Origin of the sequence: Pseudomonas sp. ABFPK (genome assembly GCF_001586765.1) — a bacterium.
In the GTDB taxonomy this organism is placed as follows: Bacteria; Pseudomonadota; Gammaproteobacteria; order Pseudomonadales; family Pseudomonadaceae; genus Aquipseudomonas; species Aquipseudomonas asiatica.
In genome coordinates, this window is the sequence record NZ_LQXW01000012.1 from 1 (window position 1) to 56,910 (window position 56,910).

Sequence of the window (56,910 nt, forward strand, 5' to 3'; positions counted from 1 at the left end):
CCGGCCCCTGCGCTCCGCTCCGGGGTTCCCTCGCGCCGGTCTTGCTCCCGGGAGGGCGCGCTGCAGGCCCCATCCATGGGGCCTCAGCGCTTGACGGGCATCCATGCCCGTCACCTCCCTCCGCAAGACCTCTGCTCGGCCTCCTGAAGTCGCGAAGATCAAGATCAAGATCAAGATCAAGATCAAGATCAAGATCAAGATCAAGATCAAGATCAAGATCAAGATCAAGATCAAGATCAAGATCAAGATCAAGAGCAGAGCAGAGCAGAGCAGAGCAGAGCAGAACAGAACAGTGCAGTTTCACCTCTTTATTTCGGTTGACTGTACTGGCCGGTGACTCCGCATAATGTCGCCTCGAACTGACCCGGAGGTGGCATGCACAAGACAGTCCTGGTGCTGGTGGAAACCGTCGATGATTACCTGCCCATGCTGGAGCAGGCCGGCTACCGTTTGATCCGTGCCCCTTCGCCGCAACTGCGGGCCGAGGCCATCCAGCGCTATGGCCATGAAATCGATGCCGTGCTCACCCGCGGCCCGCTGGGCCTGACTGCCAGCGAAATCGACACGCTGTCCAAACTGCAGATCATCTGCGTGATCGGTGCCGGCTACGAACAGGTCGATCTGGCCGCGGCCGCTGCGCGCGGCATCACTGTCACCAACGGCGCCGGGGCCAATGCCGAAGCGGTCGCCGACCACACCCTCGCCCTGCTGCTGGCGCTGTTGCGCGACATCCCCCGCGCCGATGCCAGTACCCGCCGGGGCGAATGGAACCGGGTGATCAGCCCCTCGGTGAGTGGCAAGCGCCTTGGCATTCTCGGCCTTGGTGCGGTGGGCCTGGCCATCGCCAGGCGCGCCCATCTGGGCTTCGCCATGCCCGTCAGCTACCACAGCCGCACGCCGCGCCAGGATGTGCCCTACACCTGGTACGACAGCCCGCAGCACCTGGCCGACGCCGTCGACATCCTGGTGGTGGCAACCCCCGGGGGAGCCAACACTCGTCACCTGGTCGATGCACAGGTGCTCGAGGCCCTGGGGGCCGAGGGCTACCTGGTGAATATCGCCCGAGCCAGCGTGGTCGACACCCAGGCCCTGGTGGCCGCGCTGCAGCATGGCCAGCTGGCTGGTGCGGCACTGGATGTGTTCGACGACGAGCCGGCTGTACCCGATGCCCTCAAGGCCCTTGGCAACACCGTGCTCACCCCCCACGTGGCCGGCCAGTCGCCGGAGGCGGCGCGCGATACGGTGACCCTGGTGCTGCGCAACCTGCAGGCGTTCTTTGTCGGCGAAGCCGTGTTGACTCCGGTACGCCAGTAACCCTTTTCATACATCTGCCTGGCAGCGATCGGGCAACAAGGAGTGTGTGCATGCAACTTGAAATCTTCCAGGTCGATGCGTTTTCCGCCGAGCCGTTCGGGGGCAACCCGGCGGCAGTGATCCCACTGCAAAGCTGGCTGCCGGACGACGTGCTGCAGCGCATTGCCGAAGAGAACAACCTCTCGGAAACCGCCTACTTCGTGCGCAACGGCGAAACCTTCGACCTGCGCTGGTTCACCCCGACCGTGGAAGTCGACCTGTGCGGCCATGCCACCCTGGCCTCGGCCTATGTGCTGTTCGAACAGCTGGGCGAGCAGGTGCAGGTGCTGCGTTTCAACACCCGCAGTGGCGAGCTGCGGGTAAGCCGCAACGCTGACGGGCTGCTGGCCATGGACTTCCCGGCCAAGCATCCGGTCGCAGTGGACATGCTGCCGGGCCTGTTGCAGGCGCTGGGCCTGGGCCAGGCACAGGCGCTGTACCGCAGTGATGACTATGTGGTGGTGATCGATGACGCACTGTTGCTCGACACCCTGAAGCCGGATTTCGTTGCGCTGTCGGCCTTCGATGTGCGCGGTATCGCCGTTACCGCGGCAGGCCGTGGCTTTGATTTCGTCACCCGCTGGTTCGGCCCGAGGGTTGGCGTGAACGAAGACCCGGTGACTGGCTCGGCGCACACCTCGCTGGCGCCGATATGGGCAGAGCGTCTGGGTAGGAACGTGCTGAGCTGCGAGCAGGGTGGGGTGCGCAAAGGGCAGCTGCAGTGCGAAGTACCGGGTAACGGCCGGGTGATCATCAGCGGGCGGGCGGCGTTGTACCTGCGCGGTACGGTGTACATCTGACCTTGGGCAACTGTCTTGTGCTGCCTGTGCCGGCCTCCTCGCCGGCAAGCCAGCTCCCACAGGTACTGCACTGGCCTGAGAACGGCGCGGTCGGGGTGGGAGCCGGCTTGCCGGCGATGAGGCCGGTACAGGTATCTATACTTGCTGGCCCATCTTCCGCTCAAGGAGCCAGCCATGGCCCTGGAAAAACACGGCACCTGCCTGTGCGGCGCCACCCGGCTCAAGGTCACCGTCGACAATACCCATATAAGCGCCTGCCACTGCAGCATGTGCCGCAAATGGACCGGCGGCCCATTGCTGGTGGTGCATTGCAGCCAGCCACCGGTGATCGAAGGGCGCGCACCCAGCGTCTATGAGTCTTCCGATTGGGCCCAGCGCGGCTTCTGCGGCCAGTGCGGCACGCACCTGTACTACCGGCTCAAGGCCAATGACTTCCACGCCGTGCCGGTCGGCCTGCTCGACGGCGACCAGGAATGGCATTTCGACTTGCAGATCTTCGTAGAACAGAAACCCGCCTGGTATTGCTTCGCCAACCAGACCAAGGAACTGACTGGCCAGGAAGCCTTCGAGCAGCTCGGCTGATTCAGGCGGCGTGCTGTGATCGATGCGCCAGCACGAAACGCCACGCGAACTTGCCAAACCGGTGCATTCCTGAGAAAAGGGCGGCTTTGTTTCCAGCGTTGGAGTATGCCCCGTGAGCCAAGAACTGCAGATCATCGACCTTGTGGAGGGGGATGGCAAAGCCGCCGTCAAAGGCGCCCTGATCACCACCCAGTACACCGGCTGGCTGGCCGACGGCAGCGAGTTCGACTCGTCCTGGTCGCGCGGCAAGCCGTTCCAGTGCGTGATCGGCACTGGTCGGGTAATCAAGGGGTGGGATCAAGGCCTCATGGGTATGCGCGTTGGCGGCAAGCGCAAGTTGCTGGTACCGGCGCACCTGGGCTATGGCGAACGCAGCGTGGGGGCGATTCCGCCGAATTCGGATTTGACCTTCGAGATCGAATTGCTGGAAGTGCTGACACGGGATGATTGAGGAAAAGGACTACACGCGCTGTCGGCCAGTGTCTGATTGAGGAGCCTCCCGGGTACGGCTAACCTTGCAGACTCATTGCGTGAAGAGGGTAGCCTATCCATGAAATCGCATTTTTCCTCACGGGTGGTACGCGAAGCGAACGCGCTGTTGGTGGCATCTGGCGCGCGAATGGAGATCTCGTTACCACGCGAACTCGCGAGTGTGGTTACCAACTCCCGAAAAACCCGTTCGGAACTGAAGGCAGCATTCGCGGCTGCGTATTCCCGCCTGCGCAAAGGGTAAGAGCCATATGGCCGATGGCTGTTACAACCACATATACTCGGTTCTTGTGGAGAATGAGCAAGATACACTCGGTATCATTGCCTATTCGTTGTACAAGAGGCAGAAAATCGAGTTTATCCAGGCTTTCAAGATAAAGCATGACCGGGAGCCGAAGGATGAAGACTTGGCCCCTTTCCATGATGTCAGCAACAGCCCCTCGCAGATCGAGAGCTACCGCAATCAGGCCAGCCAGCTTGCTCAAGGCTTTCTTGATGCCTCGATCGCGGCGCAAGCAGTGGAGCTTGAACAGTACTATTCCGATAAAGCAAGCAGCGAAGTCAGGCAGGCCAAGCCAGGATTTTGGTCGGGTGTGGCACAAAGTCTCGTGGGCTCGATTCTCTTCGTGTTCTTGCTGGGCTTTCTGGTGTTCTTCACCTGGAGCCTGAATCAAGGCCCCAAGCAGGTTATCGAGCAGGTATTTGATGTAACCATTCTCGACTCTGTCTCTATGGAACAAGCAGCCGGGCCACCGTAGCGGTAATCAGCGAGAGCAACGAGTAACGAACGGACACATTTCAGCAACACCCATCCTCTAATCTAAGCCTTGCCTAGGGAACGGCATCCACCTCCAGGGAGGAACCAAACGGGTTCAGGGCACTCTCACCCTCACTCGTTGCCAAGGACGGCATTCACTACAAGGATGCCCCGCGGTGCTGTTGGCGGGGTAATGTGGCGGGTCTACCCGATTCTTTCTGCCACATGGGCCTGTCTTGATGAAGTTGCCAACATTCTTCCGCCGTCGTCGTCACTGGTTGCTGAGCCTGACGCTTGCAGCCATAGCCGTGCCGCTGGCGCTGGAAGCTGTCGAAAGCCGGGCGCAACCGGTGGATGGCACCCAGACCCTTGTGTTCCTGCGCCACGCCGAGAAGCCGGGCGAGGGGCTGGGCCAGTTGAACTGCCAGGGCCTCAACCGTGCGCTGGACCTGGCGACCGTGCTGCCCGAGCGCTTTGGCAAGGCCGACTACGTGTTCGCTGCCAACCCCTCGCGGCATGTCGAGGAAGGCAGCAAGGACCAAAGCTACAGCTACATTCGCCCGCTGATGACCATCACCCCCAGCGCCATTCGCCTGGGCCTGCCGGTAAACATCGACTATGGCGCCAACGACACCGACGCGCTGGCCGAAGAGCTGCTGCGCGACAAGTACCGTAACGCGACCCTGTACACCGCCTGGTCGCATGGCTACCTCCCTGACCTGATCAATGCCGTGGCTGGCAAGGCCCTCGGTGAGGAGCGGGTGATCACCGAGGACTGGAGCGGCGACGACTTCGACACCCTCTACGTCCTGACCCTGACCTGGCACGACGGCAAGGCCAGCCTGCTCAGCCGCAACGTGCGTCAAGGCTTGAATGATGGTGCGCATAGTTGCCCGACCTGATCCGCTGGTACTGTTCTGCCGGGAAGCCTGTACAGAGTGACGATGAAGTTGTGTACACAGCGGTTGACCAGAATGATGCTTCGACAGGACCGGCCTCTTCGCGGGTAAACCCGCTCCCACAAGTACTGCGCAGGCCTTGAGAGCAATGCGGTCCCTGTGGGAGCGGGTTTACCCGCGAAGAGGCCAGGACAGGCGAAAGACTCCTAACGCCCGAACCGCATCGGCCAACCCACCACTTTCTTCATCCGTGGCGTGGCGAAGGTACGGACCTTGGAGGTACTCAAGCCCATGCGCACCAGCGATTCGGCCATGGTCACCGCCGCGCTCACGCCATCGACCACCGGCACGCCGGTGCGCTGGCGGATCTGCTCGTCCAAACCGGCCATGCCGCCGCAACCCAGGCAGATCACCTCGGCCTTGTCGTCACGCACGGCGCGTTCCGCCTGCTCGACAATCGCCTCCACGGCGCGCTGTGGGTCGGCTTCAAGCTCCAGCACCGCCAGCCCGCTGGCCCGCACCGATGCGCAGCGGTCATACAGGCCGGAGAGCTTCAGGCGGTCTTCGATCAGCGGCACGGTGCGGTCCAGGGTGGTCACCACCGAGTAGGCATGGCCCAGGTACATCGCCGTGCTGGCGGCTGCATCGGTGATGTCCACCACCGGCACGTTCAGCAGTTCCTGCAAGCCTTCGCGGCCATGTTCGCCGTAACCCGCCTGTATCACGGCATCATAAGGGCCTTCGTAGGCCAGTACCCGGTCCATCACCGCGATGGCGGCCAGGTAGCTTTCGAAGTTGCCTTCCACCGACTCGGCACCGAACCATGGGGTGAGGCCGATGATTTCCGTGCCGGGCGCTGCCACCGCACGGGCCTGTTCGGCAATGGCTTCGGTGATGGCTTCGGTGGTGTTGACGTTGGCGATCAGAATGCGCATGGGTAGTCCTCCCTGGTCAATGGCTGCTGTGGTCCACGGCGATGCATTCGCCGCTGACGTCTTGGTATTGGTGTTTGCGTGGGGCGATCAGCAGGTAAAGTGCGGCGGCGATGCCGGCACCGATCAGCCAGGAGAATGGCGCCACGCCATGGAAGTTGGGCACCAGGGCCAGGACGATGGCCAGCAGGGCGGCCGGCACGAAGGCGGCCACGGCGCGCAGGTTGATGCCCTTGGTGTAGTGGTAGGCGCCAGCCGGGTCTTCGCTGTACAGCTGCGGCACGTTGATGCAGCCTTTGCGCAGCAACCAGTAGTCGGACATGATCACCCCGTACAGCGGGCCGAGCAGGGCACCCAGGCCGGACAGGAAGTACACGATCACCAGTGGGCTGTTGTACAGGTTCCACGGCAGGATCAGCACCGCCAGGGTGGCGCTGATCAGCCCGGCGCGGCGGAAGTTCAGGTGACGCGGTGCCAGGTTGCTGAGGACGAAGGCCGGGGCGACGAAGTTGGCCATGATGTTCACCGCCACCGTCACGATCAGGAAGGCCAGGCAGCCCAGTACCAGGAACGCTGTACTTGGGATGGCCGCGACGATCTGGGTCGGGCTGTCGATGATCTGGCCGTTGATCTGGAACTGCGCGCCGCACAGCACCACGGTGATCACGGCGAACACCAGGATGTTCACCGGCAGGCCCCAGAAGTTGCCAACGCGGATGGTCTTGCGGCATGGCGAGGAGCGGGCGAAGTCACAGAAGTTCAGCACCAGGGTGCCGTAGATCGCCAGCCACAGCGCGCCGCCGGCAAATATGTTGCGCCACATCTCGTAGCCGGTCAGCGGTTCGGCAACCGACCAGGCGATGCGGGCGTCGGCCTTGAAGTACATGAACACCGCCAGGGCGGCGACGGTCAGCAGGATCACCGGGCCGGCAAAGGCCTCGTAGCGGCGCACCATCTCCATGCCATAGGCCAGGATCACCAGCTGTACCAGCCAGATCGACACGAAGCACACCCAGCCCAGGCTCGACAGGCCGAGGATGCTGTCATGGTCATAGGCTGCCATCTGCGGCCATACAGCGGTGAGCAGCACGCGCAGCACCACCGAAGCCAGGTAGGTCTGGATGCCGAACCAGGCGATGGCGATGACCGCACGAATCAGCGCCGGAATCTGCGCACCATGGATGCCGAAGGCGATGCGGCTGATGACCGGGAACGGTACGCCGGTCTTCTGCCCCATGTAGCCGGACAGGTTCATGAAGAAGTACACCAGCGCCGCGCCGATGGCCAGCGACAGCAGGATCTGCCAGCCACCGAGGCCGAGGGCGAACAAGCCCATGGCGAACGAGTAGTTGGCGATGTTGTGCACATCGTTGGTCCACAGCGCAAAGATGCTGTAGCCGCCCCAGCGGCGGCCTTCGATGCGCGTCGGGGCGAGGTCGCGGTTATGCAGGCGCGGGCTCAGGGCAAGTTCCGGCTGGCTGCCGGCGAGAGTGGACGCGGGGTGGGTGCTGGCGACGGATAGTTCAGGGGCAAGGTCGAAGCTGGTACTCATTCCGGCGGGCTCCTGATGCACGTGGACTGCGATGAGCGGGCATGCGCACGGGCTCGCCATCTCGTCGGTGCAGCGTTGGCATCTCAGGGTTTGGGGCGCGGCGGCCGATGTTGGGTCGGCGTCGCGGGTTCTTGTGTATTTATGTTTTGCTTGGTTTGTATACAAAACACGAACACACAAAAGCGAGTTCCGTGCCAAGGAAAAAGCAAACTTCGGTTGGCCATCATTTCGAATCTATCTTGTTGAAATATAAGTTGATGAAATGAATGGGATATAAGTTGACCAAATGAACAGGTTTAAATTTTTCGAAGATGATTTAGTTGATCATTTGGTCAGAATAAGTTGTGGGAAGTGTGTAACGTATTGGGGCGTGATCTTGGAAAGTGCACACAAAAACGACACTTATGGTGACATTCTTGTGTACAAAAATTAGTCAGCTTTTTCCTGTGCTGGCCTCTTCGCGGGCGCGCCCGCTCCCACAGGGACCGCACAGCATCCTGGACTGTGGAAATCCTGTGGGAGCGGGCTTGCCCGCGAAGAGCCAAAACAGGAAGAAATCAATCCATCGGCGGCAACCGCCGTTTGACCGGTGTCTTCTTGATGATCGCCGTATTGGTCTCGGCCACCGTATAGAGGCGGTCGAGCAGGGTATCCAGCTGCTCCATCGAGCGAACATGCAGGCGGGCAATGAAGCAGTCTTCGCCAATTACCTTGTCGCACTCGGTGAATTCGGGAATGGCGATGATCTGCCGCTCCACCTCCTGCAGCTTCCCGGGTAGCGGACGGATGCGCACGATGGCCTGCAGTTGGTAGCCAAAGGCGCGTGGGTCGACTTCTACGGTGTAACCGCGCAACACGCCGCGCTCCTCCAGGCGACGCAGGCGTTCGCTGACGCTGGGTGAAGACAGCCCGCTGATCTGCGCCAGGGCTTTGAGCGAGCGGCGCGAGTCTTCCATCAGCGCGTTGATCAGCAGTTGGTCGATGGCATCGGTCATGGTCACCTCAATCAGGTCGTTCGCGTTATTTGCCTTGATAGTAAAGGCAAACTGGCCAATCTTCCTTCGTTATGCGCTGGAAGGCTAACCGACAACCTTTGCATACTGTCGCCATCGTCAACAGGAGGTTTGAGATGGACAGTTCATTGCGTCGTGGCTCGCTGGAAATGGTTGCCGCCATGCTGATTTCCGGAACCATCGGCTGGTTCGTGCTGGTGTCAGGCCAGCCGGTGCTCGAGGTGGTGTTCTGGCGCTGCGTGTTCGGTGCCGTGACCTTGCTGGCGATTTGCGCGGGGTTCGGCTTCCTGCGGCCGGGCGTGATCAGCCGCACGGCGTTCCTGCTGGCGATTGCCAGCGGTGTGGCCATTGTCGGCAACTGGGTGTTGCTGTTCGCCTCCTACTCGCGGGCGTCGATTGCCATCGGCACGGCGGTGTACAACGTACAGCCGTTCATGTTGGTGGGGCTGGCGGCGGTGTTCCTGGGCGAGAAGATCACCTTGGCCAAGGTTACCTGGCTGAGCGTGGCGTTCCTCGGCATGCTGGCCATCGTCAGTGCCCATGGCGCGGGGCAGGGTGGCGGTGAGGACTATTTGCTGGGCATTGCGCTGGCGCTGGGGGCGGCCTTCCTGTATGCCATCGCGGCGTTGATCATCAAGCGCCTGAGTGGCACGCCACCGCACCTGATCGCGCTGATCCAGGTGGCCACGGGTGTGCTGTTGCTGGCGCCGTGGGTCAAGCTTGGCGGGTTGCCGGGTGAAGTGCCGGCGCTGGCCAGCCTGGTGACCTTGGGCATGGTGCACACCGGGTTGATGTATGTGTTGCTGTACAGCGCCATCCAGCGCTTGCCCACGGCGTTGACCGGCGCGCTGTCGTTCATCTACCCGATTGCGGCGATTCTTGTGGACTGGGTGGCGTTCGGGCACCGGCTGGCACCGTTGCAGTGGCTGGGGGTGGCGTTGATCCTGCTGGCGGCGGCGGGGATGCAGCAGGGGTGGTGGTTCCGGCCAGCGCGGGTTGTGGCCGAGTAAAGAGATGGTCTTGCGGGCCCTTTCGCGGGTAAACCCGCTCCCACAGGATCATTACAGGCCCGAACCGTGCGCAGCATCTGTGGGAGCGGGTTTACCCGCGAAAAGGCCCGCAAGGTAGAATGCCGCTTTTGCCAGCTTGCGACCCATGATGACTTCGCCGATCCAGACCCTGGAGCAACACCTGCTCGCCGCCCTCGACCCTGCCCCGCAGGAAACCCGCCGCCTGTTCCACGGCCGCGGCCGCTGCTGGGCGGGCCTGGAGCAGGTCACCGTGGACTGGCTGCAAGGCGTGCTGTCGGTCGCTCTGTTTCGCGAGCCGGCGGAAGGCCAGCTGGCCGAACTGGAGGCCATGCTGCGTACTCTCGCCGAGCGCCCACAGTGGACTGGTCAAGCCATCCTTCTCCAGCATCGCTACCTGCCCGACAGCCCGGGCCAGTGGCTGCTGGGCGAAGCGTGCCAGCAGCGCGAGGTGGTCGAGGATGGGCTGACCTACCTGCTGGACCTGGGCGTGCGGCAGAACAATGGCCTGTTCCTCGACATGCGCTATGGTCGGCGCTGGGTGCGCGAACAGGCGGCGGGCAAGCGCGTGCTGAACCTGTTCGCCTACACCTGCGGTTTCTCGGTGGCGGCGATTGCCGGTGGCGCCGAGCAGGTGGTTAACCTGGACATGGCCAAGTCGGCGTTGTCCCGGGGCCGCGACAACCACCGCCTCAATGGCCACGATGCGTCGCGGGTGGCCTACCTGGGGCACGAGCTGTTCAAGTCGTGGGGCAAGGTGCGCAAGTACGGGCCTTATGACCTGATCATCATCGATCCGCCGACCTTCCAGCGCGGCAGCTTTGTGCTGACCCAGGATTACGCGAAGATCCTGCGGCGCCTGCCGGAGTTGTTGAGCGAGGGCGGAACGGTGCTGGCATGCGTGAACGACCCGGGCATCGGGCCAGAGTTTCTGATCGAGGGGATGGTGGAGCAGGCGCCGTCGCTGAAATTCGTCGAGCGGCTGGAGAACCCACCGGAGTTTCCTGACGTGGACCCGGTGGGGGGCTTGAAGGCCCTGGTATTCCGTCAGGCCTGATGTTGCCCTTGCTGGCCTCTTCGCGGGTAAACCCGCTCCCACAAGTACAGTGCAAAACCTGAGGGCTGTGGGGTTCCTGTGGGAGCGGCTTTAGCCGCGAAGAGGCCGGTAAGGCTTACATCAATTACTGATTGTTGGTGTAGATCTGGTCAAACACCCCACCATCATTGAAGTGGGTCTTCTGCACGGTGCGCCAGTCACCAAAGGTCTTCTCCACCGACAGGAAGTCCACTTTCGGGAAGCGGTCGGTGTACTTGGCCAGTACCGTCGCATCACGCGGGCGCAGGTAGTTCTGTGCGGCAATTTCCTGGGCGGCTGGCGACCAAAGGTACTTCAGGTATTCCTCGGCCGCGGCCTGGGTGCCTTTCTTCGCCACTACCTTGTCGACCACGGTGACCGGTGGCTCGGCTTCGGCCGACACGCTCGGGTAGACCACTTCGAACTGGTCGCGGCCGAACTCGCGGGCGATCATTTCGGCTTCGTTCTCGAAGGTCACCAGCACGTCACCGATCTGGTTGGTCATGAAGGTGGTGGTGGCGGCGCGGCCACCGGTGTCCAGCACCGGCGCCTGCTTGAACAGCTTGCCGACAAAGTCCTTGGCCTTGTTTTCATCACCGCCTTGCTTGAGCACATAACCCCAGGCCGACAGGTAGGTGTAGCGGCCGTTACCCGAGGTCTTCGGGTTGGGCACGATCACCTGCACGCCATCCTTGAGCAGGTCGGGCCAGTCTTTCAGCGCCTTGGGGTTACCCTTGCGCACGATGAACACAGTGGCCGAGGTGAATGGCGCGCTGTTGTTCGGCAGGCGGCTGACCCAGTTGTCCGGCACCAGTTTGCCGTTGTCGGCCAGGGCGTTGATGTCGGTGGCCATGTTCATGGTGATGACATCGGCCGGCAGGCCATCGATCACCGCTCGCGCCTGCTTGCTCGAGCCGCCGAACGACATCTGCACGTTGACCTTCTCGTTGTGCTCGGCTTCCCAGTGCTTCTGGAAGGCCGGGTTGTAATCCTTGTAGAAGTCGCGCATCACGTCGTAGGAAACGTTGAGCAGGGTGGGGGCAGCCTGGGCGAAATTGCCCAGGGCAAGGCCTGCGGCGAGCAGCGAGGCGGTGAAGAGTTTTTTCACGTTGCTTCCTTGTTATCGAGAAGGTGTTGGCAGTTTGCCTGCGACTATAGCGGGTGGAGTAGTGGTAGTTAAAGAACAAAAAATACTTTGTTTATGCCAACAGCAGCGCTGCTGTTGAGGTCAGATCACGTTGATCGCATCGAACTTAAACCATACGCGATCTTGGTAAGGATGGCGTGCTGGCGACAGGCGCTGGGCTGAGGGCTTTGGCATAAGACCTGATAAATTTACCAGTAGCCAGGTCAAATAAAAAGTGCCCAGAATAGGCCTGAACCTGCAATTGGAGTTAATGGGGCGGTTTGATGTCATTGCGACATCAAGGCAGAATTGTTGTGTAGAATTAAAGGCTTTAAGGGGGATTTATGAGAAGGGTTCGATTTTTTTATTGTAAAAATAGGTTGGTAGTCGAAGAGGGTGAGAAAAACCTGAATTTTTTCTCTGTATCAAGATGGCCGCTTGCGTCGTTGGGGGCCAGCACCAAGCTGCTAATGAGTAGTGATACAGGGACAGTGTATGGGGAGGTTGTCAATGAAATTAATGAACTCTCATATACGCCCTACGGATTTGGCACGTACAACGGTATGGAGGGTAGGCAAGCTTTCAATGGTGAAAGACTGGATTTTGTAACAAGTGGTTATATTCTAGGAAACGGGCATCGTCAGTTTGCGCCAAGACTTATGCGCTTCCTTTCCCCTGATAATTTAAGTCCTTTCAATAAAGGCGGTATCAATAGTTATGTCTACTGTGCCTCTGATCCGGTCAATGGTTTGGATCCTTCAGGTCGCGTAAATATTACAAAGCTTTTCATGCCGTGGCGTCGAACTGGTACAACCGGCTTCATGAAAGAAAAAAGTTTGCCGACGGGGCTTTTGAAACAGCTGCTAAAAAAGAGAGCTGCTGATGAGCGTAGAAGTATTTATGTATATGAGGCTCAGGGTGATGGTTACAAACACTACAGGTTGGCTCGGGGAGAGGCTCCGGATCTGTTGCCGAGGACAGCCACTCATGAGAACTTTGCCGGGCGCGAGGTTTATGTTAAGGGTGGGTTGATAATTGATCTGAAAGGCGATTCAATGAAGGATTACAATTTTTCTGCCACTGATCGTGCTGCTGGGAATTATGGTTTCGTCAGAGTGCGCTCAAAGCCGATTGCAATAACTACTTTCGAACCCAATGAGGCTGGGGCTGCTGCGCTGGAAAAAGAGATGCAAAGTTGGTTTACAGCTGAAGAGTGGAATGGGAGCGGCGCTCCGGGTTTCAATAGCAATCAGGACGGACTGAATGCAGAAATTAGACAAATTCGTCGATAGTCAAAGCGTGCGATGGTCGGCTGCGGCTCACAGCCACAGCCGCCAACATCACAGCTTTGGAAACAGTCCGCTTCCGCACCGGGAACAGAACGCCGCGCCGTGCTCGTGAGTCTTCTTGCTGCAGTTCGGGCAGGAGTGCTGCAACTGCTCCCCGCGCATGGCATTGGCCAGCTCGGCGGTAAAGATCCCAGTCGGCACGGCAATGATCGAATAACCGGTAATCATCACCAGCGACGACAGCACCTGCCCCAGCGGCGTTTTCGGCACGATGTCGCCAAAGCCTACCGTGGTCAGGGTAACGATGGCCCAGTAGATGCCCTTGGGAATGCTGGTAAAGCCATGCTCAGGCCCTTCGATCACATACATCAAGGTGCCGAATACCGTCACCAGTGTCGATACCGTCACCAGGAACACGATGATTTTTTGCTTGCTGCCGCGCAGCGCCTCCATCAGGTAATGGGCCTGCTTGAGGTACGGGCTGAGCTTGAGCACGCGGAAGATCCGCAGCATCCGTATCACGCGGATGATCAGCAGGTACTGGGCGTCGCTGTAGTACAGCGCGATGATTCCCGGCACGATCGCCAGCAGATCGACCAGGCCATAAAAGCTGAAGGCATAGCGCAGCGGCTTGGGCGAGCAGTAAAGGCGGGTGAGATATTCGGCCAGGAAGATCGCGGTAAAGCCCCACTCGATGCCGGCCAGCAGGCCGGCGTAGCCCTGGTGCACTTCGTCGATGCTGTCGAGGATGACGGTAACCAGGCTGGCCAGGATGATCAGCAGGAGGATCTTGTCGAATCGTCTTCCAGCCACGGTATCGGTCTGGAAGACGATGATGTAGAGCTGCTCGCGCAGGCTCGCAGGGTTGTTCATTGGCTCGTTCCACAAAAGCGATGGGCTGAGCCTAGGGGTTGCATTTCAGCTGTGCAAGCGGCTGGCGTCACGCTGCCTGGGCTGGGCCAGATGATTACCCAGGTGCATCAGCCAGCAGGCGGCGACGAAGGGCGCGGTCAGGCCGGGCACCGGTAGCAGTTTGAACAGCGGTTGCAGCAGCAGGGCCAGGGCGATGGCCAGCACTGTCAGCCACGGCTTTTCACCTTGCCTGCTGAACGCCAGTGCCGCCAGCGCAGCGTTGAAACCGTAAAGGCCCATCCACGCTGCCTGTGCCTGGTCCGAGAGTAGCGCTACGCCGCCCCCGATGGCCGAACCGATCACCGCCCACATTGCGGCATAGGGGTTGGCGATGAACATGCCAATGCTGATCAGCAGGCCGGCCAGGGGCTGGTCGAGCAGGAAGATCTGGCCCACGCCGCGCGCCAACGCGTACAGCGGCTGGGCTTCGACGAAGCCGCTGGGCGAGGGGCTGGCGATCAGCAATACGGCCCAGCCAAGCAGGACGAAGGGTGCGGTGTAGGCGATCAGCAGCTTGCCGCCGCGCTTGCGCCACTGGTGGGTGATGATGCTGGACAGGCCGCCAGCGGCGATGATCAGTGGCGGCAGGATGACCGACCAGGGCAGCACGGCGCTGATCAGGATGCCGATCAGCACGCCGTTGTAGCTGTACAGGCCTGCCTGGCGGTCGGCGCGGTCGTAGCCACGAGCCTGGGCGGTGAGCAGGCCGGCCAGGGCGCCGAGCAGGGCACCACCGACCAGGCCGGGGGCGGTCAGCAGGATGGCCAGCAGGCAGCACAGGCCGCACAGGGGGTTGCGCAGCAGCAGCACCTGGCTGAAGCCGTTGAGTAACGCCGTGGCCCAGTCGGGGCACGGGTTGACGAAATTTTTGGTGTACATCGGGGCAGTCAGTGAGGTTGATGGGGCGCGGTGGGCCTCTTTGGGCCTCGGGTTTTCCGCAGTTGTGATGTTTCTGTGTACGAGGAGGGCTTTGCCCTCCATTCGCAGCACAAGGCTGCTCCTACAAAGGGACCGCGCAGCGGGAGGTTTTCGCGGTCCCTTTGTAGGAGCAGCCTTGTGCTGCGAATGGGGCGCAAGGCGCCCCCGAAATCTCAGATCAAGGTCTCGATCCGCAGCGTGTTAGTCGACCCCGGTTTGCCGAAAGGCACACCGGCAGTGATCAGTAGCGTGTCGCCACGGCTGGCCATGCCTTGTGCCTGGGCAATCTCCAGTGCGGTGGATACAACCTCGTCCACCTGGCGCAGGCGGTCGTTGACCACCGAGTGCACGCCCCACGCCACGCTCAGGCGACGCGCGGTGGCCAGGTTCGGGGTGAGGTTGAGGATCGGTGCCCGTGGCCGCTCGCGTGCCGCGCGCAGGGTCGAGGCGCCCGACTCGCTGTAGTTGACCAGCACCGCCACCGGCAGGATGCCGCTGATACGGCGGATGGCGCAGCTGATGGCGTCCGATACGGTGGCCTCGGCCTTCGGCCGGCCAACGTCGAGCTGGGCCTGGTAGTCCGGGCCGTTCTCCACCTGGCGGATGATCTTGCTCATCATCTGCACGGCTTCCAGCGGGTACTCACCCGAGGCAGTCTCGGCCGACAGCATCACCGCATCGGCACCTTCGGCCACGGCGTTGGCCACGTCGGTGACTTCGGCGCGGGTCGGCGCTGGCGAGAAGCGCATGGATTCGAGCATCTGCGTGGCCACCACCACCGGTTTGCCCAGTTGGCGGCAGGTGCCGATGATGCGCTTCTGGATTTGCGGCACGCTTTCGGCCGGCACTTCCACGCCCAGGTCGCCACGGGCCACCATGATTGCATCCGCAAGTTCCGCGATGGCTTGCAACTGTTCGACCGCCGATGGCTTTTCGATCTTCGCCATCAGGTAGGCACGGTCACCGATCAGCTGGCGTGCTTCGGTGATGTCTTCGGGGCGCTGCACGAACGACAGGGCCACCCAGTCCACGCCCAGCTCCAGGCCGAAGGCCAGGTCGCGGCGGTCTTTCTCGGTGAGCGGGGAGAGGTCGAGCACCGCTTGCGGCACGTTGACACCCTTGCGATCGGACAGCTCGCCACCGGCCAGCACTTCGGTGTCGATGGCGTCGCTGTGCTTGGCGGTGACGCGCAGGCGCAACTTGCCGTCGTCCAGCAGCAGGTCCATGCCCGGCTCGAGGGCGGCGATGATCTCAGGGTGCGGCAGGTTGACCCGGCGGCTGTCGCCCGGGGTGTTGTCCAGGTCCAGGCGCAGGGCCTGGCCGCGTTGCAGCTGCACCTTGCCGTCGGCAAAGCGGCCGACGCGCAGCTTCGGCCCCTGCAGGTCCATGAGGATACCCAGCGGGTAGTTCAGTTGCTGCTCGACTTCGCGGATCCACTGGTAGCGCAGGGCGTGGTCGGCGTGCTCGCCGTGGCTGAAGTTGAGGCGGAAGATGTTCACCCCGGCTTCTACCAGTTGGCGGATGTCGTCGATGCCTTTGATCGCAGGGCCGAGGGTGGCGAGGATCTTTACTTTTTTATCAGGCGTCATGATTGGGCAGTCTCGAGGATCAGGATGGCGCGGAAATCGTTGACGTTGGTGCGGGTCGGCTCGGTGACGATCAGCGCATCCAGGGCGGCGAAATAGCCGTAGCCGTTGTTATTGTCCAGCTCGTCGCTGGCCGACAGGCCCAGGGCTTCGGCACGGGCGTAGCTGGCCGGGGTCATGAAGGCGCCGGCGTTTTCTTCCGAGCCATCGATACCGTCGGTGTCACCGGCCAGGGCGTACACGCCCGGCAGGCCTTTCAGGCTTTCGGTGAGGCTGAGCAGGAATTCGGCGTTGCGCCCGCCACGGCCATTGCCGCGCACGGTCACGGTGGTTTCGCCGCCGGACAGGATCACGCAGGGCGCTTTCAGCGGCTGGCCGTGCTGGACGATCTGCCGGGCGATACCGGCGTGCACCTTGGCCACTTCGCGTGATTCGCCTTCCAGGTCGCCGAGGATCAGCGGGCTGAACCCGGCCTGGCGGGCTTTGACCGCGGCGGCTTCGAGCGACTGCTGGGGCTTGGCGATCAGCTGGAAGTGGCTGCGGGCCAGGGCCGGGTCGTCGGCCTTGACGGTTTCCGAGGCTGGGTTGTTGAGCCAGTCGATAACCGCCTTGGGTGCTTCGATGTTATAGCGCTTGAGGATGGCCAAGGCGTCGGCCGAGGTGCTCGGGTCGGCCACGGTAGGACCGGAGGCGATCACCGTGGCGAGGTCGCCCGGGACATCGGAAATGGCATAGGTATACACCGTGGCCGGCCAGCAGGCCTTGGCCAGGCGGCCGCCCTTGATCGCCGAGAGGTGCTTGCGCACGCAGTTCATCTCGCCGATGGTGGCGCCGGATTTCAGCAGCGCCTTGTTGATCTGCTGCTTGTCGGCCAGGGTCAGGCCTTCGGCGGGCAGGGCCAGCAGCGCTGAGCCACCGCCGGACAGCAGGAAGATGACGCGGTCGTCTTCACTGAGGTTGCTGACCAGTTCCAACACGCGTTTTGCCACGGCCAGGCCGGCGGCATCGGGGACCGGGTGGGCGGCTTCGACCACCTCGATCTTCTGGCAGTTGGCACCGTGACCGTACCGTGTGACAACAAGCCCGGAGACTTCGCCCTGCCAGCACTTCTCGACCACTTCGGCCATGGCGGCTGCGGCCTTGCCTGCACCGATGACGATGACCCGGCCGCTGCGGTCGGCGGGCAGGTAGGGTTCGAGGACTTGACGGGGGTGGGCGGCAGCGATGGCTGTGTCGAACAGCTCGCGGAGAAGGTTTTGCGGATCGACCGACATGGCAGGCTCCCAATTATTGTTGTTCTGCAGAATCAAAACGCCCCTGGAACTGCCTCCGTGCAGGCCGAACCAGGGGCGGGTGTTGCTCGGTGCCACCGTTGAACCTGTGGTCGCAGGTTCAACGGTGTTGGCTTCTTCGCGGGTAAACCCGCTCCCACAGGGACTTCACAGAGGCTGAAGACGGCGTAAATCCTGTGGGAGCGGGTTCACCCGCGAAGAGGCCGGTGAAGGCTAAAAATTACTTACTTGTCGTCGCGGATCGAGAAGTTGGCCATGTGCTCCAGGCCTTTGATCAGCGCCGAGTGGTCCCAGTTGCCGCCGCCCAGTGCCTGGCAGGTGTTGAACACTTGCTGTGCATTGGAGGTGTTGGGCAGGTTGATGCCCAGTTCCTTGGCGCCTTGCAGGGCCAGGTTCAGGTCCTTCTGGTGCAGGTTGATGCGGAAACCTGGGTCGAAGGTGCCCTTGATCATGCGCTCGGCGTGCACTTCGAGGATCTTCGACGAGGCGAAGCCGCCCATCAGGGCTTCACGTACCTTGGCCGGGTCGGCACCATTCTTGGCGGCGAACAGCAGGGCTTCGGCAACGGCCTGGATGTTCAGGGCAACGATGATCTGGTTGGCCACCTTGGCGGTCTGGCCGTCGCCATTGCCACCGACGCGGGTGATGTTCTTGCCCATGGCTTCGAACAGCGGCAGGGTGCGCTCGAAGGCTTTCGGGCAGCCACCGACCATGATGCTCAGGGTCGCGGCCTTGGCACCGACTTCGCCGCCGGACACCGGGGCGTCCAGGTAGGCAGCGCCGGTAGCCTTGATCTTCTCGGCGAAGGCTTTGGTGGCGGTAGGGGAGATCGAGCTCATGTCGATCACGACCTTGTTCGGGCCCACGCCTTCGGCCACGCCGTTGTCACCGAACAGGACGCTCTCGACCTGCGGGGTGTCGGGGACCATGACGATGATGAACTCGGCTTCCTGGGCAACTTCCTTCGGGTTGGCCAGGGCCACGGCACCGGCGGCGATCAGGTCGGCCGGGGCAGCGTCGTGGTGGGTGGAGATGAAGATGCTGTGACCTGCTTTCTGCAGGTTCTGAGCCATGGGCTTGCCCATGATGCCGGTGCCGATGAAACCGATTTTAGCCATGAGAGATTACCTCGTTGTATTTGTTGAATCTCGATGGAGCAAGCTGCACAGGCCCCCTTGTTGGACACAAAACTCTGTGGGAGCGGGTTTACCCGCGAAAGCGGCAGTGAAGCCAACATCGCATTCGCGGGTGAACCCGCTCCCACTGGGTCAGGCATGTGTCACGGGACCCGATCAGCCTTAGATTGCGTTATGGGTCTTCAGCCAGCCCAGGCCCGCTTCGGTGGTGGTCAGCGGCTTGTACTCCGCGCCCACCCAACCCTGGTAGCCGATGCGGTCCAGGTGTTCGAACAGGAAGCGGTAGTTGATCTCGCCGGTACCTGGCTCGTTGCGGCCGGGGTTGTCGGCCAGCTGGATGTGGTTGATCAGTTTCAGGTTGGCTTCCATGGTGCGAGCCAGGTCACCTTCCATGATCTGCATGTGGTAGATGTCGTACTGCAGGAACAGGTTGTCGCTGCCAACCTCGGCCTGGATTTCCAGGGCCTGTTTGGTGGTGTTCAGGTAGAAGCCGGGGATGTCCCGGGTGTTGATCATTTCCATGACCAGGCGGATCCCGGCGGCTTTCAGCTTGTCAGCGGCGTAGCGCAGGTTTTCCACGAAGGTCTTGCGCACGGTGGCGCAGTCCGGGCCTTGTGGGCGAATGCCGGCCAGGGCATTGACCTGGGTGTTGCCCAGCACCTTGGCGTACTCGATGGCCTTGTCGACACCGGCGCGGAATTCCTCGACGCGGTCAGGGTGGCAGGTGATACCGCGCTCACCCTTGGCCCAATCGCCCGCCGGCAGGTTGAACAGCACCTGGGTCAGGCCGTTGGCGTCCAGCTGCTGCTTGATCTCGGCAGCGCTGAAATCGTACGGGAAGAGGTACTCTACGCCGCTGAAACCAGCATCGGCGGCAGCCTTGAAGCGGGCCAGGAAGTCCTGTTCGGTAAACAGCATGGACAGGTTGGCAGCGAAGCGAGGCATGTTGTGTCTCCTAGCGATGAAGGCCCCCGGCGCCCTGAGGTAGGGGCCGGCACGGGGGCGTCAGGCGATCAGTCCAGCAGCGAGATGGCGGTTGGCGCGTCGTTGCCGACCAGGGCCAGGTCTTCGAACTCGTTGACCGCGTTGATCTCGGTGCCCATGGAAATGTTGGTCACACGTTCGAGAATCACTTCGACCACCACCGGTACGCGGAACTCTTCGGCCATCTTCTGTGCCTTGAGCAGGGCAGGGGCGATCTCGGCCGGCTCGAATACACGGATGGCCTTGCAGCCCAGGCCTTCGACCACGGCGACATGGTCGACACCGTAGGTGGCGGCGTCGGTCGAGTTGATGTTCTCGAACGCCAGTTGTACACAGTAATCCATGTCGAAGCCACGCTGTGCCTGACGGATCAGGCCCAGGTAGGCGTTGTTCACCAGCACGTGCACGTACGGCAGGTTGAACTGTGCGCCCACCGCCAGCTCTTCGATCATGAACTGGAAGTCGTAGTCACCCGACAGCGCGACCACCTTGCGCTTCGGATCGGCCTTGACCACACCGAGGGCGGCAGGGATGGTCCAGCCCAGCGGGCCGGCCTGGCCGCAGTTGATCCAGTGGCGTGGCTTGTACACGTGCAGGAACTGCGCGCCAGCGATCTGCGACAGGCCGATGGTGCTGACGTAGCAGGTGTCCTTGCCGAATACCTGGTTCATTTCTTCGTAGACGCGCTGCGGCTTGACTGGCACGTTGTCGAAGTGGGTCTTGCGCTGCAGGGTGGCCTTGCGCTCCTGGCAGTCTTCCAGCCAGGCCTTGCGGCACTTCAGCTTGCCAGCGGCTTTCCACTCGCGGGCCACTTCGAGGAACACGTCCAGTGCCTTGCCGGCGTCGGAAACGATACCCAGGTCCGGGGTGAACACGCGGCCGATCTGGGTCGGCTCGATGTCCACGTGCACGAACTTGCGGCCTTCGGTGTAGACGTCGACGGAACCGGTGTGGCGGTTGGCCCAACGGTTACCGATACCGAACACCAGGTCGGATTTCAGCAGGGTGGCGTTGCCATAGCGGTGCGAAGTCTGCAGGCCGACCATGCCGACCATCTGTGCGTGGTCGTCCGGGATGGTGCCCCAGCCCATCAGGGTTGGAATCACTGGTACACCGGTCAGTTCGGCGAACTCGACCAGCTTGTCGCTGGCGTCGGCGTTGATGATGCCGCCACCGGCTACCAGCAGCGGGCGTTCGGCGTCATTGAGCAGGGCCAGGGCTTTTTCGGCCTGTACGCGGGTAGCGGACGGCTTGTGCACTGGCAGCGGTTCGTAGGCGTCGATGTCGAATTCGATTTCGGCCATCTGCACGTCGAACGGCAGGTCGATCAGTACCGGGCCTGGGCGGCCGGTGCGCATTTCATAGAAGGCCTTCTGGAAGGCGTAAGGCACCTGGCCTGGCTCCAGAACGGTGGTGGCCCACTTGGTGACCGGCTTGACGATGTTGGTGATGTCGACGGCCTGGAAGTCTTCCTTGTGCAGGCGGGCACGTGGGGCCTGGCCGGTGATGCAGAGGATCGGGATGGAGTCGGCGGAGGCACTGTACAGGCCGGTGACCATGTCGGTGCCGGCTGGGCCGGAGGTGCCGATGCACACGCCGATGTTGCCTGGGTTGGCACGGGTGTAACCCTCGGCCATGTGCGAGGCGCCTTCGACGTGACGAGCGAGGACGTGATCGATGCCACCGACTTTCTTCAGGGCCGAGTACAACGGGTTGATGGCAGCCCCCGGGATGCCGAACGCGGTATCTACACCTTCACGGCGCATGACCAGAACGGCTGCATCGATTGCTCTCATTTTGCTCATGGTTTGTGCCTCATCGATTTTGTAATTGTATACAACTTGCTTTGTGCCAGAGTGTATTCACGGCTGGCCGCTCAGGTCAACGGGTTTTCGTCGGACGAGGTCGCTTTCGTTCAAGCGCCCGTGAAAACGGGCGTTTGCAATCTCGCATACGATCGTTTCAATTTATTGTATACAAAAAAAGATTCAGTTGTGTTCTATTGGCTTTTCGGTTTTTCACCTGCCCTCAGGGCTTCTCACAACAAGAAGAGGACCTTTCCATGAACGCTTTGAACCTGAAAGTCGCGGTCAGCCTGGTGAATGCCGCGCTGGCGGCGGGCCGCAAGATCAACGCCGCGCCACTGACCGTGGCGGTGCTGGATGCCGGCGGCCACTTGCTGGCGCTGCAGCGCGAGGATGGCGCCAGCCTGATCCGGCCGGAGGTGGCTACCGGCAAGGCCTGGGGGGCTATTGCCCTGGGCAAGGGGTCGCGCCTGCTGGCGCTGGACGCGCAGCAGCGGCCGGCATTTTTTGCCGCGCTGAACGGGTTGGGCGAGCGACCGGTGGTGCCGGCGCCGGGTGGTGTGCTGGTGCGTGATCAGGACGGCAAAGTGTTGGGTGCGGTAGGGATCAGTGGGGATACGTCGGATATCGACGAGCAGTGCGCGATCAGTGCGATCGAGGAGGTGGGGTTGAAGGCGGATGCGGGTGTAGCAGCCTAAATCTCTGTTGCCTGTTCCGGCCTATTCGCGGGTGAACCCGCTCCCACAGGATCATCACAGGCTTGAAGCTCGTGGTGTCCCTGTGGGAGCGGGTTCACCCGCGTAGAAGCCAGCGCCGGGGGTCAGGCTACCTCGGGCTCGCAGCCCTTGAGCACCATGCGGATGATGGTCTCGGCTGCGGCGTCATAATCGCTGTCGGCCAGCTTGGCCTTGCCGGTCACGGCAGAGATCTGCCAGTCGAAATCGGCATAAGTCTGGGTCGCTGCCCAGATGCTGAACATCAGGTGATGCGCATCCACATGGGCGATTTGCCCGCGGTCGATCCAGCGCTGGATGCACTCGATGTTATGGCGCGCCTGCTCGTTCAGCTGCGCTACCTGGTTCGGCGACAGGTGCGGGGCACCGTGCATGATCTCGCTGGCGAACACCTTGGACGCATGCGGCAGGTCGCGCGAAATGCGGATCTTCGAGCGGATGTACGCACTCAGCACTTCCTTCGGGTCACCGTCGGCATTGAACGGGGTCGACGCCTGCATGATCGGCGCGATGATACTCTCCAGGACCTCGCGGTAGAGGTTGTCCTTGGATTTGAAGTAGTAATACACGTTCGGCTTGGGCAGGCCGGCCTTGGCCGCGATATCGCTGGTCTTGGTGGCGGCGAAGCCCTTGTCGGCGAATTCCTCGCTGGCCGCGCGCAGGATCAGTTCCTTGTTGCGCTCGCGAATGGTGCTCATGGTCAGGGATCTTCCTCGTGTCTGGCCACCTCTAAGAGGGATCGGGCATGGTAGCACCGGGCTCGACGGGCGCTCAAGGCAGCGGCTTTGGGCTAGAATCCTGGACACTCACTCTTCTGGATGCAGGCAAACATGGCAGGAAGCAGTCTACTGGTACTGATCGACGACATCGCCACTGTGCTCGATGACGTCTCGGTGATGACCAAGGTGGCGGCAAAAAAGACCGCAGGCGTGCTGGGCGATGACCTGGCGCTGAATGCCCAGCAGGTCACCGGGGTACGTGCCGAGCGCGAGATCCCTGTGGTGTGGGCAGTAGCCAAGGGCTCGATGGTGAACAAGGCCATCCTGGTGCCGGCGGCGCTGCTGATCAGTGCGTTCATTCCCTGGGCGGTGACGCCGTTGCTGATGCTGGGCGGTGCCTACCTTTGCTTCGAGGGCTTCGAGAAGCTGGCGCACAAGTTCCTGCACAGCAAGGCCGAAACTGACGCCGAGCACGAAGCGCTCAAGGAGGCGGTGGCTGATGCCAATGTCGACCTGGTGGCGTTCGAGAAAGCCAAGATCAAGGGTGCGGTACGTACCGACTTCATCCTGTCGGCAGAGATCATCGCCATCACCCTGGGCATCGTTGCCGACTCGCCGTTGACCCAGCAGATCGTCGTGCTGTCGGGTATCGCGGTGGTCATGACCATCGGCGTGTACGGGCTGGTGGGCGGTATCGTCAAGCTCGATGACCTGGGGCTGTGGATGACCCGCAAGGCATCACGCCTGGCCAGGGCGGTGGGTAACGGCATTCTGCGTGCCGCGCCATACATGATGAAGAGCCTGTCGGTGATCGGCACGGCGGCCATGTTCCTGGTTGGTGGCGGGATCCTGGTGCATGGCATCGCACCTCTGCATCATGCGATCGAGGCATTCAGCGAAGGGCGTGGCGGGGCGTTGACCGTGGCACTGCTGAACGGCGGTGTCGGGGTTGTGGCCGGTGCCGTGGTGCTGGCCGTGGTGGGCATTGCGGGGAAATTGTGGCGAGCGGTTCGGCCGGCCAGTTGATGCTGCCTGGCCGGGGCTTCGCCCCGGTTCGCGGGTGAACCCGCTCCCACATGTATAGCGTCTGCCATGAATCCGGTGCGGACCCTGTAGGAGCGGGTTTACCCGCGAATGGGCCGCAAGGCGGCCCCTGTACTCAGATCAGAAGTGAACCTTGAGCAGGAAGCTCATGGTGTTCTGGTCGGTGGTGAAGGCATCGGAATCCTTGATGCCGTACTTGTTCTTCCAGTAGTCGTACTCCACACCCACATACAGCTGCTTCTCGCCCAGGTGCAAGGCCTTGCCCAGGTCATACTTGATCTGCGGGTTGAAGTGCAGGTTGGCCTGGTAGGTGCCGCGGCGGTTCTCGTCGTTGTCCACCACCCAGTCCATGAAGCCGTCGATCAGCACATCGGACGAACCGACCGGAATGGTGTACGACCACACCGGGGTGATCTGCCACACGTTGTCGCCGGCGCGGCTGCCGTCGGTGGTGCGGTTGTAGAAGTTCAGCTGGAAGTAGTCGAAGCCTGGGATGTCCAGGTCGAAGCCAGGGCCGATCAGGTAAGACTCGGTATCACCTTCACCGAACTCGTAGGTCATCGCCAGCAGTACGTCCTTGACCGGGCCAAACCCGATCTTCTGGTCGAAGATCTTGCCGAACGACAGGCGCGGGCTGATTTCGCCGTAGTAGGTGTTCGGGCCGTTGCCCTCATCTTTCTGGCCCTGGTAGAAGATCTTGTCGACAAAGATGAAGTTATCGCCGTACTTCCAGCCATCAGCGTGCTCGAAGGTCACGGTTTGCTGGATCGACGGGTTGACCTTGAAGTTCTTGCCCCACAGGTAGGTCAGGCTGTTGTTCTGCCATTGCAGCAGGTCGCCGCCGAAGGTGGTGCCACAGGCCAGCAGGCCGCCGGCGAGGATCAGGCTGTTGATGGTACGCATTGCGAATGTCGCTCCCTTGATTGATCTGTTGTCAGCGCTCGTTATTGGCGCTTTTTGTCTTTTGAGTCAGCTTTTTTCGATAGGCCACAGCTGTTTGGCAAGGGTTGAGCCAACTTTCCTGGGCTGGCAAAACCTTCCTGCTCGACTTCGTTCTGAACGGATGAAAAGGGTCTTTCAGGCTGGCAACACGTTGGCCAACCGCCCGTATTCATTGACTGAGCGGTCAGTAAACGCAGGCAGAATCCGTTCTGCCCTGATCGAGGGGGCGCGCAGATTACTGGCTTGCGCGCCTTGCCTCAAGTGCTCCGTCCTGGAGCAGAGTGGAACAAACTTGTGCGTTTGGTCAGTTTTCTAGAAGTGCACTTTGATCAGCGCACTGGCGACACTCTGGTTGCTTTCCAGATTGCCGCGGCTGTCGATGCCGTACTTGTCCTTCCAGTAGCTGTACTCAAAGCCCACGTACAGCTGCTTGGCGCCCAGGTTCAGCGCTTTGCCCAGGTCGTACTTCACCTGCGGGTTGAAGTGCAGGTTGGCGTGGTAGGTGCCACGGCGGGTCTGGTCATTGTCGGTGACCCAGTCCATGTAGCCGTCGATCAGAATGTCGGACCTGCCCACGGGGATGGTGTAGGACCAGCCGGGGGTGATCTGCCAGACGTTGTCACCCGGGCGGCTGCCCTCGGTGTTGCGCACGTAGAAATTCAGGGTGAAATAGTTGAAGCCGGGGACGTTCAGGTCGAAACCAGGGCCGATCAGGTAGGCCTCGTTGTCGCCTTCGCCGCGCTCGTAGGTCATGGCCAGCAGTACGTCCTTGATCGGGCCGAAGGCCAGCTTCTTGTCAAAGATCTTGCCGAATGACAGGCGTGGGCTGAACTCGCCGTAGTAGGTGGTGACGCCTTTGCTGGCGTCGGCCTTGCCGTTGTAGAAGATCTTGTCGACGAACATGAAGGTGTCGCCGTACTTCCATTTGTTGGCGTGCTCGAACGTGATGGTCTGCTGGATATCAGGGTTGACCTTGAAGTCCTTGCCGTACAGGTAGGTCAGGCTTTCGCCGTGCCATTGCAGCCATTCGCCTGCATGCGAGGGGAGGGTGGCCAGCAGGCTGCTGCCCAGCAACAGGGACGTGGTGATGCGCTTCATGTTGTGATTCCCGGACTTATTGTTTTTGTTGGCGGTTTATTTGGCGCGCAGGCGCCCCGGGCGGCCCATTCCGGCGGGCCGACGGTGTTGCGTTTACTGCCTGTGTGAATGCGGGGCGGCCATGCGCCGCCCCGTCTGGCTCAATGCTGGTGACAGGCTTCGTTGTGCACCGCGCGGTCGGCACCACCAAGGATGTTGAACAGCACGTTCAACACCAGGGCACTGACCGTGGCCATGGCGATGCCACTGTGGGTGATGGGCTCCATCCACTGGGGCATCTGGGCGAAGAACTCCGGACGTACCACGGGGATCAACCCGAAGCCGACGCTCACTGCAACCAGCAGCTGGTTGCGACGGTCGCCGATGTCCGCCTCCTGGAGAATCTTGATCCCGGTGGCGGTGACCATGCCGAACATGGCGATGGACGCGCCGCCCAGTACCGCTGGCGGGATCGAGGCAATCAGGAAGGCCGCCTTGGGCAGCAGGCTGAGCAGTATCAGCAGTGCACCGGCCACGATGGTGACATAGCGGCAGCGCACCCCGGTCATCTGCACCAGGCCGATGTTCTGGGCGAACGAGGAGTGGGTGAAGGTGTTGAAGAAGCCGGCGATGAACGACGCACCGGCATCGCACAGCAGGCCGCGACGCAGCATCCCTGGGGTAACTTCACGATCGGTCACCTTGCCCAGGGCCAGGAACATGCCGGTGGACTCGACGAAGATGATCACCACCACCAGGCACATGGACAGGATCGGCGCCAGGCTGAAGGTCGGCATGCCGAAGTGCAGTGGGGTCACCACTTGCAGCCACGGTGCGTCGTTCAGGCCCGACAGGTCGACCATGCCGATGGAGCCGGCCAGGATGTAGCCCAGGCCCATGCCCACCAGCACCGACACGTTGACCCAGAAACCGCGCATGAAGCGGTTGATCAGCAGGATTACCGCCAGCACCAGGCCGGCCACAAGCAGGTAGATCGGCGAGCCGAAGGTATCTGCCTGTTGGCCACCACCGGCCCAGTTGACTGCCACCGGGAACAGCGACAGGCCAATCGAGGTGATCACCGTGCCGGTAACCAGGGGTGGGAAGAAGCGTACGACCTTGGACATGAACGGCGCGATCAGCATGCCGAAGAACCCGGCGGCAATGGTCGCGCCGAAGATCCCCTGCAGGCCCACGCCGGGCATGCCGGCCATGGCCACCATGCTGCCGACGGCAGCGAAACTGGCACCCATCATTACCGGCATGCGGATGCCCACCGGGCCGATACCGAAGGACTGGATGATGGTGGCGACGCCAGCGACCAGCAGGTCGGCGTTGATCAGGAAAGCGACTTCTTCACGGGACAACCCGGCGGCCTGGCCGATGATCAACGGCACGGCGATCGCGCCGCCGTACATCAGCAGAACGTGTTGCAGGCCAACCAGGATCAGTTGGAACAGGGGCAAGGGCTCGCGCGGCGGCGCAACAGGGATGTACGCCTTGCGTGACTCGGACATGCAGCACCTCGAGTTTTGTTTTTATTCTCGGATCCAAGCGCCGGCCTCAGGCGGCAGGCTCGCTATGAAGAGAGCCTGGGGTTCCCGCCTGACGCTGAACGCTCGATGCTTGCTTGTTGCATATGTCTTGAAACAGAGGCCGGGAGTGCCGGCCTCTTCGCGGGTGAACCCGCTCCCACAGGGGGCGGTGTTATCCCGACAAATGTGTTTCAGTTGACCGGGGCGCCTTTGGCGATCCAGTCACCAACGAGCTTGCGCTCTTCGGTGGTCATCTGGGTGATGTTGCCCAGCGGCATGATCTGGCTGGCGACCGCTTGCGCCTGGATGCGCGCGGCCTGGGCCTGGATCTGCTGCGGGGTGTCGAACATCACGCCGGCAGGGGCGGCGCTGAACAGTGGGCTGGTCGGCTTGGACGAGTGGCACACGGTGCAGCGTTCCTGGATGACATTGTGGATCTTGTCGAAGCTCTCGCCGCCAGCCTGGGCGGTGGCCTGGGCAGGGGCTTCGGCCGGCGCGGCAGGCGCTGCGGCAGCCTTGGCGGCGTCCTCGGCGCGTTGCTCGGCAGCGGTCTTGCCACCAACCGCAGTTGCAGGCAGAGGCTGGTATTCGATCTTCGCCGCAGCTTGCTCCGGGCTGACGGCCATCGGTTTCGGACCGGTGACATAGGCCAGGCAGATCATCGCCAGGGCGCCGACCGGCAGGGTCCAGGCGTACTTGTTGCTGTCGTGGCGGGTGTTGAAGTAGTGGCGGATCAGGACCGCGGCTACTGCGATACCGGCCAGGATCAGCCAGTTGTACTGGCTACCGTAGGTGCTCGGGAAGTGGTTGCTGATCATGATGAACAGCACCGGCAGGGTGAAGTAGTTGTTGTGGCGCGAGCGCAGCAGGCCCTTGGCCGGCAGTACCGGGTCTGGGGTCTGGTTGTTCTCGATCGCCGCAACCAGCTGGCGCTGGGCCGGCATGATGATGCGGAACACGTTGCCGACCATGATGGTGCCGATGATCGCGCCGGTGTGCAGGTACGCACCACGGCCGCTGAACACCAGGCTGAAGCCCCAGCATGCCGCGATGATCAGCACGAACAGTACTGCACCGAGCAGCGCTGGCTTCTTGCCCAGAGGCGAGTCGCACAGGAAGTCGTAGATGAACCAGCCTGCGATCAGCGAGCCGATACCGATGGCCACGCCTTCGGCACCGCTCAAGGTGCTGCCAGGGGCCAGCAGGTACAGGGTCGGGTTCCAGTAGAACACCACGCACAGCAGGGCAATACCGGACATCCAGGTGAAGTAGGCCTCCCATTTGAACCAGTGCAGGTTCTCGGGCATTTTCGGGGGGGCGAGCTTGTATTTCTCCAGGTGGTAGATACCACCGCCGTGAATTGCCCAGAGATCACCCGACAACCCATCGCGCGGGTTGCTTCGGTTCAGGTGGTTCTCCAGCCAGACGAAGTAGAACGATGCACCGATCCAGGCGACACCGGTGATCATGTGAACCCAGCGAATGCTCAGGTTCAGCCATTCGTGAAGGTGTGCTTCCACAGTATGTACCTCTTGCCGGTCACCCGCTCGGGCAATGCCCTTGAATGACCGACCTTTTCTTATTGGTGGGGATTGAGGACCAGCATCTGTTCCTCGGTGAAGTAATGCTCGTCGCAGTTGTTGCCGGAACCACTGCGATCAACCACCAGGAAGTCATCCCGCTTTTCGATCGTCAGCACCGGGTGGTGCCAGACGCCGCGATGGTAATTAACGCCCTGCCTGCCATTACTGCGGAAGGCTCGGACCAAACCTGATACAGGTGCATCGCCAACTGGCGCGACCACGATCAGAAAGGGGTTGCCGAGCAGCGGGATGAAAGCCTGGCTGCCCAGCGGATGGCGTTCCAGCATGCGCACGGTCAGCGGCATGTCCAGCGCGTCGGCGCGGAAGATGCTGATGATCGCCTTGTCTTCGGGCTCGGCGGTTTCGACCGTGGCGAGCTTGTGGAAGCGCATGGTCGAGCCGTTGTTGATCATGAAGTGGTCGCTGCCGTCGGTTTCGATCACGTCTCCGAAGGGGGCGAAGGCTTCTTTGGTCAGGGGCTCGATCATCAGGGTGCGCATGCGGATATCTCTTCTATGTTCGTTGTTCTGGATAAGGCTCAAGCGTTGCGGCGGCTTTACAGCTGCAGCAGGCGGAACAGGGCGATCAGGTTGATCTGCGCCAGGGCTTCCTTGAATTCGGCATCGGCATCGTTGTGGATGCGTTTTTCGAAGGAGGCGAGGATCTGGTGCCGGTTGCTGCCTTTTACCGCCATGATGAACGGGAACTGGAACTTGGCCTTGTAGGCGTCGTTCAGTTCGGTGAAACGGGCGAACTCTTCGGCGGTGCACTGGTGAATACCGGCGCCTGCCTGCTCGTTGGTGCTCGATTCGGTCAGCTCGCCCTGGATGGCGGCCTTGCCGGCCAGGTCCGGGTGAGCGTTGATCAGCGCCAACTGGTCGGCGTGGTTGGCGCTGAGCAGGATGTCGCTCATGCGCTGGTGCAGCGCCTCGATCTCGTCCAGTTCGCCCAGTTGACCCAGGTCATAGGCTTTTTCGGCTACCCACGGCGAGTGCTCGTAGATGTCGGCGAAGGCCTTGACGAAGGCGTCGCGGTCCAGGGCGGATGGCTTGAGGGTCTTGAAGGCGGTCATCAGGCGTTCTCTTTCTTGTACGGGTGGGTGGCGTGCCAGTGGCGGGCGATGTCCACGCGACGGGCGAACCAGACCTGGTCATGGCTTTTTGCGTAATCGACGAAGCGCTTCAGTGCGGCCAGGCGCGCCGGGCGGCCGACCAGGCGGCAGTGCAGGCCGATGGACAGCATTTTCGGTGCTTCGGCGCCCTCGGCGTACAGCACATCGAAGGCATCCTTCAGGTACTGGAAGAACTGCTCGCCGCAGTTGAAGCCCTGTACCTGGGTGAAGCGCATGTCGTTGGTGTCGAGGGTGTAGGGGATCACCAGGTGCGGCTTGCCGGTAGGGTTGTTCGGCTCCCAGTAGGGCAGGTCGTCGTCGTAGGTGTCGCTGTCATACAGGAAGCCGCCTTCCTCCATCACCAGGCGACGGGTGTTCGGGCCGGTGCGGCCGGTGTACCAGCCCAGCGGGCGCTCGCCGGTGATTTCGGTGAGGATGCGGATGGCTTCGAGCATGTGCTCGCGCTCCTGGGCCTCGTCCATGTACTGGTAGTCGATCCAGCGGTAACCGTGGCTGCAGATTTCATGACCGGCCTCGGCCATGGCACGGATCACGTCGGGGTGGCGCTGGGCGGCCATGGCCACGGCGAAGATGGTCAACGGCACGCCACTGTCCTTGAACAGCTTCAGCAGGCGCCACACGCCGGCACGGCTGCCGTACTCGTACAGCGATTCCATGCTCATGTTGCGCACGCCCTGCAGTGGCTGGGCGGCGACCATTTCCGAGAGGAACGCTTCGGACTCCTTGTCACCGTGCAGGATGTTGCGTTCGCCACCTTCCTCGTAGTTGAGGACGAAAGACAGCGCGATGCGAGCGTTGCCCGGCCATTGCGGGTGAGGAGGGTTGTTGCCGTAACCGATCAGGTCGCGAGGGTAGTCAGCGCTCACTGCAGTCTTCCTTCTTGTGCGTTTGTGCGGGGGTGGGCGGACCGCGTCGGGATGTCGCACCACCGGATGGGCTGATTGTATACAACTTCTGAAATCTTTTGTAAGCCTGTTTTTCCGCATTTCTTCCCTTTTGTCGCCTCGCAGCAACCTTGAAAACCAGTGCAAGAAACCTGCCTGATTGGTCAGCTAATGATGTTGGTGTCGTTACCAGGCCTGTCTTTGCGATCGGTGGGTCGCTCAGGGGCAAGATTCGCTGCGGGCGACAGATGGGTTGAAAAAATTGTGTACAATCTTGGCTTGGAATGTCTTAATGACGTCATTCCCGCCTGCCGCAGGCGCTATGCTGGTGCGACGGCTGAGTATTTTTTGCCCACAGATTGAACAAGAGGCGACAAGCAATGGGACGTTTGACCACACACGTACTGGATGCCGCGCATGGCTGCCCGGGCAGCTCGATCAAGGTCGAGCTGTACCGTGTCGAAGGCCAGCAGCTTGAGCTGGTGAACACCGCCCTGACCAACAGCGATGGCCGCGTCGATGCGCCGCTGCTGCAGGGTGACGACTACCGTACCGGCGTCTACCAGCTGCAGTTCAGCGCTGGTGACTACTACCGCGCTCGCGGTGTACAGCTGCCGGCCCAGGCGTTTCTGGATGTTGTCGTGCTGCGCTTTGGTATCGACGAGCAGCAGGAGCACTACCACGTGCCGCTGCTGATCTCGCCGTACAGCTATTCGACCTATCGTGGAAGCTAGTTGGTCGCTAGAAGAATCTTCGTAGGTCCTTTGGCCCGCTCTCACACTGGCGGGCTTTTTTTATTGGCGAATGGTGGTTTGTAGATTTGCAGGCGCGGACAGTATCCGGCCTGTTTTGTAGTTCGTATGAACTCCAGCACCCGCCATGATCCCACCTGCAAAGTTGAAGCTGAGCCCCACGGCTGCAGCCCCCGCCTGTTCATTGTTACTGCCTTGCAAGGCCTGTACGGCCACCTGGCCCCACTCGAAACTGGAACCGAAAAATAGCGTCGGCTCACTCAAGCTGTTTTTCTTGTTTGGGCTCAAACTTGCTGAAGCATTCTGTGATCGCAGGATGTACCTATCAGCCTTCCAGTCAGGAATACTGGTATCCCTATTACTACCCATTGCCTTGTTGATGACCGCTGTCGCTCGTCCCCATTGCGAAGACGTGTCGACCTGTTCGTGCAAGCGTCGGCGGGTGGGGGAGAACTGTTCAATAGGAGCATCGCCTGGGATGAATATATTCTTGAGCGTTTTGGCGACGCCTTTAAAAAAACCATTGCTTCCCTTGGGGTCGATAAGGTTTACCGGGTCTCCTAGACAATATGCATAGGCATTCAAACCGCCTTCTAGAAATGGGCTGTAATCATCGGGACTCACGAACCTCATCAGCACGGGGCTGAATGACCTGTGGCCGTTGCCGAGCGGGTAAGATCCGGAAACCGTATCCCGAAACTCTCCATTGAAACCAATCCGCCTTTTGTCTGCTCCGGTGAAGCCGTATGCGGTATAGGCCGATGGGAGGAGGGCGATGTTGAGCATTGGTAATGCCTATGGCGATAACGCTTGTGAGATTCCCCTGATTTGTAACCATTTCTGATATACCTTGCACCTGACAAAAATATCAGTACATCGGTATATGCGGTTGCTGCAAATGTGCCGAAAATGACAAAAGGCGCCTGAGCGCCCTTCGTCGATGCAGTGAAGGGTCAGAGGAACACAAACTTGGCAATGAAAATCGCGCACAGCACCCACAGACTGGCGGAGATTTCCTTGTACTTGCCGGTACCTGCCTTCAATGCCACATAGCTGATGAAGCCCAGAGCAATACCATCAGCGACCGAGAAAGTCAGCGGCATCATGATCACCGTGACGATCGCCGGAATGCTGTCGGTAGCTTCGTCCCAGTGGATATGCGCCATGCTGCCCATCATCAGCATTGCCACGTAGATCAGTGCGCCCGCGGTGGCATAGGCCGGAATCATTCCGGCCAATGGCGCGAAGAACATGGCGGCAATGAACAGCAGGCCGACCACCACCGCCGTCAGGCCGGTACGGCCACCAGCGGCCACGCCGGCAGCACTTTCCACATAACTGGTCACCGGCGGCACACCGACCACGGCACCGAACACACTCGAAGCGCTGTCAGCCTTCAGCGCCTTCGACAAGTTCTCGATACGCCCGTCCGGTGCCACCAGGTTGGCTCGCTGCGCCACGCCCATTAGCGTGCCGGCGGTGTCGAACATGTGCACGAACAGGAACGCCAGCACCACGCTGATCATGCTGACGTTGAATACGCCAGCCACATCCATGGCCATCCAGGTCGGTGCCAGGCTCGGCGGCATCGACATCACCCCGCCGAATTTCACCAGGCCCAGTCCCCAGCCGGCCAGGGTGACACCGATGATGCTGATCAGGATCGCCCCGAACACCCGCTTGTAGCTGAGGATGGCGATCAGCAGGAAGCACACCGCAGCCAGCAGCGGCCCCGGTTCATGCAGCGAGCCCAGCTTGATCAGCGTGGCGGGGCTGTCGACGATGATGCCTGCCGTCTTCAGGCCGATCAGCCCGAGAAACAATCCGACGCCGGCCCCCATGGCATGGCGCAGGCTGACCGGGATGCTGTTGAGCAACCATTCGCGCACTTTCGACAAGGTCAGGAACATGAACAGCACGCCCGAGACGAATACTGCGCCCAGTGCCGTTTCCCAGTTGTAGCCCATGGTGCCGACCACGGTGTAGGTGAAGAAGGCGTTGAGCCCCATGCCCGGCGCCAGGCCCACCGGCCAGTTGGCGTACAGGCCCATCAGCAGGCAGCCCAGCGCGGCGGCGATGCAGGTGGCGACGAAGGCGGCACCGTGGTCGATGCCTGCGTCGGCCATGATGTTGGGGTTGACGAAGATGATGTAGGCCATGGTGATGAAGGTGGTCACGCCGGCGATCATTTCGGTTCTGACGGTGCTGCCGTGTTGCTTGAGTTTGAAAATCCGCTCCAGCCAGCTCGTTTCGAGCGGTGGAGCAAGATCCAGCGTAGGGGCTTCGGATTTGCGGCTTTCCACAGCGAGTACTCCTCAAGTCTTTCTTGTTGTTCTGGAACCATGGGCCTGCGCAATGCACTTGGCGGCTCCGCGAGGGAAGGCAGACGTCTGACCGGTTTGTTGACTTATGGGTCAAGAAGTTGCTCGGTGGATTATGCTTTTGTGTACAAATAAAGCAAATAATGTTTTATCTTTTGTGTGCGCAATACGTCGTACAACGGCTATATAGGTAAAAGGCCACCTGCAGAAACGGCTCAGCCTGTGTACAATGGCGCCATACTTTCCTTCGTGCCTCGAGAGCCCATGAACGAACAGCTGCAACCTCTGAAGAAACCTGCGCGTACCGGCAAGGCTGGCCGCAGTGGTACCCAGGACGACATCGTCTACGCGCATATTTTCGAGGCAATCCTCGAGCAGCGTCTGGCACCGGGTACCAAGTTGAGCGAGGAAGCGCTGGGCGAGATCTTCGGCGTCAGCCGCACCATCATTCGCCGCGCGTTGTCGCGGCTGGCCCATGAAAGCGTGGTGCTGTTGCGGCCGAACCGCGGCGCAGTGGTGGCCAGCCCTACAGTGGAAGAAGCCCGTCAGGTGTTCTTCTCCAGGCGCATGGTCGAACGGGCCATTACCGAACTGGCCGTGCAGCACGCTACCCTGGAGCAGCTCAACGAGCTGCGGCAGATGGTGCGGGAGGAGCGCGACAGCTTCTCGCGTGGTGACCGTGGTGCCGGCATTCGTCTTTCCGGCGAATTCCACCTCAAGCTGGCCGAGGCTGCGGGCAATGCGCCGCTGGTCAGCTTCCAGCGCAGCCTGGTGTCGCAGACTTCGTTGATCATCGCCCAGTACGAAAGCGGCAACCGCTCGCATTGCTCGTATGACGAGCACATGCAGCTGATCGATGCCATCGAGGCGCGCGATGCCGAGCAGGCGGTGAGCCTGATGATGCACCACATGGACCACATCGACAGCAAGCTGAACCTGGACGAGGAGAGTGCCTCGGACGATCTGCATGCGGTGTTCTCGCACTTGCTGAAAAAGCCCAAGGTATCGGTCAAGGGTTGATCGTTTGCCTGGTTGACTGAAGGGGGCTGCTTTGCAGCCCATTCGCAGCACAAGGCTGCTCCTACAGGCATTGCATAACCCCTGTAGGAGCAGCCTTGTGCTGCGAATGGGGCGCGAAGCGGCCCCCAGCCATTTCTGGCCATTAGCCTGGTGTCTGCTAAATTCTTGTGAGCAAACCTTCATCAAGCAGTTGGGCTTGCGCATTCGTTGCGTTCAACTTCTTGAGGAATGGACTCATGAGCATGTCCCTCGGTAAACGCATGGGGGCCGAGCTGATCGGCACCTTCTGGCTGGTGCTTGGCGGCTGCGGCAGTGCGGTACTCGCCGCCAGCTCCCCCATCGGCATCGGTGTACTTGGCGTCGCCTTCGCCTTCGGCCTCACCGTGCTGACCATGGCCTTCGCCATCGGCCATATCTCCGGCTGTCACCTCAACCCCGCCGTGTCGTTCGGGCTGGTGGTGGGCGGGCGCTTTCCGGCCAAAGAGCTGCTGCCCTACGTGATCGCCCAGGTGATCGGCGCCATTCTGGCGGCAGGTGTGATCTACCTCATCGCCAGCGGCAAGTCAGGTTTCGAGCTGTCTGCGGGATTGGCTTCGAACGGCTACGCCGACCACTCGCCTGGCGGTTACACGCTCGGGGCGGGCTTTGTCAGTGAAGTGGTGATGACGGCGATGTTCCTGGTGGTGATCATGGGCGCTACCGACGCCCGGGCGCCGGCGGGTTTTGCGCCGATCGCCATCGGTTTGGCTTTGACCCTGATCCACCTGATCTCGATCCCGGTGACCAATACCTCGGTCAACCCCGCGCGTAGCACGGGGCCGGCCTTGTTCGTCGGTGGCTGGGCCCTGCAACAGCTGTGGCTGTTCTGGGTGGCGCCGCTGATTGGTGCTGCGATCGGCGGCGCACTGTACCGGGGCCTGGCAAAAGAACCTTAGCGCTGGTGCACGCAACGCCCAGCGGCGTAGGTTTCACGCACGGTGCGGTCGTCGCCGAGGGTGGTCAGCACGAACAGAGTTTCCTCGATGCTGTTGGACTGCTGGATGCGGTAGTCCAGCAAAGGCGTGGCCTTGTAGTCCAGCACCACGAAGTCGGCATCGTTACCCGGGCGCAGGCTGCCGATGCGGTCGTCCAGGCGCAGCGCGCGGGCGCCGCCGAGGGTGGCCAGGTACAGTGACTTGTACGGGTGCAGGCGTGCGCCCTGCAGTTGCATCACCTTGTACGCTTCGTTCAGGGTGTTGAGCAGCGAGAAGCTGGTGCCGGCGCCAACGTCGGTGCCCAGGCCCACATTGACCTTGAAGCGCTCGGCCTGGGGCAGGTTGAACAGGCCGCTGCCGAGGAACAGGTTGGAGGTGGGGCAGAATGCCACCGCCGAGCCGGTTTCGGCCAGGCGCTGGCATTCGTCATCGCACAGGTGCACGCCATGGGCGAATACCGAGCGTTCGCCCAGCAGCTCGAAGTGGTCGTAGACGTCGAGGTAACCCTTCTGCTCGGGGAACAGCGACTTGACCCACTCGATTTCCTTGAGGTTCTCCGACAGGTGCGTGTGCATGTACACGCCCGGGTGCTCCTTGAGCAGTTGGCCCGCCAGCGCCAGCTGTTCAGGCGTACTGGTCGGGGCGAAGCGCGGGGTGACTGCATAATGCAGGCGGCCCTTGCCGTGCCAGCGCTCGATCAGCGCCTTGCTTTCGGCATAGCCGGACTCTGCGGTGTCGGTCAGGTAATCCGGGGCGTTGCGGTCCATCATCACCTTGCCGGCGATCAGGCGCAGGTCCAGGCGTTCGGCTTCTTCGAACAGGGCATTGACCGATTCCGGGTGCACGCTGCCGAACACCAGGGCGGTGGTGGTGCCGTTGCGCAGCAGTTCCTTGAGGAAGATTTTCGCCACTTGGTCGGCGTGTTCCTTATCGGCGAACTGCTTTTCGCAGGGGAAGGTGTAGGTATTCAGCCAGTCCAGCAACTGTTCGCCGTAGGAGCCGATCATGCCGGTCTGCGGGAAATGGATATGGGTGTCGATGAAGCCTGGGGTGATCAATGCGTCCTGGTAGTGCTCGACCGGGATATCGGCGTCCAGGGTCGGCAACAGTTCGGCGGCGTGGCCTACGGCGGTGATGCGGCCATTGTCGACCACCAGCAGGCCGTCCTCGAAGTATTCATGGGAAGCCTCCAGGCCCACCTCGGCCGGGTCGGCGATGCTGTGCAGGATGGCGGCACGGTAGGCTTTGCGGGTAACGGTCATAACACACTCGTCAAATGGCTTGGCTGCGCCGGGAGGGCGGCAGCAACTGGGCAATGGGGCCGGCATTGGCGGCAGCATCGTGCTGGCCGAAGCAGGCGTTGTAGGTGGCAATGATTTCACCGGCGATGGACACGGCGATCTCGATGGGCAGCTTGCCCTTGACCTCGGCCAGGCCCATCGGGCAGCGCATGCGCGACATCACGGCCTCGTCATAGCCGCGCTCGCGCAGGCGGTGCTCGAACTTGACCCGTTTGGTCTTCGAGCCGATCAGGCCGAACCAGGTGAAGTCGTTGCGCTTGAGAATGGCGGCGGTCAATTCCAGGTCGAGCTGGTGGTTGTGGGTCATGACGATGCAGTAGCAGCCTGGCGGCAGGTCTGCCACTTCGTCGACCGGCTCCTCGCTGACCACCTTGGTCACCCCGTCGGGGATCAGGGCAGGGAATTCCTGCTCGCGCGAATCGATCCAGCGCACCCGGCAGGGCAGCGCGGCGAGCAAGGGTACCAGAGCCCGGCCGACATGGCCCGCGCCGAACACCGCGATCTGCGCCTGCACCGCGGCCATGGGTTCGAACAGCAGCACAGTGACGCCGCCGCAGCACTGGCCAAGGCTGGCACCGAGGCTGAAGCGCTCCAGATGCGGGGTGGTGCGGTGCTCTTCGAGCATTTGCCGGGCGATGTGCAGGGCCTTGTATTCCAGGTGGCCGCCGCCGATGGTGTCGAACAGGCCGCTGGCGCTGACGACCATTTTCGAGCCGGCATTGCGCGGGGTCGAGCCGCGCTCCTCGATGATGGTAACCAGCACGCAGGCTTCGCCACGGGACTGATGGTCGGCGAGGGCGTTGATCCATTGGTGCATGATGCAACCTCTCTATAGTCGCGTCGCGATCCCTGTGGGAGCGGGTTCACCCGCGAATGCGGCGGTGAAACCACTATCGCATTCGCGGGTAAACCCGCTCCCACAGGGCCCTGCATTGTCAGTGAGACACGGTTTCCAGCTCCGGCTCGGCAGGTTGCGCTGCAGCCACTGCCTTGCGCATCTGCTCGCAACCCCACAACACCCGCTCCGGCGTTGCCGGCGCATCCACCTGTGGCTGCACGCGGTAGTCGGCGATGCTGGCCACGGCGTCCTTGATCGCGCACCAGGCGGCGATGCCGAGCATGAACGGCGGTTCGCCCACGGCCTTGGAGTGGAACACGGTGTCCTCAGGGTTCTTGCGGTTTTCCACCAGCTTTACCCGCAAGTCCAGCGGCATGTCGGCCACTGCCGGGATCTTGTAGCTGGCCGGGCCGTTGGTCATCAGCTTGCCCTTGGCGTTCCACACCAGTTCTTCGGTGGTCAGCCAGCCCATGCCCTGGATGAAGCCGCCTTCCACCTGGCCGATGTCGATGGCCGGGTTCAGCGAATCACCCACATCGTGCAGGATGTCGGCGCGCAGCATCTTGTATTCGCCGGTCAGGGTGTCGACGACCACCTCCACGCAGGCGGCGCCGAAGGCGAAGTAGTAGAACGGCCGGCCACGTGCCTGGCTGCGGTCGTAGTAGATCTTTGGCGTGCGGTAGAAACCGGTGCTGGACAGCGACACTTGGGCAAAATAGGCCTGCTGCACCAGCTGCTCGAAGCTGACGATCTGGTCGCGCACGCGCACATGGCCGTTGCGGAACTCGACGTCTTCCTCGGTCACCTGGTAGTGCCGTGCGGCGAACTCGGTCAGGCGTTTCTTGAGGATCTCCGCAGCGTTCTGCGCTGCCTTGCCGTTCAGGTCGGCACCACTGGAGGCAGCGGTCGGTGAGGTGTTGGGCACCTTGTCAGTATTGGTGGCGGTGATCTGGATACGGCTGAAATCGACCTGGAAGATCTGCGCCACCACCTGTGCCACCTTGGTGTTCAGGCCCTGGCCCATCTCGGTGCCGCCATGGTTCAGGTGGATACTGCCGTCGGTGTAGATATGGATCAGCGCACCGGCCTGGTTGAGGAAGGTGGCGGTGAACGAAATACCGAACTTGACCGGTGTCAGTGCCAGGCCCTTCTTCAGGACCGGGCTGTTGGCGTTGAAGCGGCGGATCGACTCGCGGCGCTCGGCATAGTCACTGCTGGCTTCCAGTTCGGCGGTCATCTCTTCGAGCATGTTGTGCTCGACGGTCTGGTAGTAGTGGGTGACGTTGCGCTCGGTCTTGCCGTAGTAGTTGGCCTTGCGCACCGCCAGCGGGTCGCGGCCCAGGTGGCGAGCGATGTGGTCCATCACCTGCTCGATGGCGACCATCCCTTGCGGGCCGCCAAAGCCGCGATAGGCGGTGTTGGAGGCTGTGTTGGTCTTGCAGCGGTGGCCGTGCACGGTGGCATCGCCCAGGTAGTAGGCATTGTCGGAGTGGAACATGGCGCGGTCGACGATCGAACCGGACAGGTCGGGCGAGTAGCCGCAGTTGCCGGCCAGGTCGAAGTTGATGCCGTGCAGGCGCCCGTCGTCGTCGAAGCCCACGTCGTACTCGACGTAGAACGGGTGGCGTTTGCCGGTCATGGTCATGTCTTCGACCCGTGGCAGGCGCATCTTGGTCGGCTGGCCGGTCAGGCGCGCCACCACGGCGCACAGGCACGCCGGGCTGGCGGCCTGGGTTTCCTTGCCGCCAAAACCGCCACCCATGCGGCGCATGTCCAGCACCACCTTGTTCATTGGCACGTCGAGTACTTCGGCGACCAGTTTCTGCACTTCGGTGGGGTTTTGCGTGGAGCAGTAGACGATCATGCCGCCGTCTTCGGTGGGCATCACCGAGGAAATCTGCGTTTCCAGGTAGAAGTGCTCCTGGCCACCGATGTGCAGGGTGCCCTGGATGCGGTGCGGTGCACTGGCCAGGGCAGCGGCGGAATCGCCACGCTGGTGGGTGTGGCTGTCGAGCACGAAGTGCTTCTTGCGCAGTGCTTCGACCACATCCAGCACCGGCTCCAGGTCTTCATACTCGACGATGGCGGCCATGGCCGCACGGCGCGCGGTATCGAGGTCACGGGCGGCCACGGCGAGCACCGGCTGGCCGAAGAACTCGACCTTGTCGATGGCCAGCAGCGGGTCGCCGGCTACCACCGGGCCGATGTCCTTGAGGCCGGGGATGTCTTCGTGGGTAATGGCGATACGCACGCCCTCGAAGGCATAGCACGGCGTGGTGTCGATGCGCAGGATGCGCGCGTGGGCGCGGTCGGCGGTGCGCGCATAGACGTGCAGCTGGTTGGGGAATTCCAGGCGGTCGTCGATGTACACGGCCTCGCCGGACACGTGCTTGTCGGCGCTGTCGTGCTTGACGCTGCGGCCGACCCCGGTTGTCAGGTCCTGGCTGAACAGTTCGGCCATCTCGGCCTGGCTCTTGGCTACGTGATGGTTAGACATAAGCGGTCACCCGGGTTTCGATGTACGGCGTTTGCTGTTCGATGAAGTACTTGCGCAGCAGGTTCTGGGCGGTCAGCAGGCGGTATTCCTTGCTGGCGCGGAAGTCGCTGAGCGGGGTGAAGTCTTCCGCCAGGGCCTGGCAGGCGCGCTCGATGGCAGCCTGGTTCCACGGCTTGCCGCGCAGCGCCGCTTCGCAGGCACGGGCCCGTTTGGGGATCGCCGCCATGCCGCCGAAGGCGATGCGCACACCGCTGACCACGCCGTCTTCGATGCTCAGGTTGAAGGCGCCGCATACGGCAGAAATGTCATCGTCCAGGCGCTTGGACACTTTATAGGCGCGGAACGCCCAATCGCTGGTGGCGCGCGGCACGATGATCTTCTCGATGAACTCGCTGTCCTGGCGGGCGGTGATGCGGTAGTCGATGAAGTAGTCTTCCAGTGGCATCACCCGCTGGCGATCGCCCTGGCGCAGGACGATCTGCGCATCCAGGGCAATCAGCAGGGGTGGCGAGTCACCGATTGGCGAAGCGTTGCCGATATTGCCGCCCAGGGTGCCCTGGTTGCGGATCTGCAGCGAGGCGAAGCGGTGCAGCAGGGCACCGAAGTCCGGGTATTCCTCGTTCAGCGCACCGTAGCAGTCGGTGAGCGGTGTGGCGGCGCCGATTTCCAGATGGCTGGCGGTTTTTTCGATGCGCTTGAGCTCGGCCACATGGCCGACGTAGATCATCACCGGCAAGGTCTTGTGGAACTGGGTGACTTCCAGTGCCAGGTCGGTACCGCCGGCCAGCAGCCGCGCTTCGGGGTGCGAGCTGTACAGGTCGGCCAGGTCGGCCACGGTCAGTGGTACCAGGCAGCGCTTGTCGCCACTGTTCAGTTCGCCGGTCTGGGTTGGGGCAATGGCCTTGAGGCGGCTGATGGTCTGTGCCTGCTGGGCATCGAACTGGTCGCGGCAGGGCTGGCGGCAGCTCTGCTCGGCGGCGTCGAGGATCGGCCGGTAGCCGGTGCAGCGGCACAGGTTGCCGGCCAGGGCTTCCTGGGCCTGGTGCAGGTCGGGGCCGCTGCTGTTCTTCTGCAGGGCGAACAGCGACATGACGAAGCCGGGTGTACAGAAGCCGCACTGCGAGCCATGGCAATCGGCCATGGCCTGTTGCACGCTGTGCAGCTGGCCATGGTGCTTGAGACCCTCGACGCTGATCAGTTGCTTGCCGTGCAGCGACGAGACGAAGGTCAGGCACGAGTTGAGGCTACGGTAGCGGATGCTGTCGTTGCCTTGGTCGTCCTGGGTCAGTTCGCCGACCACCACGGTGCAGGCACCGCAGTCACCACTGGCGCAGCCCTCCTTGGTGCCAGGTTTGCCCAGGTGCTCGCGCAGGTACTGCAGCACCGTCATGTTCGGGTCCAGGGCATGCTCACTACGCAGCTCCTGGTTTACGAGAAACTGGATCACGGGGATGGCCTCGCAATGGTTTTATTGTTGTTGGGCGGACTCTAAGCAAGAGCTGTCCAGCTGGTCAATATTTTTCTGACTCAAAGGTCAAGAAATTGCTCATGTCCAAGCCCGGCCGCACACATTGCCCATATTCCAAGCATAGATCGCGCCGGGCGTGTGGTTGCCTTGCAGGTCAAATAAACCGCCAGGCCCCTCTGCGCGATCAGCGGCCAAGTACGCTACAATCCGCTCCTTGTGCCCAGTTCAATGATTTTGAAGGAAAACCATGACGTTCAAGGCCCCGGACAGCCTCTCCGAGCAGATTGCCGATTACCTGGCCGAACGCATCATCCGTGGCGAGCTGGCGCCAGGCGAGCGTATCCAGGAGCAGAAGGTCACCCAGGCACTCAACGTCAGCCGCGGCTCGGTGCGCGAGGCGCTGCTGATCCTCGAACGCCGCCACCTGGTGGCGATCCTGCCGCGCCGGGGTGCCCATGTGACCGAGCTCGACGAGCGCAGTGTGCGCAGCCTGTGCGCACTGATGGGCGAGTTCTACATCCTGCTGGGTAACGCGGTTGCGCAAAAATGGCGCACCGATGCCGACCTGCGCCCGTTCCTGGAGATCCAGCAGCGCCTGCAGCGGGCCCATGACCAGCTGGACATCAAGGCCTTCGTCGCCGACAGCTTCGCAGTCATGCGGGCGGCCTACCCGTTCGCCGACAACCCGTTCCTGCAGGAAACCGTGGAAAACCTGCAGCCGGCGATGAGCCGTGCCTACTACCTGTCGCTGGACCAGCGCCAGGCCAGCATGATCGACTATCTGGACCTGTTCGCCCGCCTGCTCGACGCCGTGATCGCCCGTGACCTGCCGCGCATTCGCGAGGTGCTCACCGCCTATGGCCAGCGCAGCTGCGAACTGGTGCTGGCGGCGTTGGCCCGAGGCTGACCGATGCGCCTGAAGTGCATTCGCCTGGCCGGGTTCAAGTCGTTCGTCGACCCGACCACGGTCAATTTCCCCAGCAACATGGCGGCCGTGGTCGGCCCCAACGGCTGTGGCAAGTCCAACATCATCGATGCCGTGCGCTGGGTGATGGGCGAGAGTTCGGCGAAGAACCTGCGCGGCGAGTCGATGACCGATGTCATCTTCAACGGCTCCAGTGGCCGCAAGCCGGTCAGCCAGGCCAGCATCGAGCTGGTGTTCGACAACAGCGAAACCACCCTGGTCGGCGAATACGCCGCCTACGCCGAGATCTCGATCCGCCGCAAGGTCACCCGCGACGGGCAGAACAGCTACTACCTCAACGGTACCAAGTGCCGCCGGCGCGATATCACCGACATCTTCCTCGGTACCGGCCTGGGGCCGCGCAGCTACTCGATCATCGAACAGGGCATGATCTCCAAGCTGATCGAGGCCAAGCCCGAGGAGCTGCGTAACTTCATCGAGGAAGCCGCCGGTATTTCCAAGTACAAGGAACGCCGCCGGGAAACCGAGAGCCGCATCCGCCGCACCCAGGAAAACCTGGCGCGCCTGACCGACCTGCGCGAAGAGCTGGAACGCCAGCTGGAGCGCCTGCACCGCCAGGCCCAGGCAGCCGAGAAGTACCGGGAATACAAAGCCCAGGAACGCCAGTTGAAGGCGCGCCTGTCGGCCTTGCGCTGGCGTGATCTGGACGAACGGGTGCGCCAGCGCGAGGCGGTGATCGGCGACCAGGATGTGTCCCATGAGGCGCTGGTGGCCGAGCAGCGTAATGCCGATGCCAGCATCGAGCGCTTGCGCGATGGCCATCACGAATTGTCCGAGCGCTTCAACCAGGTGCAGGGCCGCTTCTACTCGGTGGCCGGTGACATCGCCCGGGTCGAGCAGAGCATCCAGCACGGCCAGCAGCGCCTGCGCCAGTTGCAGGATGACTTCAAGGAAGCCGAGCGCACGCGCCTGGAAACCGAGTCGCACCTCGGGCACGACCGCACCCTGCTGGCTACCTTGGGCGAAGAGCTGGCAATGCTCGAACCCGAGCAGGAAATGACCCTGGCCGCTGCCGAAGAAGCCGCCGCTGCCCTTGAAGAGGCCGAGCTGGGCATGCACGGTTGGCAGGAACAGTGGGACAGCTTCAACAGCCGTTCCGCCGAGCCGCGCCGCCAGGCCGAAGTGCAGCAGGCGCGTCTGCAGCAGCTGGAAGCCAGCCTGGAACGCCAGGCCGAGCGCCAACGCAAGCTGGGCGAGGAGCGCGAGCTGCTGGGCAGCGACCCGCAGGATGCGGCCATGCTCGAACTGGCCGAGCAGCTGGCCAGTAGCGAAATGTTGCTGGAAGAGTTGCAGTTGTCGGAAGAGCAGGTGGTCGAGCGCCTGGAAGGCGCGCGTGAACAACTGCAGCAGGCCACCCAGGCCCAACAGCAGGCGCAGGGCGACCTGCAACGCCTGGGCGGCCGCCTGGCCTCGCTCAAAGCCTTGCAGCAGGCCGCCCTGGAGCCGGGTGCAGGTGCTGCGGACTGGCTGCAGGGCCAAGGCCTGGAGCAACGGCCGCGGCTGGCTGAAGGGTTGCGGGTTGAGCCGGGCTGGGAGCTTGCGGTAGAAACCGTGCTTGGCGCCGACCTGCAGGCTGTACTGGTGGACGACTTCAGTAATCTGGATTTTGCCGGCCTGGAGCAGGGCGAGTTGCGCTTGCTGCTGGCGAGCGGTACCGGCTCGTCGCTGCCCGGCAGCCTGCTGGAAAAGGTCGAAGGCCGTGTCGACCTGTCGCCCTGGTTGGGGCAGGTCAAACCCGTGGAAGACCTTGCCCGGGCGCTGGCACAGCGCGCGTCGCTCGGCGAAGGCCAGAGCCTGGTCAGTCGCGATGGCTACTGGGTTGGTCGACACTTCCTGCGGGTGCGCCGTGGCGGCGAAGCCGAAGGCGGCGTGCTGGCACGCGGCCAGGAGATCGAGCGCCTCGGCCAGGAGCAGCTGGAGCAGGATGCGGCGCTGGAGCAGTTGGAACAGCAACTGCAGGCCCTGCGCGAGCAGCAGCAGGACCTTGAAGAACAGCGTGAACAACTGCGCCGTCGCACCCAGGAAGAAAGCCGCCTGCATGGCGAACTGAAGGCCAACCTGTCGGCTGGCCGCGCACGTGCCGAGCAGGTCGAGCTGCGCCGCCGGCGCCTGCAGGAAGAGCTGGCCGAACTGGAAGAGCAGCGCGCTCTGGAACATGAGCAACTGGGCGAAGCCCGCCTGCTGCTGCAGGAGGCCCTGGAACTGATGGCCCAGGACACCGAGCAGCGCGAGCAGTTGATGGCCCGCCGCGACACTTTGCGCGAAAGCCTTGATCGCGTGCGCCAGGAGGCCCGCCAGCACAAGGATCACGCCCACCAGCTGGCTGTCCGCCTGGGCTCGCTGCGTGCCCAGCACGACTCCACCCAGCAGGCACTGGAGCGCCTGGAGCAGCAGGCCGCGCGCCTGATCGAGCGCCAGGAGCAACTGAGCCTGAACCTGGAAGAGGGCGAGGCCCCGCAGGAAGAACTGCGCCTGAAGCTGGAAGAGCTGCTGGAGCGGCGCATGAGCGTCGACGAGGAAATGCGCCAGGCCCGCCTGCACATGGACGAAGCCGACCGCGAACTGCGTGACGCCGAAAAGCGTCGTACCCAGGCCGAGCAGCAGGCCCAATTGCTGCGTGGCCAGCTGGAGCAGCTGCGCCTGGAGTGCCAGGGCCTGGATGTGCGGCGCAAGACCTTGCAGGAGCAGTTGCTGGCCGACGGCTACGACCTGCAAGGTGTGCTCGCCACTCTCGAGGCCGAGGCCAGCGAGCAGGGTACCGAACAGGAGCTGGAGCAGCTCGAGGCGCGTATCCAGCGCCTGGGGGCGATCAACCTGGCGGCCATCGAAGAGTACGAGCAGCAGTCCGAGCGCAAGCGCTACCTGGACGCCCAGGACGCCGACCTGGTCGAAGCCCTGGAGACCCTGGAAAACGTCATTCGCAAGATCGACAAGGAAACCCGCAACCGCTTCAAGGATACCTTTGATCAGATAAATGCCGGATTACAGGCACTTTTCCCAAAAGTTTTCGGTGGTGGCAGCGCTTATCTGGAACTGACGGGCGAAGATCTACTCGATACAGGGGTAACGATCATGGCGCGGCCACCGGGCAAGAAGAACAGCACCATCCATCTGCTGTCCGGCGGCGAGAAAGCACTGACCGCATTGGCGCTGGTGTTTGCCATCTTCAAGTTGAACCCCGCACCGTTCTGCATGCTCGACGAAGTCGACGCGCCGCTGGACGATGCCAACGTCGGGCGCTACGCCCGTCTGGTCAAGGAAATGAGTGAAAGCGTGCAGTTCATCTACATCACCCATAACAAGATTGCCATGGAGATGGCGGATCAATTGATGGGGGTGACCATGCATGAACCGGGCTGTTCACGTCTGGTTGCCGTCGACGTGGAGGAGGCCATGGCCATGGTCGATGCCTGATGCTCGACGATAAGGGCATATTCCGTAGCGAAATGCCCCCGCCATGTGCGACAGACGGTGTAAAGTTGTCTTTGGTCGTGCTAGCTTAATGTCACTCGTTTTTTGCGTGGGTAAAACGCCTGTCAGAACATAGAGTTGGCGCCACGTGTTAAAGGGCTTTGAACCCTTTGTTTTCAAGCATATTTTTATAGAGGCACGGGATTACATGGAAATCGGTCTGCGCGAGTGGCTGATCGTCATCGGCATCATTGTCATTGCCGGGATTCTTTTCGACGGCTGGCGCCGCATGCGCGGCGGGAAAGGCAAGTTGAAATTCCGTCTGGATCGCAGTTATTCCAACCTGCCGGACGAAGAGGGCAATGCCGAAGTGCTTGGCCCGTCGCGGGTGCTGGATACCCACAAGGAGCCTGAGCTGGATGAAAGCGACCTGCCGTCGCTCAGTGCTTCTGCGCGTGATCGCGAGCGCGAGCCCAAGCCGGCCAAGGCTGCCAAGCGCGGCAAGCGCGCCACCGCTGCTGCGGATGCACAGCAGGGCGACCTGAACCTCAGCGCCGAGCCACGCGAGCCCGACCTGTTTGCCGACAGCGATGATGACTTTGCCGCGGAAAATACCCGCAGCAACGGTGCGGCGCCTGCCAGCAGCAGCGTCAAGGAGCTGCCGCCGGCCGAGGAAGTGCTGGTGATCAGCGTCATCTCCCGCGACGAGGGTGGCTTCAAGGGCCCGGCGCTGCTGCAGAACATTCTGGAAAGCGGCCTGCGTTTCGGCGAAATGGACATCTTCCACCGTCACGAGAGCATGGCCGGTCACGGCGAGGTGCTGTTCTCCATGGCCAACGCCGTCAAGCCCGGCGTGTTCGACCTGGACGACATCGACCACTTCAGCACCCGCGCGGTGAGCTTCTTCCTCGGCCTGCCGGGCCCGCGTCATCCGAAGCAGGCCTTCGACGTGATGGTGGCTGCGGCGCGCAAGCTGGCGCACGAACTGAACGGTGAGCTCAAGGACGACCAGCGCAGCGTGCTGACCGCCCAGACCATCGAGCACTATCGCCAGCGCATCGTCGAGTTCGAGCGCCGTGCGCTGACCCAGAAGCGCTGACAGATCCAGACGAAAGAGCAGCCTCAGGGTGTGCTGGTCGGTTCGGGTGTTGTTATCGCCTGTTCCGGCCTCTTCGCGGGTAAACCCGCTCCTACAGGGGCACCACAGCCCTTGAGGTTTGTGGTGTCCCTGTAGGAGCGGGTTTACCCGCGAAGAGGCCGGCACAGGCAATAAATACCTCAAACCCCCGGCACCACCCCCAGGCTGCTCTTTTGCTTTGCAAGAGAAGACAAATCCCATGACCGCCGAAACCCGTATCCACGAACTGCGTGCCGAGCTCGACCAGCACAACTACCGCTACTACGTGCTCGATGAGCCAAGCGTGCCCGATGCCGAATACGACCGCCTGTTCAACGAGCTCAAGGCGCTTGAAGCCGAATACCCACACTTGGTAACCCCCGACTCGCCCACCCAGCGCGTCGGTGGCGCAGCCCTGGCCGCGTTCAGCCAGGTCCGCCACGAAGTGCCCATGCTCAGCCTCGGCAACGCTTTCGAAGAAGCCGACCTGCGTGAGTTCGGCCGCCGCGTGGTAGACGGCCTCGACCAGCCCGGTGCGGTCGACTACAGCTGCGAGCCCAAGCTCGACGGCCTGGCCGTGAGCTTGCTGTACCGCGACGGTCTGCTCGTACAGGGCGCCACCCGTGGCGACGGCACCACCGGCGAAGACATCAGTGCCAACGTACGCACCGTGCGCAACATCCCGCTCAGGCTGCAAGGCGAGGGATGGCCTGCGGTGCTGGAGGTGCGCGGCGAGGTGTACATGAGCAAGGCCGGTTTCGACCGGCTCAACGCCGCCCAGGCCGAAGCCGGTGGCAAGACTTTCGCCAACCCGCGCAACGCCGCAGCCGGCAGCCTGCGTCAGCTGGACTCGAAAATCACCGCCAGCCGGCCGTTGGAGTTCTGTTGCTATGGCGTCGGCCAGGTGTCTGCGAGCATTGGCGACAGCCACATCGGCATCCTCGAACAGCTCAAGGCGTGGGGGTTGCCGATCAGCCGCGAACTCAAGCATGCCGCCGGTATCGAAGAATGCCTGGCCTACTACCGCGACATCGGCGAGCGACGCAACAGCCTGCCCTACGAAATCGACGGCGTGGTGTTCAAGGTCAACAGCCTGGCCGCCCAGCGCGAACTGGGCTTCCGTGCTCGTGAGCCGCGCTGGGCGATTGCCCACAAGTTCCCGGCCATGGAGGAGCTGACCGAGGTGCTGGATGTCGAGTTCCAGGTCGGCCGCACCGGCGCGGTAACGCCTGTGGCGCGCCTTAAGCCGGTCAAGGTGGCCGGTGTGACCGTGTCCAACGCCACCCTGCACAACATGGACGAAATCGCCCGCCTGGGCCTGCGAATTGGCGACACGGTGATCATCCGCCGCGCCGGTGACGTGATTCCGCAGGTGATGCAGGTGGTGCTGGAGCGCCGCCCGGAAGATGCGCGCCCGGTGCAGGTGCCGAGTGAGTGCCCGGTATGCGGCTCGCAGGTCGAGCGTACCCAGTTGGTCAAGCGTAGCAAGGGCAAGGAAACCACCAGCGAGGGGGCGGTGTACCGCTGCGTCGGTCGCCTGGCCTGTGGCGCCCAGCTCAAGCAGGCAATCATCCACTACGTGTCACGCCGCGCCATGGACATCGACGGCCTGGGCGAGAAGAGCGTCGAGCAACTGGTGGACGAAGGCCTGATCGGCTCGCCGGCCGACCTGTACAAGCTGGAATTCGACCAGATCGTCGGCCTGGAAGGCTTTGCCGAAGTGTCCAGCAAGAAGCTGCTGGATGCCATCGAAGCCAGCAAGCGCCCGGGCCTGGCGCGCTTCATCTACGCCCTGGGTATCCCGGACGTAGGCGAGGAGACCGCCAAGGTGCTGGCCCGCTCGCTGGGCAGCCTGGCGCGCGTGCAGCAAGCGCTGCCGCAAGTGCTCACCTACCTGCCGGACATCGGCCTGGAGGTGGCGTACGAGATCCACAACTTCTTCGAGGACGAGCACAACCGCAAGGTCATCAAGCAGCTGCTCGACAGCGGCATGCAACTGCAGGACGAAGGCGAGCTGGCTGCCGAATTCGCTGCCAGCACCACCCTGGCCGGGATGATCGCCAAACTCGACATCGCCTCCGTTGGCCCGACCGGTGCCGAGAAGCTGGTGGCCAAGCTAGACAGCCTGGACAAGATCATCGCCGCCGACGGTATCGACCTGCGTCAGGCCCTGGCGGCCAAGCAGGCCGAAGCCGTGCGCGAGTTCTTCAAGGATGAAGCCAACCAGAAGCTGGCCCGGGACATCGAGGCACAGTTGCTGGCGTTCGGCATGCACTGGAGCAGCGAGAAGAAAGTGGCCGAAGGCTTGCCGCTGGCCGGCCAGACCTGGGTGCTGACCGGCACCCTGGAGCGCATGAGCCGCGACATCGCCAAGGAAAAGCTGGAAAGCCTGGGGGCCAAGGTGGCCGGTTCGGTTTCCGGCAAGACCCACTGCGTGGTGGCGGGGCCGGGTGCGGGGTCCAAGCTGGCCAAGGCCAGTGAGTTGGGCGTGAAGGTGCTTGATGAAGATGCCTTCGTCACCTTCCTGGGCGAACAGGGCATCGCTGTCTAACGCCCTGCGCAATCCCCTGTGGCTTGCGCGGTCCTTGTGGGAGCGGGCATGCCCGCGAACACGGGCGAAACCCGTGCCATCCACCGCGTTGCCTGCTTCGCGGCGGTTCGACGCCTCGACACGCCCGCTCTCACAAGTCCTGCGCTGGTCTTGCTGTCAGCGCTAACCCTGTAGGAGCGGGTTCACCCGCGAATTGGCAGCTCCAGGCCACCCCGGCCCGGACAAGTCATTGAGAAATGATGACTTTTTCTCCTCCAGAGGTTGTATCTGCCCCCAAGACCGGTACAATGGCGCCACTCGCTGTTCAGCGAGCCTTGTAGTGGTGGCCCCATCGGTCCCCCCGCATTGATTACCCGTTAACCTGGTCAGGCCCGGAAGGGAGCAGCCATAGCGGGAACATCGAGTGCCGGGGTGTGGCTGGTGGGGCCGCCTCCATTTCAGGTCCTTGAATTTTCAAGGATTTCTCGCATTACCCAACTTCGCTCTGGTTTGGCCGCCAGTCCTGCCGCGACCGCGCCGATGCAGCGGAGTAGGCGCTGTCGTCCTACCCGCATCGAAAGCCGCTATCAGCAGGCGTTCATTACTTCAAAGAAACCTGTCTGGTCTCAAGTTTGAGTTCCTTCAGGCGCTTCAGCAGCGTGTGGATATTTGTGCGTGCCGAACCTTCATTGGCCAGGCGCAGGCGCTTGATCGCGATAACGGAGTCGCCAACGCCAGCGGTAAAGGGCGTCCTGATGATCTCTCGGAAAATTACGGTGTTTGTAGCGGACTCGGTCAACGTATATTCAGCCTCGCAGGTAACTTCGAAGTCCAGGCCAAAAATGGGTTGGTCGACGCGTAGCAGGTTGGCGCGCAGGGTGTAGGCGGCAGGTGCTTCGCCAAGCAGGTCAGCACTGGCAAGTGATTGTTTGAGTGCAGCACCGAAGTCCGGGCCGTCGATTTCCGAAGTCCAGAGCGGGTTGGTGGCGTCTCCGCCATTTACTTCGGTTACCTGAATATTGCGATGCAGGCGTTGATCGTAAAACTGCGCATCGGTCTGGTCGGATGCCACGGACATTCCGGAGATTTGAGCAGGCGAAGCGCACCCTGTGCAAAGGGCAATAAATACCGAGACCAGAAACACACGGAAGTAGGTCACTTTAATAATCCTTGAGTGAGATGCCGTTAGTGCAAGGCGAAAGCCATACATCGTGTATGGCTTCAACTATTGAAAGGCCGAGCGTCGCGCTGTGCGGCAGATGCCCTTACAGGTTGTATTTCTCATCGATTCTGCGTTTGTCGAGCGTGTAGCGCTTGAGGTCGATCGAGTCGGATTCCAGCTTGGCATCGAGCTCGTCCATGTCGTGCTTTTTCAGCGTTACAACATGGGCTTTGGTGGCTTGGTAGTTGATCATCTCTGCAGCGTCATGCCCACTCACCGGGTCCCACAGAATGGAAAGCGGCCAGAACAGCAGGTTCACCACGCCAAAGCCATATGCACGACCATAGAACGAGCCGCCACCTGGAAGCAGGCCAAGGCCGGCAGCAAGCCCTGGGCTTTTTTCTTCAACCGCGAGGTTTCTGGCGCGATAGCTGGCAAGTTCCGACTCTTGGGTCGAATTGAGGCCGGTAGCACAACCAGTGGTCAGCGCTATCAGTGCGGCAGCGGTCAGATTTCGAATTGTGGACATGCAACATTTCCTGAGTGTGAGTACTGTTCTCGGCGCACGGCTGGGCGCGGAGGCGCGTAACTCTACACTGAGTAGTGGCGTATTGATATCGTATTGCCATTACTCTATTCAGATGATGATGCATCCAGATGGTGGTTTTATCCTGGCCGCTTAAAGGCAACTGTTGAACTGCCCTGTTTTTTCCCATGCCCTGCCGCCGACAGCTTCATCAGCCGCTGGAATTTCGGGCATTCCAGGTGATCTTCCTCAGGGCACTGCGCCGCATGCCGCAGGCCCTTGCTCATCGCCTGCAAGCGCCTGATTCGTGCATCCAGTTCGTCGGCCTTGGCGATCAGCATCTGCCGGTCGACCTGCAGGTCCACCAGCATCGCCCCCACTTCATCCAGCGAAAACCCCGCAGCCTGGCCCAGGGCGATCAGCGCCAGCCGGTCTGCAACATCGGCTGCGAACTGACGCCGCTGGCCAGGCCCGGCGAGTGACTTGAGCAGGCCTTTCTTCTCGTAGTAGCGCAGCGTCGAGGCGGGTACGCCTGTGCGCTTGGCGACGTCGGCAATGTCCATTTCGGGCCCTTGACTTGAAGTTGACTTCAACTTCTATGCTGCGCGGCATGGTGATGACCGTCAACTTGGAGGGCTTGTTCAATGACCTTTACTGCGATGTTTTCCGCTGCCTTGCCGATTGGTATCGGTGCCACGATGGTGATGGACTTGTGGGGGCTGCTGCTTAAACGGATGGGTGTCGCCACGCTGAACTTCGCCATGGTCGGGCGTTGGGCGGGGCATTTGCTGCACGGGCGTGTGCGGCACCAGGCGATTGCCAAGGCGGAACCGGTGCGGCATGAGCTGGCGTTGGGGTGGGGGATTCATTACGCCATCGGCGTGCTGTTCGCGATGCTGCTGGTCATGATCGTGGGGGAGGGCTGGTTGCTGGCACCTACATTGTTGCCTGCGCTGGTTGTTGGTGTGGTGACGGTCGTGGCGCCTTTGTGCTTCATGCAGCCGGCGATGGGCGCGGGGTTCTTTGCGTCGAGGACGCCGACGCCTGCGCGCAACTGCTTGAAGAGCCTGGCCACGCATTCTGTGTTTGGCGTTGGGATGTTCTTGAGTGCGGGTTTGGTTGCGGCTGTGTGAGAGCGACATTCCTCAAGACGAGCAATCGGTAGCAGGAATGCGATCTGCTTTCAGGATGCTTCCTACAACGGTCAGGGCAATTTCCCGCTTTTTCTGTAGGAGGTGTCGAAATATCCTACGCACTCTGTCGACTCCCGTCTGATTGTCCCGGGAATCACCGCCCACTAGGCTTTTGCGGTCGCTGTCGGTTCAGCGATCGGGTGTGGAAGCCTGGGGTGTGGTGGCTGTCGTCATGACAGTTGTACGTGGGAGGCCTCCGGCCTGCCGGGCTCACCATACCCCTGGTCTTCCACCCCGCGTACAACTGTCGCCCTACGTGTGGAAGCGAAAGGGTGTTCTCAGCCCGGTATGGTGAACCCATGAAAAAACTAGTCCCCGATCCACCCCACGTTTTCGAGCTTCCCCAAGGTAAATCCCTTTCCCGCGCCATCAGCGAAGGCATCGTGCCGATGGAGTTCGCGTTGATGAATGTCACCCACTACCTGATGTTTGCCTATAGCGACAGCCGGCGTGCGCTGGAGCGTATCCAGGACGAGGAGACGCGGCAGTTGCTGGAGCACGGGTTGCGGGCCATGCAGATTGCCTGGGGGCAGGCGGATGCTGTGGCACTGGCAGTTGAGCGTAGAAGCCAGTGAAGTCGGCCTTGGAGTAAGTAGAGATAGCAGGGATATCAATTAACCCTGTGGGAGCGGGTTGACCCGCGAAGAACGCGACGCGATGGATGGCACCGGCTTTGCCGGTGTTCGCGGGTGAACCCGCTCCCACAGCGGGTGTGCAATTTTCGGGCGGGTTTGTCTTTCATCAGGTATGCGTGGCTCAGGGGCGAGCCACAGACATGGGTTCTTGGTTGCCCGTCCCCCCATACCGCTGCACAATCCGCTCGATCTCCCCCGACTGCTTCATTCGCACCAGCGCCCGCAGCAGCCCTTGGGTCGGTATCGACGGGTCATTGCGTACCATGCACCCCAGGTCCTGTTCTTCCAGTACTGCCAGCGCCTGCAATTGCTGTTCGGTGGGCAGGCCCTGGTTGAACCACTGCAACGACAGCTGGTTGCTTACCGCATGCCGATAGCGCCCGGCTTGCAGCTTCTGCAGTACCAGCAACTGGCTGCGGCTGTCCTCGCGGTGCAGGCGACCCTGGGCGAGCAGCGGTTGCAAGGTCGAATAGGTGTAGCCAAGCACCGTACCGATGGCCTGGGCAGGCAATTGCTCCGGGGGCAGCGGAGTACTATTGCCAGCGCGTCCTACCAGCAGGTCTCGCTGGTGCAGCAGTGGAATGCTCCAGACAAAATCCCCTGGCCGGTCATTGAACCACTGGGTGCTGACATAGCAGCGCACATCGATATCACCGCTGTTCATCGCCTCCTGCAGGCGCAGGCGGGCCATGACGTGGTATTCAGGGCGGATGCCCACTCCCTTGGCCAAGGCCTGCATCAGGTCGTACAGCATGCCTTCCACCGGCTGGTCGCCTTCGATGCGCACCAGCGGCATGCTCCAGCTCTCGGCGACAGAAAAACGCACCAGGGGCTGTTCAGCCTGGTTGTAGGTGCTCCACAGCAGCAACAGGGCCAGCAGTCTTCGCAAAGGCGATCCTCCCTGGATGGCGCGCCAGTTTCAAAGCTTAGACGACTTGCGCAGGGTGCAATTTTGCCCCCGCTCCGCTAGCATTAGCGATCTTCCGCTCGATCAGGCTGCGATGGTTTTTCGATGAGTTATCAGGTTCTTGCACGTAAATGGCGTCCGCGCTCGTTCCGCGAAATGGTCGGCCAGACCCATGTGCTCAAGGCCTTGATCAATGCCTTGGACAACCAGCGCCTGCACCATGCCTATCTGTTCACTGGTACCCGGGGTGTGGGCAAGACGACCATTGCCCGTATCATCGCCAAGTGCCTGAACTGCGAAACCGGCATCACCTCAACGCCCTGCGGTACCTGTTCGGTGTGCCGGGAGATTGACGAAGGCCGTTTCGTCGACCTGATCGAGATCGACGCCGCCAGCCGCACCAAGGTCGAGGACACCCGCGAACTGCTCGATAACGTGCAGTACGCCCCGAGTCGTGGGCGCTTCAAGGTCTACCTGATCGACGAAGTGCACATGCTCTCGACTCACTCGTTCAACGCCTTGCTCAAGACGCTGGAAGAGCCACCGCCCTACGTCAAGTTCATCCTCGCCACCACTGACCCGCAGAAACTGCCGGCCACCATCCTGTCGCGCTGTCTGCAGTTCTCGCTGAAGAACATGAGCCCGGAGCGGGTGGTCGAGCACCTCAGCCATGTTCTGGCCGCCGAGAACGTGCCGTTCGAGCCGGATGCCCTGTGGCTGCTGGGGCGCGCGGCCGATGGTTCGATGCGCGACGCCATGAGCCTGACCGACCAGGCCATCGCCTTTGGCGAAGGCAAGGTACTGGCCGCCGATGTGCGGGCCATGCTCGGCAGCCTTGATCATGGCCAAGTCTACGGGGTGCTGCAGGCGCTGCTCGAAGGCGATGCCCGGGCCTTGCTCGAGGCCGTGCGCAACCTGGCCGAGCAGGGCCCGGACTGGGCTGGCGTGCTGGCCGAGATGCTCAATGTGCTGCACCGCGTGGCCATTGCCCAGGCGCTGCCGGAAGCGGTGGACAACGGCCAGGGCGACCGTGAGCGGGTGCTGGCACTAGCCTCGGCATTGCCAGCCGAGGACGTGCAGTTCTATTACCAGATGGGCCTGATCGGCCGCCGTGACCTGCCACTTGCGCCGGACCCGCGCGGCGGCTTCGAAATGGTCCTGCTGCGCATGCTGGCGTTCCGCCCCGCTGACACCGACGACGCGCCGAAGCCGGTACTAAAGCCAGTGGGGATCAGCCAGGCCACAGCTGATCCTGCAACACCGGTGGCAGCGCCGGCGGTTGCCGTGGCGCCGCCGGCCGCTGCTGTCGTGGCGCCTGTTGCACCGGTTGCCGAGCAACAAGTGCAGGCGCCCGCACCGGTCGAGCCAGCGCCACAGCCGGTTGTCGAGCCTGTGGTGGCAGCTGAGCTTGCCCCGGTCAGTGAACCTGAGCCAGCACCAGAACCCGTGGCAGAGGTGGTTGACTTGCCATGGGAAGAGCCCGCGCCAACACCCGCACCGGTAGTGGCCGAGCCTGCACCGGCCGCTGCGCCCACGCCGGCACCTGCCGCCCCGGCGCACGACGACGAGCCACCCTTCGACCCGTCCGCCTATGCCGCCGTGGGCATGGACCGCGACGATGAACCGCCCCTGGACGAAGACTATTACGGCGGCGAAAGCGACCCGGTCGGCTTCAGCTACCTGGATGAACTGGCCGAACACGTCCAGGAAGAAGCACCCAAGCCGGCAGCCGAACCGCTGCTCGCAGCCAAGCCGGCCACCGGCCTGGCCCTGCAATGGCTGGAATTATTCCCACAGTTGCCTGTATCCGGGATGACAGGCAACATCGCGGCAAACTGTACGTTGATTGCCGTCGATGGCGACGACTGGCTGCTGCACCTGGACCCTGGCCAGGGTGCGCTGTTCAACGCCACCCAGCAACGGCGCCTTAACGAAGCGCTCAACCAGCACCTGGGGCGCACGCTGAACCTGCGCATCGAGCTGATCCTGCCCGAGCAGGAAACCCCGGCCCAGGCGGCGGCGCGCAAACGCGCCGAGCGCCAGCAGGACGCAGTCACCTCGATCGAGCAGGATCCGTTGATCCAGCAGATGATCA

The 56,910-nt window shown here is 62.1% G+C and carries 51 protein-coding genes and 1 other RNA gene (1 of these 52 only partly in view); 23 read left to right on the forward strand and 29 right to left on the reverse strand.

The window, feature by feature from the left end:
• Positions 1 to 103 precede the first annotated feature (103 nt).
• From WM94_RS09250 to WM94_RS09280, 7 genes are all read left to right on the forward strand, one after another.
• On the forward strand, positions 104 to 337 hold the full coding sequence (locus WM94_RS09250; protein WP_061551036.1) for a hypothetical protein: 234 nt from the start codon (positions 104 to 106) through the stop codon (positions 335 to 337).
• Positions 338 to 375: 38 nt separating this feature from the next.
• Positions 376 to 1,314 carry a 2-hydroxyacid dehydrogenase gene (locus WM94_RS09255; protein WP_061551037.1) on the forward strand — a complete coding sequence of 313 codons (939 nt, stop codon included), beginning with the start codon at positions 376 to 378 and terminating at the stop codon, positions 1,312 to 1,314.
• 50 nt (positions 1,315 to 1,364) lie between these two features.
• Positions 1,365 to 2,153, forward strand: coding sequence for a PhzF family phenazine biosynthesis protein (locus WM94_RS09260; RefSeq protein WP_039614456.1), 789 nt, complete (start codon positions 1,365 to 1,367; stop codon positions 2,151 to 2,153).
• A 174-nt stretch (positions 2,154 to 2,327) separates the two neighbouring features.
• Positions 2,328 to 2,735, forward strand: a complete 408-nt coding sequence (locus tag WM94_RS09265; RefSeq protein WP_039614455.1) for a GFA family protein — start codon at positions 2,328 to 2,330, stop codon at positions 2,733 to 2,735.
• 112 nt (positions 2,736 to 2,847) lie between these two features.
• The gene (locus tag WM94_RS09270; protein ID WP_003254365.1) at positions 2,848 to 3,186 is read left to right on the forward strand and encodes an FKBP-type peptidyl-prolyl cis-trans isomerase; all 339 of its coding nucleotides are present in this window, start codon (positions 2,848 to 2,850) and stop codon (positions 3,184 to 3,186) included.
• A 289-nt stretch (positions 3,187 to 3,475) separates the two neighbouring features.
• Positions 3,476 to 3,982 (forward strand): hypothetical protein, encoded by a 507-nt coding sequence (locus WM94_RS09275; RefSeq protein WP_061305962.1) that lies wholly within the window; start codon positions 3,476 to 3,478, stop codon positions 3,980 to 3,982.
• A gap of 238 nt (positions 3,983 to 4,220) precedes the next feature.
• Positions 4,221 to 4,883, forward strand: coding sequence for a hypothetical protein (locus WM94_RS09280; protein WP_061551038.1), 663 nt, complete (start codon positions 4,221 to 4,223; stop codon positions 4,881 to 4,883).
• Positions 4,884 to 5,086: 203 nt separating this feature from the next.
• On the opposite strand, the gene WM94_RS09285 is transcribed toward WM94_RS09280, so the two are convergent.
• The 3 genes from WM94_RS09285 to WM94_RS09295 all read right to left on the reverse strand — a co-directional run bounded on the left by WM94_RS09285 (position 5,087) and on the right by WM94_RS09295 (position 8,359).
• Positions 5,087 to 5,815 carry an aspartate/glutamate racemase family protein gene (locus WM94_RS09285; protein WP_061551039.1) on the reverse strand — a complete coding sequence of 243 codons (729 nt, stop codon included), beginning with the start codon at positions 5,813 to 5,815 and terminating at the stop codon, positions 5,087 to 5,089.
• Positions 5,816 to 5,831: 16 nt separating this feature from the next.
• Positions 5,832 to 7,364 carry an NCS1 family nucleobase:cation symporter-1 gene (locus tag WM94_RS09290; protein ID WP_039614451.1) on the reverse strand — a complete coding sequence of 511 codons (1,533 nt, stop codon included), beginning with the start codon at positions 7,362 to 7,364 and terminating at the stop codon, positions 5,832 to 5,834.
• A 557-nt stretch (positions 7,365 to 7,921) separates the two neighbouring features.
• Entirely contained in the window at positions 7,922 to 8,359 is a 438-nt protein-coding gene (locus WM94_RS09295; RefSeq protein WP_003260363.1) for an Lrp/AsnC family transcriptional regulator, read from the reverse strand.
• 134 nt (positions 8,360 to 8,493) lie between these two features.
• On the opposite strand from WM94_RS09295, the gene WM94_RS09300 reads away from it, so the two are divergent.
• Positions 8,494 to 9,387, forward strand: a complete 894-nt coding sequence (locus WM94_RS09300) for a DMT family transporter (RefSeq protein ID WP_039614450.1) — start codon at positions 8,494 to 8,496, stop codon at positions 9,385 to 9,387.
• A 148-nt stretch (positions 9,388 to 9,535) separates the two neighbouring features.
• Positions 9,536 to 10,462: a class I SAM-dependent methyltransferase gene (locus WM94_RS09305; RefSeq protein WP_061551185.1), complete on the forward strand. Its 927-nt coding sequence runs from the start codon at positions 9,536 to 9,538 to the stop codon at positions 10,460 to 10,462.
• Between the two features lie 124 nt (positions 10,463 to 10,586).
• Here WM94_RS09305 and WM94_RS09310 read toward each other — a convergent pair whose 3' ends face one another.
• Positions 10,587 to 11,588, reverse strand: coding sequence for a sulfate ABC transporter substrate-binding protein (locus WM94_RS09310; RefSeq protein WP_023661740.1), 1,002 nt, complete (start codon positions 11,586 to 11,588; stop codon positions 10,587 to 10,589).
• A 362-nt stretch (positions 11,589 to 11,950) separates the two neighbouring features.
• On the opposite strand from WM94_RS09310, the gene WM94_RS28900 reads away from it, so the two are divergent.
• A complete protein-coding gene (locus WM94_RS28900; protein WP_156485953.1) occupies positions 11,951 to 12,898 on the forward strand; it encodes an RHS repeat-associated core domain-containing protein in 948 nt (315 codons plus the stop codon).
• 48 nt (positions 12,899 to 12,946) lie between these two features.
• On the opposite strand, the gene WM94_RS09320 is transcribed toward WM94_RS28900, so the two are convergent.
• The 7 genes from WM94_RS09320 to gcl form a co-directional block, all read right to left on the reverse strand.
• The gene (locus WM94_RS09320) at positions 12,947 to 13,768 is read right to left on the reverse strand and encodes an ion transporter (protein WP_061551041.1); all 822 of its coding nucleotides are present in this window, start codon (positions 13,766 to 13,768) and stop codon (positions 12,947 to 12,949) included.
• Positions 13,769 to 13,813: 45 nt separating this feature from the next.
• Positions 13,814 to 14,686 carry an urea transporter gene (locus WM94_RS09325; RefSeq protein WP_061551042.1) on the reverse strand — a complete coding sequence of 291 codons (873 nt, stop codon included), beginning with the start codon at positions 14,684 to 14,686 and terminating at the stop codon, positions 13,814 to 13,816.
• A 212-nt stretch (positions 14,687 to 14,898) separates the two neighbouring features.
• On the reverse strand, positions 14,899 to 16,314 hold the full coding sequence (pyk, locus tag WM94_RS09330) for a pyruvate kinase (protein WP_013973542.1): 1,416 nt from the start codon (positions 16,312 to 16,314) through the stop codon (positions 14,899 to 14,901).
• Complete coding sequence (locus tag WM94_RS09335; protein ID WP_039614445.1) at positions 16,311 to 17,585, reverse strand: glycerate kinase; 1,275 nt, start codon at positions 17,583 to 17,585, stop codon at positions 16,311 to 16,313. Before WM94_RS09335 ends, pyk begins: the two co-directional genes overlap by 4 nt.
• A 242-nt stretch (positions 17,586 to 17,827) precedes the next feature.
• Entirely contained in the window at positions 17,828 to 18,721 is an 894-nt protein-coding gene (locus WM94_RS09340) for a 2-hydroxy-3-oxopropionate reductase (protein ID WP_003259509.1), read from the reverse strand.
• Between the two features lie 180 nt (positions 18,722 to 18,901).
• Positions 18,902 to 19,684, reverse strand: a complete 783-nt coding sequence (gene hyi / locus WM94_RS09345) for a hydroxypyruvate isomerase (protein ID WP_003259508.1) — start codon at positions 19,682 to 19,684, stop codon at positions 18,902 to 18,904.
• Positions 19,685 to 19,752: 68 nt separating this feature from the next.
• Complete coding sequence (gene gcl / locus WM94_RS09350; protein WP_015271168.1) at positions 19,753 to 21,528, reverse strand: glyoxylate carboligase; 1,776 nt, start codon at positions 21,526 to 21,528, stop codon at positions 19,753 to 19,755.
• A gap of 257 nt (positions 21,529 to 21,785) precedes the next feature.
• Between gcl and WM94_RS09355 the strand changes: the two genes are divergently transcribed.
• A complete protein-coding gene (locus WM94_RS09355; RefSeq protein WP_013973539.1) occupies positions 21,786 to 22,226 on the forward strand; it encodes a heme-binding protein in 441 nt (146 codons plus the stop codon).
• A gap of 122 nt (positions 22,227 to 22,348) precedes the next feature.
• Here the strand turns inward: WM94_RS09355 and WM94_RS09360 are convergent, their stop codons facing one another.
• Positions 22,349 to 22,960 carry a TetR/AcrR family transcriptional regulator gene (locus tag WM94_RS09360; protein ID WP_013973538.1) on the reverse strand — a complete coding sequence of 204 codons (612 nt, stop codon included), beginning with the start codon at positions 22,958 to 22,960 and terminating at the stop codon, positions 22,349 to 22,351.
• 132 nt (positions 22,961 to 23,092) lie between these two features.
• Between WM94_RS09360 and WM94_RS09365 the strand changes: the two genes are divergently transcribed.
• The gene (locus WM94_RS09365) at positions 23,093 to 24,007 is read left to right on the forward strand and encodes a DUF808 domain-containing protein (protein ID WP_038410029.1); all 915 of its coding nucleotides are present in this window, start codon (positions 23,093 to 23,095) and stop codon (positions 24,005 to 24,007) included.
• A gap of 138 nt (positions 24,008 to 24,145) precedes the next feature.
• Here WM94_RS09365 and WM94_RS09370 read toward each other — a convergent pair whose 3' ends face one another.
• The 7 genes from WM94_RS09370 to puuE form a co-directional block, all read right to left on the reverse strand.
• The gene (locus WM94_RS09370) at positions 24,146 to 24,928 is read right to left on the reverse strand and encodes an outer membrane protein OmpK (protein WP_003259506.1); all 783 of its coding nucleotides are present in this window, start codon (positions 24,926 to 24,928) and stop codon (positions 24,146 to 24,148) included.
• 351 nt (positions 24,929 to 25,279) lie between these two features.
• Positions 25,280 to 26,065, reverse strand: coding sequence for an outer membrane protein OmpK (locus WM94_RS09375; RefSeq protein WP_015271165.1), 786 nt, complete (start codon positions 26,063 to 26,065; stop codon positions 25,280 to 25,282).
• Between the two features lie 140 nt (positions 26,066 to 26,205).
• Positions 26,206 to 27,561 (reverse strand): nucleobase:cation symporter-2 family protein, encoded by a 1,356-nt coding sequence (locus WM94_RS09380; RefSeq protein ID WP_013973535.1) that lies wholly within the window; start codon positions 27,559 to 27,561, stop codon positions 26,206 to 26,208.
• A gap of 209 nt (positions 27,562 to 27,770) precedes the next feature.
• Entirely contained in the window at positions 27,771 to 29,099 is a 1,329-nt protein-coding gene (locus tag WM94_RS09385; RefSeq protein ID WP_061551043.1) for a urate hydroxylase PuuD, read from the reverse strand.
• A gap of 59 nt (positions 29,100 to 29,158) precedes the next feature.
• On the reverse strand, positions 29,159 to 29,662 hold the full coding sequence (locus WM94_RS09390; protein ID WP_003259500.1) for an ureidoglycolate lyase: 504 nt from the start codon (positions 29,660 to 29,662) through the stop codon (positions 29,159 to 29,161).
• A 56-nt stretch (positions 29,663 to 29,718) separates the two neighbouring features.
• Positions 29,719 to 30,234: a 2-oxo-4-hydroxy-4-carboxy-5-ureidoimidazoline decarboxylase gene (gene uraD, locus WM94_RS09395; RefSeq protein ID WP_013973532.1), complete on the reverse strand. Its 516-nt coding sequence runs from the start codon at positions 30,232 to 30,234 to the stop codon at positions 29,719 to 29,721.
• Entirely contained in the window at positions 30,234 to 31,160 is a 927-nt protein-coding gene (gene puuE, locus WM94_RS09400; RefSeq protein WP_013973531.1) for an allantoinase PuuE, read from the reverse strand. The genes uraD and puuE overlap by 1 nt, the downstream gene beginning before the upstream one ends.
• A 398-nt stretch (positions 31,161 to 31,558) precedes the next feature.
• Between puuE and uraH the strand changes: the two genes are divergently transcribed.
• Positions 31,559 to 31,912 (forward strand): hydroxyisourate hydrolase, encoded by a 354-nt coding sequence (gene uraH / locus WM94_RS09405; protein WP_003259496.1) that lies wholly within the window; start codon positions 31,559 to 31,561, stop codon positions 31,910 to 31,912.
• A gap of 60 nt (positions 31,913 to 31,972) precedes the next feature.
• Here uraH and WM94_RS09410 read toward each other — a convergent pair whose 3' ends face one another.
• Together WM94_RS09410 and WM94_RS09415 are read right to left on the reverse strand one after the other, a co-directional pair.
• Entirely contained in the window at positions 31,973 to 32,716 is a 744-nt protein-coding gene (locus WM94_RS09410) for an RHS repeat-associated core domain-containing protein (RefSeq protein ID WP_061551044.1), read from the reverse strand.
• 167 nt (positions 32,717 to 32,883) lie between these two features.
• A complete protein-coding gene (locus WM94_RS09415; RefSeq protein ID WP_013973528.1) occupies positions 32,884 to 34,233 on the reverse strand; it encodes an NCS2 family permease in 1,350 nt (449 codons plus the stop codon).
• 282 nt (positions 34,234 to 34,515) lie between these two features.
• Between WM94_RS09415 and WM94_RS09420 the strand changes: the two genes are divergently transcribed.
• Positions 34,516 to 35,271, forward strand: a complete 756-nt coding sequence (locus tag WM94_RS09420) for a GntR family transcriptional regulator (RefSeq protein WP_003259493.1) — start codon at positions 34,516 to 34,518, stop codon at positions 35,269 to 35,271.
• Positions 35,272 to 35,507: 236 nt separating this feature from the next.
• Positions 35,508 to 36,206, forward strand: a complete 699-nt coding sequence (gene aqpZ / locus WM94_RS09425; protein WP_061551045.1) for an aquaporin Z — start codon at positions 35,508 to 35,510, stop codon at positions 36,204 to 36,206.
• On the opposite strand, the gene guaD is transcribed toward aqpZ, so the two are convergent.
• The 4 genes from guaD to xdhA form a co-directional block, all read right to left on the reverse strand.
• Positions 36,203 to 37,507, reverse strand: coding sequence for a guanine deaminase (guaD, locus tag WM94_RS09430; protein ID WP_061551046.1), 1,305 nt, complete (start codon positions 37,505 to 37,507; stop codon positions 36,203 to 36,205). The two genes, aqpZ and guaD, sit on opposite strands and share 4 nt — an antisense overlap.
• Positions 37,508 to 37,517: 10 nt before the next feature.
• Complete coding sequence (xdhC, locus tag WM94_RS09435) at positions 37,518 to 38,363, reverse strand: xanthine dehydrogenase accessory protein XdhC (RefSeq protein ID WP_013973525.1); 846 nt, start codon at positions 38,361 to 38,363, stop codon at positions 37,518 to 37,520.
• A 118-nt stretch (positions 38,364 to 38,481) separates the two neighbouring features.
• Complete coding sequence (xdhB, locus tag WM94_RS09440; RefSeq protein WP_039614439.1) at positions 38,482 to 40,881, reverse strand: xanthine dehydrogenase molybdopterin binding subunit; 2,400 nt, start codon at positions 40,879 to 40,881, stop codon at positions 38,482 to 38,484.
• The gene (gene xdhA, locus WM94_RS09445) at positions 40,874 to 42,328 is read right to left on the reverse strand and encodes a xanthine dehydrogenase small subunit (protein ID WP_061551047.1); all 1,455 of its coding nucleotides are present in this window, start codon (positions 42,326 to 42,328) and stop codon (positions 40,874 to 40,876) included. Before xdhA ends, xdhB begins: the two co-directional genes overlap by 8 nt.
• A 268-nt stretch (positions 42,329 to 42,596) precedes the next feature.
• On the opposite strand from xdhA, the gene WM94_RS09450 reads away from it, so the two are divergent.
• The 5 genes from WM94_RS09450 (at position 42,597) to ffs (ending at position 50,839) form a co-directional block, all read left to right on the forward strand.
• Complete coding sequence (locus WM94_RS09450) at positions 42,597 to 43,256, forward strand: GntR family transcriptional regulator (protein ID WP_013973522.1); 660 nt, start codon at positions 42,597 to 42,599, stop codon at positions 43,254 to 43,256.
• Positions 43,257 to 43,259: 3 nt separating this feature from the next.
• Entirely contained in the window at positions 43,260 to 46,748 is a 3,489-nt protein-coding gene (smc, locus tag WM94_RS09455) for a chromosome segregation protein SMC (protein WP_061551048.1), read from the forward strand.
• A gap of 205 nt (positions 46,749 to 46,953) precedes the next feature.
• On the forward strand, positions 46,954 to 47,844 hold the full coding sequence (zipA, locus tag WM94_RS09460; RefSeq protein WP_015271153.1) for a cell division protein ZipA: 891 nt from the start codon (positions 46,954 to 46,956) through the stop codon (positions 47,842 to 47,844).
• 238 nt (positions 47,845 to 48,082) lie between these two features.
• The gene (ligA, locus tag WM94_RS09465; protein WP_041505748.1) at positions 48,083 to 50,413 is read left to right on the forward strand and encodes an NAD-dependent DNA ligase LigA; all 2,331 of its coding nucleotides are present in this window, start codon (positions 48,083 to 48,085) and stop codon (positions 50,411 to 50,413) included.
• 329 nt (positions 50,414 to 50,742) lie between these two features.
• Positions 50,743 to 50,839, forward strand: an RNA gene (gene ffs, locus WM94_RS09470) — signal recognition particle sRNA small type.
• Between the two features lie 154 nt (positions 50,840 to 50,993).
• On the opposite strand, the gene WM94_RS09475 is transcribed toward ffs, so the two are convergent.
• The 3 genes from WM94_RS09475 to WM94_RS09485 form a co-directional block, all read right to left on the reverse strand.
• Positions 50,994 to 51,551 carry a hypothetical protein gene (locus WM94_RS09475; protein ID WP_232881343.1) on the reverse strand — a complete coding sequence of 186 codons (558 nt, stop codon included), beginning with the start codon at positions 51,549 to 51,551 and terminating at the stop codon, positions 50,994 to 50,996.
• 106 nt (positions 51,552 to 51,657) lie between these two features.
• Positions 51,658 to 52,083 (reverse strand): hypothetical protein, encoded by a 426-nt coding sequence (locus tag WM94_RS09480; protein WP_061551049.1) that lies wholly within the window; start codon positions 52,081 to 52,083, stop codon positions 51,658 to 51,660.
• A 137-nt stretch (positions 52,084 to 52,220) separates the two neighbouring features.
• Positions 52,221 to 52,643, reverse strand: a complete 423-nt coding sequence (locus tag WM94_RS09485; RefSeq protein ID WP_061551050.1) for a helix-turn-helix domain-containing protein — start codon at positions 52,641 to 52,643, stop codon at positions 52,221 to 52,223.
• A gap of 81 nt (positions 52,644 to 52,724) precedes the next feature.
• Between WM94_RS09485 and WM94_RS09490 the strand changes: the two genes are divergently transcribed.
• Positions 52,725 to 53,213 carry a DUF2938 domain-containing protein gene (locus tag WM94_RS09490; RefSeq protein WP_061304283.1) on the forward strand — a complete coding sequence of 163 codons (489 nt, stop codon included), beginning with the start codon at positions 52,725 to 52,727 and terminating at the stop codon, positions 53,211 to 53,213.
• A 359-nt stretch (positions 53,214 to 53,572) separates the two neighbouring features.
• Entirely contained in the window at positions 53,573 to 53,848 is a 276-nt protein-coding gene (locus WM94_RS09495; RefSeq protein ID WP_013973508.1) for a hypothetical protein, read from the forward strand.
• A 181-nt stretch (positions 53,849 to 54,029) separates the two neighbouring features.
• Here the strand turns inward: WM94_RS09495 and WM94_RS09500 are convergent, their stop codons facing one another.
• Positions 54,030 to 54,797 carry an ABC transporter substrate-binding protein gene (locus WM94_RS09500; RefSeq protein WP_061551051.1) on the reverse strand — a complete coding sequence of 256 codons (768 nt, stop codon included), beginning with the start codon at positions 54,795 to 54,797 and terminating at the stop codon, positions 54,030 to 54,032.
• A gap of 123 nt (positions 54,798 to 54,920) precedes the next feature.
• Between WM94_RS09500 and dnaX the strand changes: the two genes are divergently transcribed.
• Positions 54,921 to 56,910: the 5' portion of a DNA polymerase III subunit gamma/tau gene (gene dnaX, locus WM94_RS09505; RefSeq protein WP_061551052.1), read on the forward strand. Its footprint extends 71 nt past the window's final position; 1,990 of the gene's 2,061 nt are visible here — the first part of the coding sequence; the start codon lies at positions 54,921 to 54,923; its stop codon lies beyond the right edge, outside the window.

Excerpts from the sequence above, each read along its gene's own strand:
- WM94_RS09280 (WP_061551038.1), top strand. The coding sequence starts at position 4,221 with ATGAAGTTGCCAACATTCTTCCGCCGTCGTCGTCACTGGTTGCTGAGC.
- WM94_RS09370 (WP_003259506.1), bottom strand. The coding sequence starts at position 24,928 with ATGCGTACCATCAACAGCCTGATCCTCGCCGGCGGCCTGCTGGCCTGT.
- hyi (WP_003259508.1), bottom strand. The coding sequence starts at position 19,684 with ATGCCTCGCTTCGCTGCCAACCTGTCCATGCTGTTTACCGAACAGGAC.
- WM94_RS09295 (WP_003260363.1), bottom strand. The coding sequence starts at position 8,359 with ATGACCGATGCCATCGACCAACTGCTGATCAACGCGCTGATGGAAGAC.
- xdhB (WP_039614439.1), bottom strand. The coding sequence starts at position 40,881 with ATGTCTAACCATCACGTAGCCAAGAGCCAGGCCGAGATGGCCGAACTG.
- WM94_RS09450 (WP_013973522.1), top strand. The coding sequence starts at position 42,597 with ATGACGTTCAAGGCCCCGGACAGCCTCTCCGAGCAGATTGCCGATTAC.
- WM94_RS09365 (WP_038410029.1), top strand. The coding sequence starts at position 23,093 with ATGGCAGGAAGCAGTCTACTGGTACTGATCGACGACATCGCCACTGTG.
- smc (WP_061551048.1), top strand. The coding sequence starts at position 43,260 with ATGCGCCTGAAGTGCATTCGCCTGGCCGGGTTCAAGTCGTTCGTCGAC.
- WM94_RS09390 (WP_003259500.1), bottom strand. The coding sequence starts at position 29,662 with ATGCGCACCCTGATGATCGAGCCCCTGACCAAAGAAGCCTTCGCCCCC.
- uraH (WP_003259496.1), top strand. The coding sequence starts at position 31,559 with ATGGGACGTTTGACCACACACGTACTGGATGCCGCGCATGGCTGCCCG.
- WM94_RS09300 (WP_039614450.1), top strand. The coding sequence starts at position 8,494 with ATGGACAGTTCATTGCGTCGTGGCTCGCTGGAAATGGTTGCCGCCATG.
- zipA (WP_015271153.1), top strand. The coding sequence starts at position 46,954 with ATGGAAATCGGTCTGCGCGAGTGGCTGATCGTCATCGGCATCATTGTC.
- ligA (WP_041505748.1), top strand. The coding sequence starts at position 48,083 with ATGACCGCCGAAACCCGTATCCACGAACTGCGTGCCGAGCTCGACCAG.
- WM94_RS09480 (WP_061551049.1), bottom strand. The coding sequence starts at position 52,083 with ATGTCCACAATTCGAAATCTGACCGCTGCCGCACTGATAGCGCTGACC.
- WM94_RS09335 (WP_039614445.1), bottom strand. The coding sequence starts at position 17,585 with ATGTCGGTCGATCCGCAAAACCTTCTCCGCGAGCTGTTCGACACAGCC.
- WM94_RS09420 (WP_003259493.1), top strand. The coding sequence starts at position 34,516 with ATGAACGAACAGCTGCAACCTCTGAAGAAACCTGCGCGTACCGGCAAG.
- WM94_RS09410 (WP_061551044.1), bottom strand. The coding sequence starts at position 32,716 with ATGCTCAACATCGCCCTCCTCCCATCGGCCTATACCGCATACGGCTTC.
- WM94_RS09255 (WP_061551037.1), top strand. The coding sequence starts at position 376 with ATGCACAAGACAGTCCTGGTGCTGGTGGAAACCGTCGATGATTACCTG.
- WM94_RS09360 (WP_013973538.1), bottom strand. The coding sequence starts at position 22,960 with ATGAGCACCATTCGCGAGCGCAACAAGGAACTGATCCTGCGCGCGGCC.
- WM94_RS09260 (WP_039614456.1), top strand. The coding sequence starts at position 1,365 with ATGCAACTTGAAATCTTCCAGGTCGATGCGTTTTCCGCCGAGCCGTTC.
- WM94_RS09275 (WP_061305962.1), top strand. The coding sequence starts at position 3,476 with ATGGCCGATGGCTGTTACAACCACATATACTCGGTTCTTGTGGAGAAT.
- WM94_RS09265 (WP_039614455.1), top strand. The coding sequence starts at position 2,328 with ATGGCCCTGGAAAAACACGGCACCTGCCTGTGCGGCGCCACCCGGCTC.
- uraD (WP_013973532.1), bottom strand. The coding sequence starts at position 30,234 with ATGACCGCCTTCAAGACCCTCAAGCCATCCGCCCTGGACCGCGACGCC.
- WM94_RS09485 (WP_061551050.1), bottom strand. The coding sequence starts at position 52,643 with ATGGACATTGCCGACGTCGCCAAGCGCACAGGCGTACCCGCCTCGACG.
- WM94_RS09380 (WP_013973535.1), bottom strand. The coding sequence starts at position 27,561 with ATGTCCGAGTCACGCAAGGCGTACATCCCTGTTGCGCCGCCGCGCGAG.
- WM94_RS09250 (WP_061551036.1), top strand. The coding sequence starts at position 104 with ATGCCCGTCACCTCCCTCCGCAAGACCTCTGCTCGGCCTCCTGAAGTC.
- WM94_RS09490 (WP_061304283.1), top strand. The coding sequence starts at position 52,725 with ATGACCTTTACTGCGATGTTTTCCGCTGCCTTGCCGATTGGTATCGGT.
- gcl (WP_015271168.1), bottom strand. The coding sequence starts at position 21,528 with ATGAGCAAAATGAGAGCAATCGATGCAGCCGTTCTGGTCATGCGCCGT.
- guaD (WP_061551046.1), bottom strand. The coding sequence starts at position 37,507 with ATGACCGTTACCCGCAAAGCCTACCGTGCCGCCATCCTGCACAGCATC.
- pyk (WP_013973542.1), bottom strand. The coding sequence starts at position 16,314 with ATGACGCCTGATAAAAAAGTAAAGATCCTCGCCACCCTCGGCCCTGCG.
- WM94_RS09495 (WP_013973508.1), top strand. The coding sequence starts at position 53,573 with ATGAAAAAACTAGTCCCCGATCCACCCCACGTTTTCGAGCTTCCCCAA.
- WM94_RS09290 (WP_039614451.1), bottom strand. The coding sequence starts at position 7,364 with ATGAGTACCAGCTTCGACCTTGCCCCTGAACTATCCGTCGCCAGCACC.
- aqpZ (WP_061551045.1), top strand. The coding sequence starts at position 35,508 with ATGAGCATGTCCCTCGGTAAACGCATGGGGGCCGAGCTGATCGGCACC.
- WM94_RS09305 (WP_061551185.1), top strand. The coding sequence starts at position 9,536 with ATGACTTCGCCGATCCAGACCCTGGAGCAACACCTGCTCGCCGCCCTC.
- WM94_RS09320 (WP_061551041.1), bottom strand. The coding sequence starts at position 13,768 with ATGAACAACCCTGCGAGCCTGCGCGAGCAGCTCTACATCATCGTCTTC.
- WM94_RS09355 (WP_013973539.1), top strand. The coding sequence starts at position 21,786 with ATGAACGCTTTGAACCTGAAAGTCGCGGTCAGCCTGGTGAATGCCGCG.
- WM94_RS09325 (WP_061551042.1), bottom strand. The coding sequence starts at position 14,686 with ATGTACACCAAAAATTTCGTCAACCCGTGCCCCGACTGGGCCACGGCG.
- xdhC (WP_013973525.1), bottom strand. The coding sequence starts at position 38,363 with ATGCACCAATGGATCAACGCCCTCGCCGACCATCAGTCCCGTGGCGAA.
- WM94_RS09285 (WP_061551039.1), bottom strand. The coding sequence starts at position 5,815 with ATGCGCATTCTGATCGCCAACGTCAACACCACCGAAGCCATCACCGAA.
- WM94_RS28900 (WP_156485953.1), top strand. The coding sequence starts at position 11,951 with ATGAGAAGGGTTCGATTTTTTTATTGTAAAAATAGGTTGGTAGTCGAA.
- WM94_RS09340 (WP_003259509.1), bottom strand. The coding sequence starts at position 18,721 with ATGGCTAAAATCGGTTTCATCGGCACCGGCATCATGGGCAAGCCCATG.
- WM94_RS09375 (WP_015271165.1), bottom strand. The coding sequence starts at position 26,065 with ATGAAGCGCATCACCACGTCCCTGTTGCTGGGCAGCAGCCTGCTGGCC.